Here is a 56444-nt window from a genome sequence, read left to right as displayed (position 1 = left end):
GGACCCGGGCCTCGCCGGTCGTGTTGCCCGGCTGGTAGCCGATCATCGCGATCCTGCGGTGGCCCGCGCCGAGCAGATGGCTGGTGACGGCGTGCGCGCCCGCCTCGTTGTCGTACTCCACGACGACCGCCGGCACGTCGGGCGCGGGCGCGGGCCGCCCGCACAGCACAAGCCGGGAACCCGCCGCCGCGAGCGACTGCGCGTACTGCGCCATCCGCTCCCGGTACTCCGCGTCCTCGACGACGCCGCCCACCAGGACGACGGCCTCCGTGGCCTGCTCGCGCATCATCTGTACGAGGGCCAGCTCGCGCTCCGGATCGGCGCCGGTCGACGCGACGAGGGTGAACCGGTCGTGCTGCGCCGCCTCCCGCTCGACGCCCTGCGCGACGGCCGCGTAGAACGAGCTGACGACGTCCAGCATCAGGACCGCGATGGTCTTGCGGCCCGCGCCCGCGAGCGCCCGCGCGTGCGCGTTGGCCACGTAGTCCAGGTCCTTGGCCGCGCGCAGCACCTTGGCGCGCGAGGCCGCCGAGGTCGGGTACGTGCCCGCGAGGACCCGGGACACGGTCGCCACCGACACCCCGGCGCGCGCCGCCACGTCACGGATCGTCGCCCGCTCGCCCACTGTGTCTCCTTCTGAGGTCCCCTGGTGCGGGCCGCCCGTCAGGGCGCCCCGCACCATCATCGCGTGCGTCGTGTCCGTCGGTGCGCCCCGTCCGTCAGTGCGCGGCCGCGTACTCCTTCGTGAACTCGTCGACGACCTTCTTTCCGCCCTGCGCCTGCCACTTCGCGTAGATGCCGTCCCAGTCGGAGACCTTCTTGCGGCCGGAGACCACGGCGGTGACCCCGTCGTCGATCAGCTGCTGGAGGGCCGCGCCCTGCTTGTTGTACGTGTCGGACTGGAGGCCGAAGCGGATGTTGGGCTGCATCGTGGGGACGACCTTCCGCTGCCAGGCGTGCAGCCGCTCGACGACGTCGGGGAAGCCCGGCGCGTACAGCACCTGCGGGGCGTCGCTCAGGTACGCGAACGGGACGTTCACCTTCGACTCGACCAGGCCCAGCTCGGTCGCGATCGGGTTGTTGTCCTTGTCGCGCTCGAAGTGCGTGCCCTCCAGGCCGAAGTGCGTGAGCTCGTACTCCTCGGTGCCGAACGGCGCGGCCAGGTAGTCGAGGACGCGCAGGATCAGCTTGATCCGGTCCTTGGACGCCTTCTTGATCACGGTGTAGCCGAAATTGCCCCTGCTCTGCTGGTACTTGGGGGTCACCCCGTCCGCCGTGTACGGCACGAGCGCGTCCAGGTCGAAGGCGTTCTTGATGCCCTGGGCGGCGCCCGGGTAGGCGAGGAACCCGTCGGTCATGGAGAGCACGGAGCCGTTCCAGAACTGCGTCTTGAGGTCGACCTGCGAGACCGAGGTGGCCTCCGGGTAGTACGAGCCCTGCTGCCGCAGCTTCGCCAGGTACTCCAGCATCGCCTTGAACTCGTCGGTGCCGCCGAAGTGCACCGCCTTGCCGTCCTGTACGGCGAACTCGTTCGGGGCGCCGAACCAGTTGGCGTGCGTCTTGTACCCGAAGTACGCGGTCGCGGACGCGCCCAGCGCCCACTTCTTTCCGGCGGTCGCCTCCTTGGCCATCGCCGCGAAGTCGTCGGCGGACATGCCCGCCTTGTAGCCGGCCTTCGTGAAGGCGCCGCTGTTGAAGTACAGGGTGTCCTGCGGCTTGGGCCGCTCCACCGGGACGCCGTAGATGCGGCCGGCGATCCGGCCCATGCCCTCCCACGCGTACGTCGGGATGCCCGCGAGGTTCGGGTAGTCCTTGACCGCGTCGCCGGAGAGGTACTCGGTGAGGTCGGCGCAGCGGGTCTTCACGAACTGGGCCTCGCGCGGCAGGACGTAGCCGCCCCCGATGTTGATGATGTCCGGGACGTCGTCGCCCGCGAACACCGTCGCCATCTTGGCCCGGTAGTCGGCGTCGGGGACGACGGTGAACTCGATCTCCACGCCGAGCGCCTTGTTGACCGCGGCCCAGTACTTGTTCTGCGAGGGGCCCTTGGGCGGGGTGCCGTACGTGATGGTGAGGACCTTGATCTTCTCCTTGCCGGAGCCGGGCTTCTCGGCGATCGCCTTCACCAGCTCGGCCGGGTACTTCGTGAAGCCCGCCTGCACGCCCTCGGCGGTCGCGGCGAGATCCGGCGCCGCGCCCTTGGCCGGGGTGTACGTGGGCCAGGCCGCGGCCTTCTTGCCCGCGTTGGACACGGAGCCGCCGGTGTCGCCGCCCGAGGAGCAGGCGGTGAGCAGCGACGGAGCGGCGACGGCGGCACCGCCGACGGCGATGGAACGCAGCAGGGTGCGGCGCGAGATTCCGGAAGCGGACATGGTGAAGGGCCCTTCGGCTAAAGGAAGTTGACCGGGAGTGGATGAGGGGGGGAGAGGAGCGGGGTGGGGGCTCAGCTCTTGATGGCGCCGGTGAGCACGCCCTTGGTGAAGTACTTCTGGAGGAAGGGGTAGACGACGAGGATCGGCACCACGGCGATCACGAGCACCGCCATCTGCGTCGTCTGCGGGGCGGAGACCATCCCGGCCTCGCTCAGCCCCGAGTCGGCGATCTGCGCACCCCCGATGACGTACGTGCGCAGCACCTGGGAGAGCGGCCAGTGGTCGGACTCCAGGTAGATCGACGCGGTGAACCACGAGTTCCAGTAGCTGACCGCGTAGAACAGGCCGACGACCGCGAGCGCGGCCTTCGACAGCGGCAGCGCGATCCGCCAGAACGTCGTCCAGTCCCCGGCCCCGTCGAGCCGCGCCGCCTCGTACAGCTCCTCGGGGATCCCCTGGAAGAAGCCGCGCAGCACGATCAGGTTGAAGACGTTGATGAGGACGGGTGCGACGAGCGCCGCGTACATGTTCTCCAGGCCGAGCCCCTTCACCAGCAGGAACGCCGGGATCATGCCGGGCGGGAAGAGGAACGTGAACAGGATCAGGAGCAGGACGGGCTTGCCGCCGAAGACGCCGGGGCGGCTGAGGGCGTAGGCGAGGAACGCGGTGCAGGCGAGGGAGAGCAGCGTGCCGACGGCGGTGATGCCGACGCTCACGCCGAGCGCCTTCGTCACGATGCCGCCGCTGAGGATGTTCTCGTACGCGCGCAGCGTCGGCTCCGTGGGCCACAGCACCCAGCCGCCGTTGGCGACGACCTCCTTGTTGGAGGCGAGGGAGGTGGAGACGATCACCAGGAACGGTACGAGGACGAGCGCGAGGAGCGCGAGGACGGCCAGGCCCTTGGCGGCCTGCGTGACGGGTTTCGGCTTCTCCATCCACGCGGGACGGACTGCGCTGCTCACTTGTAGACCCCCTGCTCGCCGAGCTTGTGCGCGATGCGGTTGGCGACGAAGACCAGGAGCGCGCCCACCAGGCCCTTGAAGAGTCCGGCCGCGGTGGCGTAGCCGATGTCGCCGCCGACGATGCCCTGCCAGAAGACGAAGGTGTCGAGGACCTCGCCGACCTCCGGGCCCACCGACTGCCGTTGCAGCAGCATCTGTTCGAAGCCGACGGAGAGGATGTCGCCGAGCCGCATGATCAGGAGCAGCACGACGATCGGCCGGATCGACGGCAGCGTCACGTGCCAGAAGCGGCGCCAGGGCCCCGCCCCGTCGATGGCGGCGGCCTCGTACTGCTGCTCGTCGACCTGCATCAGCGCGGCGAGGAAGATGATCGTGCCCCAGCCGGCGTCCTTCCAGATCACCTCGGCGACGACGAGCGGCCGGTAGGCGTCCGGGTTGCCGATGATGTCGACGGTGTGCAGGCCGCTGTCGCCCAGGAAGCTGTTCAACATGCCCGTGTCGGACAGGACTTGCTGGAACAGGGCGACGACGATCACCCACGACAGGAAGTGCGGCAGGTAGACCACGGACTGCACGAAGCGGCGCAGCAGGTCCGAGGTCAGGCTGTGTAGGAGCAGCGCGATCGCGAGCGGCACCGGGAAGTAGAACACCAGCTGGAGCACGGCGATGTAGAGCGTGTTCCACGTCGCGTGCCAGAAGTCCGCGTCGCCGAACATCCGGCTGAAGTTGCCGAACCCGACCCAGGGGCTGCCCCACAGCCCGGCGAACGGGTCGTACTCCTTGAACGCCACCGCGTTGCCGAGGAAGGCGCCGTAGTGGAAGACCAGGAAGTACGCGAGGCCCGGAAGCATGAGCAGCAACAGGGTTCTGCTGCTCCGAAACCGTTTCCACTTCGTATCTCGCCGAGCTATGTGGGCAGTTGCCCCGTTTTGCGGCCCACCGGAGGGCTCCACCGCCCCGGTATCGGGCCTTTCCTTCGCCACCGTGGGCACGGAAACCCCTCCGTCGTTGGAACAAGGTGAGCGGAATCTAAAACGGTTGCATCGGGCGGTCAACCCCCTTGGTCCTGTGTTCTCTTGACCACTGAGGCGCCGCAGCCCTAGCCTCCGGGGTACTTCGTGTAACCGGTTTCAGTGATGAAGCTTCAGTAAGGTTCAGTGATGAAGGGTGGGAGCGCGTGACGGCGGACCGGCCGACAGCGGTACTGGCCATGGGGGCCCAGGTGGTGGAGCGGGTCTTCCCGCCCGAGCTGCGCGAACGACTTGCCCGGAGTGTCGAGCTGGCGGGCCCGCCGCTGACGGGACCGCTCGACGGGCCGGACGCGGCGCGGGCCCTGGGCGCGGCGGAAGTGCTCGTCACCGGCTGGGACTGCCCGCCGCTCACCGCCCAAGTCCTCGCCCGGGCACCCGCGTTGAGGGCGGTGATCCATGCCGCCGGGTCGGTCAGGCCCATCGTCACGGACGCGGTGTGGGAGCGCGGGCTGCTCGTCTCCTCGGCCGCCGACGCGAACGCGGGCCCGGTCGTCGCCTTCACCCTCGCCGCGGTCACCTTCGCGGCGAAGGGCGCGCTCGCCACCGCCGCCGGGTACGCACGGGCCTGGCCCCGCTTCACGGAGCGGGACGGCGCGGACGGGCGGGTCGTCGGGGTGATCGGTGCCTCGCGGATCGGGCGCCGGGTGATCGAGGCGCTGCGCGCCGACCCGGCGGGATACCGGGTGCTGCTGTGCGACCCGTTCGTCGACGCGGGCGGCGCGGCACGCCTCGGGGTGGAACTCGTGGACCTCGCCGAGCTGTGCCGGCGCAGTTCGGTGGTCAGTGTGCACGCGCCCGAACTGCCCGCGACCCGGGGCATGTTGAGCGCGCGGATGCTGCGGCTCATCCCGGACGGCGGCACGGTGATCAACACGGCGCGGGGTTCGCTGGTCGACACGGACGCGCTGGCCGCGGAGTGCGGCACGGGACGCCTGTCGGCCTACCTGGACGTCACGACCCCGGAACCGCTGCCCGCGGGGCATCCGCTGCTCACCCTGCCGAACGTGCTGGTGACCCCGCACATCGCCGGGGCCCAGGGCAGCGAGGTGCGGCGGCTCGGCGTGTACGCGGTCGAGGAGGTCGAGCGGTACGTGTCCGGGCGGGAGCCGGCCGGGCGGGTCGACCGGGGGGATCTGTTGCGGGTCGCGTGAGTACGCGTAGGGGCACGAGCACGAGTACGCGCGTGACCAGGAGTGAGCGCAAGTAGCGAGACATTGCTGGAAGTTGTCATGAGGAGTGAGGAGCACCCATGAGTCGCATCCGCACCACCAGACCGCTGCGCGGGCTCGCCGCGTGCGCCGCGGGGATCGCGCTGGCCCTGACGGGTCTCGCGGGCCCGGCGTCCGCGCGGGCCTCCGGCACCGACACCTACGTCGACTGCTCGGCCACGGCCGCGGGGAACGGCAGCTCAGCCGCCCCCTTCAACAGCCTTGCCGCCGTGAACGCCGTGGACTTCGGCCCCGGCGACCGCGTCCTCTTCAAGCGCGGCGCCACCTGCCGGGGCCAGTTCGCGCCGCACGGCTCGGGCGCGGCGGGCACGCCGGTGCGCGTCGCCCCGTACGGCACGGGCAGCGCGCGCCCCGTCATCGCGGGCGGCGGCGCCGTCTACGCGGGCATCCACCTCCTGAACGTCGAGCAGTGGGAGATCCGCGGCCTCGAAGTCACGAACCAGGGCGCCACGGACGCCGAACGCAACGGCATCCTGGTCGAGCTGGCCGACCACGGCACCGGCACCCACTACGTCCTCGACGACGTCTACGTCCACGACGTCAACGGCGGCGACACCAAGAACAGCAACGGCATCCAGTTCCGCGTCTCCGGCACCACGACCCCGACCCGCTTCGACGACGTCCTCGTCCAGAACAGCGAGATCCGCAAGGTCGACCGCGAGGGCCTGACCACCATGTCGTCGTGGAACTGCCGCACCATCTACGGCTGTTCATCGGGCCCGGCGTGGACGGCGAACACGAACGTCGTCTTCCGCGGCAACGAGATCCACGACATCGGCGGCGACGGCATGGTCGTCCGCGTCACCCGCGACGCGCTGGTCGAGCACAACGAGGGCTACGACATCTGGATGCGCTCGGCGGGCAACAACGCCGGCTTCTGGACCATCAACAGCGACCGCACCGTCTTCCAGTACAACGAGGTCCACCACGTCCGCAGGCCGGGCCTCAACGACGGCATGGCCTTCGACGCCGACTTCGGCACCCGGGGCGCGATCTTCCAGTACAACTACACGCACGACAACGAGGGCGGCTTCCTGCTGCTGTGCGGGGCGTGCGGCTCGGGCGCGAACACGGCGGGCACCGTGGCCCGTCACAACGTCTCCGTCAACGACGGCTCGCGCATCCTGTACGCGGTCGGCGACGCGGGCGCGCACCTGTACAACAACGTCTTCGCGCTGCCGCAGGGCGGCACGACAGCGGTCGTCGAGGACGGCGGCGGCACGTCCACCACTCTGTGGAGCAACAACATCATCCTCAACCGGGGCAGCGGCGGCTGGGGCGGCTCCGGCTACACGGCCGCCGACCACACCTGGCGCGACAACGTGATCCACGGCAACCACCCGGCCTCCGAGCCCGCCGACCCCGGCAAGATCACGGCCGACCCGCGGCTGACGGACGCCACGTCCACCGACCCGCTCGACTACCGGCCGGGCACCGGCTCGCCCGCCCTCGCCCGGGGCCTCGCCACGCCCGACAACGGCGGCCACGACTACGCGGGCGCCGCGACCCCGGCCGCCTGCCGCCCCGACATCGGCGCGTTCCAGGTCTCGGCGTTCGACGACGCGGCCTGCGCGGGGACGAACCTCGTCGCCAACGGCGGCTTCGAGTCCGGGACCACGGCGCCCTGGACCGGTTCGACGAGCCTCACGGCCGACACCACGTCGCCGCACGCGGGTGGTTACGCGGCCCGCCTCACCGGGTCCCCCGCCTCCGCCGAGCAGATCGTCACCGTGCAGCCGAACACGACGTACGTCCTGTCCGGCTGGGGCCGCGTCGACTCCTACGACACCCAACTCGCCCTGGGCGCCAAGAACTTCGGCGGCACGGAGACGCGGGCCCCGGTCTTCTCCGGCACGCAGTGGCGGGGCGGGTCCATCTCGTTCACCACGGGGGCGAGTGCGACGCGGGCCACGGTGTACTGCTATGCGCGGGCCGGGGCGGGGCGTTCCTGGTGCGACGACCTCCGGTTGGTGCGGGAGGCGCCTTGATCTGCCGGGTTCGCTAGGTGGGGCGGCTGCGGGTCCGGTGGGGGTCACCCGCGCAGTTCCCCGCGCCCCTGAAATGCAGACGCTTCGCGTCGCATTTCCCCGATGGGACGCGCCCCTGAGATGGCGCACGAAGTGCGCATCTCAGGGGCGCGGGGAACTGCGCGACCAGCCACGACGCACGCCGCAGCCGCCACTCAACAGAAACCCGGCAGATCAGTGGCGCCGGAACGACGACACGTACCCCGGCGCCGGCGACCCGACCCCGGTGACGTCGTCGTAGCCCCGAACCGCCTTCAGCGAAGCGTCCTTACCCAGGCTGCGAACCGACGTGAGCAGCCCCTCCGACGCGTCGTAGGAGTTCGCGAAGTCCACCCGGGCCACGGCGAGATCCGTCCCGGTCGGCTTGTCCGTCACGTCGTGGTACAGCGGCGACCCGTAACGGGCGTAGATCGCCGGGTTCGCGAAGCCCAGCGGAGCGCCCCCGCGGGTCTGCTGCGCCAGCGCCTGCACGCCCGCGATCACCGGCGCCGCCAGCGACGTACCACCGATGCGGTACTCGTCGTAGGCCTGCGACCCGTCGGGCAGCGTCTGCGTCTGGCCCACCAGGAAACCGGTGTTGGGGTCACCGACGGCCGCGATGTCCGGCACGACACGGTTCACGCCGCCGTTGGCCGTGGCCAGCGCGTTGGGCACGACACCCTTCTGGTAGAAGGGCTGCGCGACGGTCTTGCTGGTGCCGCCGCCCGCACCGGAGGTGTACGCGCCCGGGAAGCCGGTCCAACTGGTGCCGTCCGCCGACAGGTTGGCCTTCAGGGTGCCCCAGCCGGTCTCCCACTTGTACGTGTCGCCCTTGCCGACAGCGAGGGACGTACCGCCGACGGCGGTCACCCAGGCGGAGTTGGCGGGCGTGTCGACCTGCTTGGTGCCGGTCGAGGCGACGTTGTCGCCGTTGTCGCCGGAGGAGAAGTAGAAGCCGATGCCCTCGACGGCGCCGAGCTGGAACACCTGGTCGTAGGCGGCCGCCAGTTCGGGCGTCTGGTTCGCCTCGATGTCGCCCCACGAGTTGGAGACGATGTCGGCGAGGTGCTTGTCGACGACCTTGTTGAGGGAGTCGAGCAGATCGTCGTCGTAGCAGGACGACGCGCCCACGTACGTGATGCCTGCCTGCGGCGCCACCGCGTGCACGGCCTCGACGTCGAGGGTCTCCTCGCCGTACCAGCCGGCCGCGCCGCACTCCTCGGTCTTCGTGTACTTCTTCGGCAGGACCTGCTTCAACTGGCCCTTGGCGTACGGCGCGTCACCGTGCTTGGCCGCGTACACCGCCGCGTCCTTGGCGATGGTCGGAGAGGCGTACGCGTCGGTGATCGCGACCCGCACCCCCTTGCCGGTGGCCCTGCCCGCACCGTAGGCGGCGCGCAGCTGCTTGCCGGTGTAGCCCTTGATGGCATACGGGACCTTCGTGCCGTAGGCGTCGGGCAGCGTCGTCGCGACGTTCGAGCCGTAGTACGAGGAGAACGGACCGGAGTTGCGGAACACGGCGTCCGGCGGCGGGAGTTGGTCCTGCTTCGTCGCCTTGTGCGGGGCGCTGTCCAGGCCGGTGACGGTCAGCACGGCGCCGTCGAGCGAGGCCGGGACGGAGGCCGCGGCGGACGGGGCGCGGTAGGTGTGGCTGCCCTTGGTGTAGTTGTGCAGCTGCGTACCGAACGCCTTCTCCGCCGCCGCCACGTCACCGGAGACGGATATGTAGTGGGCGGTGGTGCCGGTGACCGTCAGGCCCGAGGCCTTCAGCCACGCGGTGACCTCGGCCACCTGCTCCTTCGTGGCGCCGAAGCGCTCCTGCGCCTGCTTGGCCGTCAGGTACTTGCCGTACGAGGCGGAGGACGGGTCGGAGACGGCCTTGGCGTAGGCGGCGAGCCCCTTGGCGTCGCGCCCCGCGAGGTAGACGCGGGCCTGGACGGTGCTGCCGTTCGCGGTGGAACCCTGGTCGGCGGCGCCCGTGGCCCACAGCGGCTTGGTGCCGGCGAGGGTGTCGCGCGCCGCACCGGCGTCGGCCTGGGCGCCCGGAGCGGCGAGGACGAGAGCACCGGCAAGGAGCGGGAGTGTTGCTGCGATGCGGATGGATCTCATGAGTGGAACCCCCTGGGTGAGGTGCACGTGTAATGCACACGCAGAGGGCCCACTCTCGTCAGGAACCGTTCACGCCGGGGGAATGGGACGATCAAGAAGCCGTCAAGTCGGATCGACAACAGTCTCAAGTGCGGCCGGAATCAACCAATTTGAGAACCTGAGGGGCTTGAGAAGCCCACGCGCATTCGCTACGGCTTGGCGCCCCGCTCCTTCAGCATCCCCGTCATCAGATCGATCTCCGACTGCTGCGACGCCACCATCCCGCGGGCAAGGCGCCGTTCGGCCCCCACCTCGCACCGCCGCACACAGCCCTCGGCCATGTGCACGCCGCCCTTGTGGTGCGCGATCATCAGCCGCAGGAACATCACCTCGGCCTGCTTGCCGCTCGCCGAACGCAGCGCTTCCAACTGCGTGTCGGTCGCCATCCCCGGCATCAGCGCGCCGTCCTCACCGGCCGGGGCGTCCGCCATCCCCATCCATGCCATCGGCGGCTTCGCCGACACCTTCGGCAGCTCCCACAGATCGAGCCAGCCGAGCAGCATCCCGCGCTGGTTGGCCTGCGTCTGCGCGATGTCGTAGGCGAGGCGGCGGACCTCCTCGTCCTTCGTGCGGTCACGCACGATGTACGCCATCTCGACGGCCTGCTGGTGATGGACGGCCATGTCCCGGGCGAACCCGGCGTCCGCGGACTCCGCCGCCGGCACCGTCAGATCGTTCGGCCCGCCGTCCCCGTCGGCGACGGCGTAGGTGACCGCGCCGCCCGCGACGATCACCGCCGCGCAGGCCGAGACCAGCCACCCGGTCGTACGACGCCTCACTGCGACAGGCCCTGCGTGCAGGCCGCGCCCGGCTCGGGGGTCTGCCGGCCCTGCACGAACGTGGCGAAGAAGGAGGCGACCGCGGGGTCCGACGCGCTCTTCACGGTCCGCTGGTGGCCCCACGCGCTGAGCATGATCGGGTCCTTCTGGTCCGCGACCGGGCTCATCAGCGAGTACGGCGTCTTCTTCACCTTGGCGGCGAGCGCCTTCACGTCGGCGTCGGAGGCCTTGTCGTTGTACGTCACCCAGACCGCGCCGTGCTCGAGGGAGTGCACGGCGTTCTCGTCGGCGACGGGCTTTTCGTATACGTCGCCGTTGCAGTTCATCCAGACCTGGTTGTGGTCGCCGCCCACCGGCGGGTTCATCGGGTAGGTGACGTCCTTCGCGACGTGGTTGCGGGCGAGCTTGCCGCTCCAGGTGCCGACGCCGTCCTTGTCGTACGAGAAGTGCCCGGACCCGGAGGCGGCGGCCTTGGAGTCGCTCGTGCCGGACGCGGAGTCGTCGTCGCCCTTCGTCACGGCCCACGCGCCGACGCCGACCAGCGCCGCCACGACGACCGCGCTCACGGCCACGACCGTGATCCGGCCGCGCCGCTCACGGGCGCGCTCGGCCCGGCGCATCTCCTCTATGCGGTCCTTGCGGGACGCGGTGGACGTGTTCTTCGCGTTCTTCGCGGAACCCATGGAGTGTCCTTCTGGCGACGGACCGCAACGGCCGGTGACGGATGAGGCAGGCGAGCCCGCTGATCGTAGTGCGGAAAACGGGGCGGGGGGAGGTGGTGTCCCGGCCGCTGCGCACGGCAGGCACTATGGCCGGAAGGGGTGCAGCAGGCACTATGAACACAACACCGGCCGGTCAAGGATGATCAAGGTCGGCAACGCGCACGAAACCGGCGTGTGGTGGGATGTGACCAGGCCTGATCGGCGGCATGGGAGCAGGCGGCCTGACCAGCAAGGATGGGTGGAAGCGGAAGATGGACAAGCAGCAGGAATTCGTGCTCCGGACCCTGGAGGAGCGCGACATCCGGTTCGTACGTCTGTGGTTCACGGACGTGCTGGGCTTCCTCAAGTCGGTGGCCGTGGCCCCGGCCGAGCTGGAGCAGGCCTTCGACGAGGGCATCGGTTTCGACGGCTCGGCGATCGAGGGCTTCGCCCGGGTCTACGAGTCCGACATGATCGCGAAGCCGGACCCGGGCACGTTCCAGGTCCTGCCGTGGCGCGCGGAGGCCCCCGGTACCGCCCGCATGTTCTGCGACATCCTGATGCCCGACGGCTCCCCGTCCTTCGCCGACCCGCGCTACGTGCTGAAGCGCGCCCTGGCCAAGACCTCCGACCTCGGCTTCACCTTCTACACCCACCCCGAGATCGAGTTCTTCCTCCTCAAGGACAAGCCGCTCGACGGCTCGCGCCCCACCCCCGCCGACAACTCCGGCTACTTCGACCACACCCCGCAGAACGTGGGCATGGACTTCCGCCGCCAGGCGATCACCATGCTCGAATCCATGGGCATCTCGGTCGAGTTCTCCCACCACGAGGGCGCCCCGGGTCAGCAGGAGATCGACCTCCGCTACGCCGACGCGCTCTCCACGGCGGACAACATCATGACGTTCCGCCTGGTCATGAAGCAGGTCGCCCTCGAACAGGGCGTCCAGGCCACCTTCATGCCGAAGCCGTTCTCCGAGCACCCCGGCTCGGGCATGCACACCCACCTCTCCCTCTTCGAGGGCGACCGCAACGCCTTCTACGAGTCGGGCTCCGAGTACCAACTCTCCAAGGTGGGCCGCTCGTTCATCGCCGGCCTGCTGAAGCACGCCGCCGAGATCTCCGCGGTCACCAACCAGTGGGTCAACTCCTACAAGCGCATCTGGGGCGGCTCCGAGCGCACCGCCGGCGCCGGCGGCGAGGCCCCCTCGTACATCTGCTGGGGCCACAACAACCGCTCGGCCCTCATCCGTGTCCCGATGTACAAGCCCGGCAAGACCGGCTCGGCCCGCGTCGAGGTCCGCTCCATCGACTCCGGCGCCAACCCGTACCTCACCTACGCGGTCCTCCTCGCCGCCGGCCTCAAGGGCATCGAAGAGGGTTACGAGCTCCCCCCGGGCGCCGACGACGACGTCTGGGCCCTCTCCGACGCCGAACGCCGCGCCATGGGCATCGAGCCCCTCCCGCAGAACCTCGGCGAGGCCATCGCCCTGATGGAGCGCTCGGAACTGGTCGCGGAGACCCTCGGCGAGCACGTCTACGACTTCTTCCTCCGCAACAAGAAGCAGGAGTGGGAGGAGTACCGCAGCGAGGTCACGGCCTTCGAGCTCCGCAAGAACCTCCCGGTTCTGTAGCCCCGCAAGGGGCGCTGCGCGCTCAGCCACGAAAAAGCCGCAGTCGCGTCTGCTCGGTCATGAGCAGACGCGACTGCGGCTTTTCTGGCCTGAGGGCCCGAGCCCCTACAACGCGTCCCGCAACGGAGTAGTCGCCCGTTTCCGGTATTCCTGGATGGCCCACCCGTTGCCGTCCGGGTCCGTGAAGTGCATGAACGTGCCGCCGTCGTCCGGTCCGAAGGACACCGGTTCCGAGATGTCCAGGCCGCGGGCGGTCAGCTCGTCGCGGGCCGCCTTGATGTCCGCCACGACGAGCTGCATGCCGTGGTACGTGCCGGGGGACGGGGTCCCCGTCGGGATCGGGTTGCCGGTGAAGAGGACGATCGAGCAGCCCGAGCCGGGTGGCGTGAGCTGCACGATGCGGGCGCCCGGCATCACCTCGCGGTCCACGTCGCAGCGGAAGCCGACCTTGTCGACGTAGAAGGCCTTGGCGCGGTCGACGTCGGAGACGGGCAGGGGGATGACTTCCAGGGTCATGTCCATCGGTCAAAGGTAGGCGGGGGACACCGCCGCCGTAAGGAGGCGGCGCGGGGTTCCTGTTCCGTCGGCCGGGACCGTGTACAGATCGGCGCCGTAGTCGCCGGGCAGCGCGTACGTGAGGTGGCGGGCATCGCTCCACACCGCCTGATCGTCGACGCTGCGCGTCTCCGTCAGCGGCGTCTCCCGCATGGTGGCCAGGTCCAGTACGTACAGGCGCCAGGGCGCGTCGGCGGGGAGTCCCGGTACCCGCTTCTTGTACGCGATGCGGGTGCCGTCGGGGGAGAGGGAAGGGCACTCGACGTTGGCGTGGAGCGTGGTGACCGTCTGCGTGCGCAGGTCGCCGCGGACCAGGTACGTCCTGCCGCCGGTCGCCAGCGTCGCGTAGAAGTGGCGGTCGTCCGAGCGGAACGTCACACCCCAGAAGTTGACGTCCGCGGCCCGGTAGCGCCGGCCGTCCTTGACGATGCGGTACGACTCCAGGGTCGGCGTCAGTGTTCCGGTGCGGGTGTCGACGATCGCCGTACGCGTCGAGAAGTTCGTGCCCGCGTAACTGTCCCCGCCGACGAACGCCGTCCACGCCGCGTACCGCCCGCTCGGCGACACCCGTGCGCGGGACGGGATGCCGGGCACCGGATAGCGGGCCTTCGCGTGGAGCGAGGCGTCGAGGACCGTGGCCCGGTACGTGTCCGACAGTGCCCCGTGGACCGCCTGGAGGCAGATGCCCGTTCCTGAACTCGCGTAGAAGCGGAGGCATTTGAGGCCGGTGGATGTCGTGGTGCGGGTGGCCGAGGGTGCAGTCGGTGAGGTCGTCGCCAGTTCGTCTCGGTGCGGGCCCCAGGCCATGTTGCGGAATATCAAGTGCCGGACGCCGGAGGTGAGTTGGACTCGGCCTGTGGTGACCCGGGGGCCGCCGGGGGCGGCCTGGTCGCGGTGGTCGGCGCGGGCCGACGCGTGCAGCACGGCGGCGGTCGCCACCGCCGCGAGGGCGAGCACCGCGGCCAGGAGGATCGTGAACTTGCCGCGCGTCGTCATGCGTTCACTTCCGTGGTACGGGGATGGGGGCGCAGCCCGTACGCGACCAGGGCGCACACGGCGAGCAGGACGGCGGCGACGGCGAGGGCCGTGCGGTCGCCCCACGCGGTCCACGCCGCGCCGAACCCGAGCGAGCAGCCGAACCGGGCCGCCGCCTGCCCGGTCTGCACGACCGCGAGGCCCGACGAGCGTCGCGCCTCGGACAGGCCCGCCGAGGCGGCCGCCATCAGGACGCCGTCGGTCGCCGCGTAGAACGTGCCGTGCAGGAGCAGCACGGCATAGGGGAGCCACGCGGTGTGCGCGTGGGTGAGCAGAAGCCCGTACACGGCGAGCAGGGCGACATGCCCGCCGAGGAAGACGGGCCAGGCGCCGACCCGGTCGGAAAGGCGGCCCAGCGGGGCGGCGAGCAGCAGGAACGCGGCCGCCGTGCCGAGCGGAAGGAGTGCGAACCACCGTTCGGGGACGCCCAGTTGGCGCTGGAGGATCAGGTAGACGAAGGCGTCGCTGACGGTCGCGAGGCCGAGCAGCGTGGCGCACAGCGTGATGCGGAGCAGCGCCGGGGACGGGCGGCCGTGTCGCCGCGCAGGCGGGGGCGTCGTCGTCGGCCGTGCGCCGCGCGGGACGAACAGGACGAGGACGAGCACGCCGAGCGCCGCCACGCAGAAACTGACCGTGAACACCGCGTCGTACCCGTCCACGGTCCGGCGCAGGATCAGGAACGCCGCCAGCGGTCCGAGCAGCGCCCCCGCCGTGTCCATCGCCCGGTGCACCCCGAACGCCCGGCCGCGCGCCTCGGGCGTGCTCGACAGGGAGATCAGCGCGTCGCGCGGAGCGGTGCGCAGGCCCTTGCCGGTGCGGTCCGCCGCGAGCACCGCGCCGATCGACGGCACTGAACTCGCAAGGAGCAGAAGGGGTTTGCACAGCGCCGACAGCCCGTAACCGAGCACCGCCACCGTCTTGTGCCGCCCGCCCCCGCCGTCCGCGAACCGGCCGCCGGCCAGCCGCACCAGCGCCGAGAAGCCGTTGTGGACGCCGTCCAGGAGGCCGAAGCCGAGCGGGCTCAGGCCGAGCCCCGCGACCAGGTACAGCGGCAGCACCGCCGTGACCATCTCCGACGACACATCGGTGATCAGACTGACCGTGCCGAGCGCGAACACGGTGGAACCCACGGCGCGCCGCCGCCCGGCACCGGGCCGGGTGGCGGGCTCCGCGGACGTCGGCGCCGGCGCTGCGGCGCGGCTGTCCGCTACGTACATGTCACGAGGTCCAGACGCCGGTGATGTCCTTGGCCGACGCCGCGTTGCCCGCGTGCGTCGTCAGACCGTGCATGTCCTCGATCGTGCGCAGCAGGTCGTAGTGGTTGTACGTGGTCGAGGACGTCGAGCCGGGCGTGACCTGCTGCCCGTACAGGACGGTCGGGATCTTGTTGCCGCTGAGCCGGTTGTCCTCGTCGAACGTGACGACCAGCAGGCTGTTGTGCGTCTTGGCCCAACTCGCGTACGCGCTCAGCTTGTTCTTCAGCCAGGTGTCGCCGGTCGACACCGAGCAGTCGTGCATGTCGCTGCACAGGTCGGGCACGACGAAGGAGACCTGGGGGAGCGTGGAGTAGTCCGTCGGGAACTGGGCGAAGGTCTTCGCAGACGACGTCGGTACGTTGCTGAACCCGAACCACGGATTGTGCTTGCGGGCGTAGTCGCCGGACGAGCAGGTGGTCGAACCCTGGCTCGGCAGGCCCTCGTTGTAGCTGCCCCACGTCGTGCCGGCGGCGATCAGCTCCGAGGCCAGGTTCGGGGCGGAGGAGAAGCCGGGCGTGTAGCAGCTGTCGTCGGTGATGCCCTGGGTGGAGCCGGAGAACAGGGCGAAGTAGTTCGGCTGGCTGGGGTGCGTCTCGGCGTACGAGGCCGTGAGGTTGGCGCCGCCGGTGCGCAGGCTGTTGATGTAGGGGGCGCTGGACGAGCCGATGACCTGGCTGTACGCGTGGTTCTCGAAGACCACGACGACCGTGTGGTCGGGGGTGGGGACACTCGCCGCGGCGTGCGCGGGGGAGGTGCCGGTGAGCGCGAGCCAGCTGCCGGTGGCGGCCGCCGCGAGGGCCAGCGTCGAGGCGACGGCCTTGCCGCGGACGCGAGCGAGGAGTGAGCTGCCGGGCACGTGTGACCTCCGATGTGGGGGAGCTTGGCGTGTGCAGGCAGAGCATGCACACGCCAAGAACGCTCCGTGTCACGTCGTCCGGGACCACCGGGTGAAGCGTGGGTGAACGCTTCCCGCTACGGGCTAACGGCTACCGCTTCCCGCTACCGGCCACCGCTTCCGGCTACCGGCCACCGTTTCCCCCTACCGCTCCGCCAGCGGCGACGGCGCCTCCTGCACCGTCCAGCCGTTGCCGTCCGGGTCCTGGAAGAACATGAAGGAGTTCCAGGCCTCCCCGGGACCCTCCTCCCAGCCGCCCGCGCCCGCGTGCTGCACCGCGCTCACCTCGACGCCCCGCCCCACCAGCTCCTCACGGGCCGCCGCGATGTCGGTCACGCACACCTGGAGCCCGGTCAGCGACCCCGGCTCCATCGGCGGCCGGCCGGGAGCGCCGGGCAGGCCCTCGGTCAGCGCGATGGAGCAGCGCGAACCCGGCGGTGTCAGCTGCACGATGCGGATGCCCGGCGCGACGCGGCTGTCCAGGTCGACCTTGAAGCCCACCCGGTCGGCGTAGAACTCCTTGGCACGGTCCACGTCGGAGACGGGGACCACGATCACTTCGAGGGTCCATTCCACGGCTCGCCCCTTCCAGAGCTCCGGTTCGTAGGAACGACTCTGCACCCCGGCGCGACTCATCGGCACCGGCCGGACGGCAGTACGCTCATGACCAGTGTGTGATCGAACAGGAGGCCGGGAATGTCGGTGCCGCAAGGGCGACGGAGCAGTACCTTCACCCGCCTGCTGCGGCACGGGTTCACCGACCCGTCCGGCGCCGAGCGGCTGCTCGACGCCCCCGCCCTGTCCGCCGTGCGCTCCGACCCGCTGCTCCTGGACGCGCTCGGCGCCACCGCCGACCCCGATCTCGCGCTGCTCGGCCTGGTCCGGCTCGTCGAGGCGCAGGACCGGGTCGCCACCGACGGTGCGGGCCGCCGCGAACTCCTCGACACACTCATCACCGCGAAGCCGCTGCGCGACCGGCTGCTCGGCGTGCTCGGCGCCTCCGAGGCCCTCGCCGACCACCTCGCCCGCCACCCCACCGACTGGCAGGCCCTCGTCACGTACGAGCCGAGCGACCTGCACCCCGGCGTCGAGGAGTTCGAGCGCGGCCTCGCCGACGCCACCGACCCGGTGTCGCTGCGCGTCGCCTACCGGCGCTGTCTGCTGTCCATCGCCGCGCGCGACGTGTGCGGCACGACCGACATAGTGCAGACCGCCGCCGAACTCGCCGACCTGGCGACCGCGACGCTGCGCGCGGCCCTCGCCATCGCCCGCTCCGCCGCGCCCGCCGACGCCGCGCAGTGCAGGCTCGCCGTGATCGCGATGGGCAAGTGCGGCGGCCACGAGCTGAACTACGTCTCCGACGTCGACGTCATCTTCGTCGGCGAGTCCATCGAGGGCGGTGAGGGCGCCGACGAGGGCAAGGCGATCCAGGCCGCGACCCGGCTGGCCTCGCACATGATGCGGATCTGCTCCGAGACGACCGTCGAGGGCACCATCTGGCCGGTCGACGCGAACCTGCGCCCCGAGGGGCGCAACGGCCCGCTCGTGCGCAGCCTCTCCTCCCACCTCGCCTACTACCAGCGCTGGGCCAAGACCTGGGAGTTCCAGGCGCTGCTCAAGGCCCGCCCGGTGGCCGGCGACCCGGAACTCGGCGAGGAGTACCTGGCCGCCGTCTCACCGCTCGTGTGGCAGGCCGCCGAGCGCGAGAACTTCGTGCCCGACGTGCAGAAGATGCGCAAGCGGGTCGTCGAGAACATCCCGGCCGGCGAGGTCGAGCGCGAACTGAAGCTCGGGCCCGGCGGCCTGCGCGACGTCGAATTCGCCGTCCAGCTCCTGCAATTGGTGCACGGCCGCTCCGACGCGTCGCTGCGCAGCGGCACCACCCTCGACGCGCTCGCGGCCCTCGCCGACGGCGGCTACGTGGGCCGGGTCGACGCCGTCCAGCTCGACGACGCGTACCGCTTCCTGCGTACGCTCGAACACCGCATCCAGCTCTACAAGCTGCGGCGCACCCACCTCGTCCCCGAGGACGAGGCCGACCTGCGGCGCATCGGCCGCTCGATGGGCATGCGCACCGAACCGCTCACGGACCTCAACCGCGCCTGGAAGCGGCACACTTCGGTCGTCCGCCGGCTGCACGAGAAGCTGTTCTACCGCCCGCTGCTCGACGCCGTCGCCCAACTCGCGCCCGGCGAGATCCGGTTGAGCACCGAGGCCGCCCGCGAGCGGCTCGTCGCCCTCGGCTACGCCGACCCCAGCGCCGCCCTGCGTCACCTGGAGGCCCTCGCGTCCGGCGTCAGCCGCAAGGCCGCCATCCAGCGCACCCTGCTCCCGGTGCTGCTCGGCTGGTTCGCTGACTCGGCGGACCCGGACGCGGGACTGCTCAACTTCCGCAAGGTCTCCGACGCGCTCGGCAAGACGCCCTGGTACCTGCGGCTGCTGCGCGACGAGGGCGCCGCCGCCGAGAACCTCGCCCGCGTCCTGTCCGCGGGACGCCTCGCCCCCGACCTCCTCATGCGCGCCCCGGAAGCCGTCGCCCTGCTCGGCGCCCCCCAGGGTCTCGAGCCGCGCGACCACGCCCAGCTGGAGCAGGAGGTGCTCGCCGCGGTCGGCCGCGCCACCGGCGCCGAGCAGGCCGTGGTCGCGGCGCGCGGGGTCCGCCGCAGGGAGCTGTTCCGTACGACGGCCGCCGACATCGTCGCCTCGTACGGCACCGAGGACCAGCCCGTCGTCGCTGATCAGGGCGCGCTCGTCGACCGGGTCGGCGGCGCCGTGTCCGATCTGACGGCGGCGACCCTGGCGGGCACGCTGCGCGCCGTCGTCCGCGAGGGCTGGGGCGACACCCTGCCCACCCGCTTCGCGATCATCGCCATGGGCCGCTTCGGCGGCCACGAACTCAGCTACGGCTCCGACGCCGACGTCCTGTTCGTGCACGAGCCGCGCGACGGCGTCGGCGACCAGGAGGCCGCGCAGGCCGCGAACAAGGTCGTCGCCGAGATGCGCCGCCTGCTCGCCCTGCCCAGCGCCGACCCGCCGCTCCTCATCGACGCCGACCTGCGCCCCGAGGGCAAGTCGGGCCCGATGGTGCGCACCCTGAAGTCCTACGAGGCCTACTACCGCCGCTGGTCCCTCGTCTGGGAGTCACAGGCGCTGCTGCGGGCCCAGCACGTCGCGGGCGACGAGGAGCTCGGGCGCGCCTTCATCGACCTGATCGACCCGCTGCGCTACCCGGCCGAGGGCCTCGGGGACGACGCCGTGCGCGAGATCCGCCGCCTCAAGGCCCGCATGGAGTCCGAGCGGCTGCCGCGCGGCGCCGACCCCACCCTGCACACCAAGCTCGGCCGGGGCGGCCTGTCCGACGTCGAGTGGACCGTGCAGCTCCTCCAGCTCCAGCACGGCTGGGCCGAACCGGGCCTGCGCACCACCCGCACCCGCGAGGCCCTCGCCGCGGCCTGCGCGGCCGGGCTGCTCCCCACGGAGGACGCGGCGATACTGGACGAGGCATGGGTGCTCGCCGCCCGGGTCCGCAACGCGGTGATGCTGGTACGCGCCCGCGCGGGCGACACGTTCCCCTCCGACGGGCGCGAACTCGGCGCGGTGGGGCGCTACTTGGGGTACGACCCCGGGCACGTCGGCGACATGCTGGACGACTACCGGCGGATCACGCGGCGGGCGCGAGCCGTCGTGGAGGAGCGGTTCTACGGGGCGTAGGACCGGCCGGAGCCGCCGAAGGTGCCCGGGGACGGCCCGACCGACCTGGGCAGCCGGTACGGCAGCACGCCGTACCACAGGCGCGCCACCGCGAAGCCGAACGCCAGGCAGACCATCCCGCCCACCGCGTCCAGCCAGAAGTGGTTCGCCGTCGCCACGATGACCACCAGCGTCGCCACCGGGTAGAGCAGCCCGAGCACGCGCACCCACGGCACCGAGGCGAGCGCGAAGATCGTCAGCCCGCACCACAGCGACCAGCCGATGTGCATCGACGGCATCGCCGCGTACTGGTTCGACATGTTCTTCAGATTGCCGGACGCCATCGAGCCCCAGGTCTGGTGCGCGGCGACCGTATCGACGAAGTGCCCGCCGGTCATCAGGCGGGGCGGCGCGAGCGGATAGAAGTAGTAGCCGACGAGGGCGACCGCCGTCGTCGCGAACAGGACGAGACGCGTCGCCGCGTACCGCCCCGGGTGGTAGCGGAACAGCCACACCAGCACACCGAGCGTGACCACGAAATGGAGCGTGGCGTAGTAGTAGTTCATGCCGACGATGAGCCAAGTCACCGAGTTCACGGCATGGTTGACGCTCTGCTCGACGGCGATCCCGAGGTGGTGCTCGAGCTGCCAGATCCAGTCGGCGTTGCTCAGGGCCTGGGTCTTCTGCTCCGGGACCGCGTTGCGGATCAGGGAGTACGTCCAGTAACTCACCGCGATCAGAAGGATCTCGAACCAGAACCGGGGCCGCCGCGGCGTGCGGAAGCGACGCCCGACCCGGTCCTCCGCGATGGGTGAGGTGGTGGGCCCCTGTCGGCCTTCCAGTGTCGTCACGGTCTTTTCACCCATAGACGCAGAGTCTGCCAGATTTCGGCTCTTCGTCCGATCATCCCTCGGGCGGGTTCGAGCCGCATCCTCTACGCCCTACGGACGAGGCCGCACCCCAGGGGACGAGGCCGTGGAGCCGCGGACCACGAGCTCCGGCATGAACACGAATTCACTCTGAGGAGCGGGTGTCCCGCCCATTTCTTCGAGGAGCGTGTGGACGGCCGCCTGACCCATCGCGTGCACCGGCTTACGGATCGTGGTCAGCGGCGGATCGGTGAACGCGATCAGCGGCGAGTCGTCGAACCCGACGACCGAGACGTCCTTGGGAACGTCCAGGCCACGCTCCCGCACCGCCCGGACGGCACCCAGTGCCATCATGTCGCTGGCGCAGACGACCGCCGTGCAGCCCCGGTCGAGCAGCGTGGCCGCCGCGGCCTGACCACCCTCCAGCGTGTACAGGGAGTGCTGGACGAGGTCCTGCTCCACCTCGTCGGAGGGCAGGTCGAGCAGCTCCTTCATCGCGCGTACGAAGCCCTCGATCTTGCGCTGGACGGGCACGAAGCGGCGCGGGCCGAGCGCCAGACCGATCCGGGTGTGGCCGAGCGAGACGAGATGCGTCACCGCGAGACGGGCCGCGGCCCGGTCGTCGGGGGAGATGAACGGCGCGGCGATCGACGGCGAGAACCCGTCGACGAGGACGAAGGGGACGCCCTGGCCGCGCAGCTGCTCGTAGCGCCGGGTGTCGGCCGTGGTGTCGGCGTGCAGCCCGGAGACGTAGATGATGCCGCTGACCCCGCGGTCGACGAGCATCTCGGTGAGCTCGTCCTCGGTGGAGCCGCCGGGTGTCTGCGTGGCCAGGACCGGCGTGTACCCCTGCCGGGTCAGGGCCTGCACCACGACCTGGGCGAGCGCCGGGAAGATCGGGTTCTCCAGCTCGGGCGTGATCAGGCCGACCAGGCCGGCGCTGCGCTGTCGCAGCCGCACCGGGCGCTCGTAGCCGAGCACGTCGAGTGCGGCCAGTACGGACTGGCGGGTGGCCGCGGCGACACCGGGCTTGCCGTTGAGCACGCGGCTGACCGTCGCTTCGCTGACCCCCGCTTGTGCTGCTATGTCGGCCAGGCGCGCGGTCACGGGACGCGACTGTACCGGTCACGTGCCGTATTGCCCACTGTCGACGGCCCGGGGGAGAAGTTCCGCGGGCGCGCGAGGCGTTGAGCGCGCCACCCTGATCGGTGAAGGCGGTCGAATCGCTGCCGCGTCACCCGCCCGCGGCGGTAACTTGGTGAAGCCGCGGACCGAGGGGGTCCGCACCGCATTCCCCGAGGGCCGCCCCGTGAACGCCATCGCTCTTGGAACCGCGATCGACCGCGGCAGCACCGTCCTGGTCGTCGACGACACCCCCGCCAACCGGTACGCGATGGGCGCCGTCCTCAGCCGTGCCGGGCACCGGGTCGTGCCCGTGGCCTCCGCCGGCGAGGCCCTGGTCGAGCTGGACGTGCGGATGCGGGCCGGTTCCCTGCCCGACGTGGCGCTCGTCGACGTCGGCCTGCCCGACCTCAACGGGTACGAACTGTGCCGCAGGGTCAAGGCGTTGCCGTCCCTCGCCGCCATCCCCGTCGTCCACTTCTCCGCCCAGCCGTCCGGGCCCGACGCCCGCTGCCGCGCGCTCGACGCGGGCGGCGAGGCCTATCTGACGGTGCCCGCCGAACCGGAGGAGATCCGCGCCGTGGTCCGGGCCGCGCTGCGCGGCGCCCGCGAACTCACCGACGTACAGGCCCAGTTCGGGCGGCTCGCACTGCTCTCCGAGACCGTCGTCGGCGTGCAGGGCGCCCGCTGCCTCGGCGAGCTCGCCGGAACCGCGGCCGACGCGACGGCGCGGCTCACCGGGCAGAGCGCCGCCGTGTTCGTGCTCGGCGGCGACGAGGTGCACGCGGGCCTTTCCCGGCGCGCCGCGCACACCCCCGTCCCCGACGCCGCGGAGCGCGCGGCCGCCGCGGCGCTGGTGCGGCGCGTCATGTGCGCCCGCGGCGGGGTGCGGACCGCCCTGGTGCCCGGATCGCTGTGGCCCGCCGCGTACTTCGGGCCCGGCGACGTACGGCTCGTGCTCGCCCGCACCGGCCAGGGCCATCTGCCCGTGTGCCTGGCCACGCCGGTCTACGAGGACCCGGCCGGGCGGGTCGGCCCGCTCGTCGTGCAGCTCGCCCGCGCCGTCGCGCTCGCCGCCGAACCCCTCGTCATGTACGAGCGCGAGCGCCATGTCGCCCTCACGCTCCAACGCAGCTTCCTGCCCGCCGAGTTGCCCCACGTCCCGGGCGCCGAGGTCGCCTTCCGGTACGTCCCCGCCTCCCGACAGGCCGAGATCGGCGGCGACTTCTACATGGCGCTGCCCACCCCCGCCGGGTTCCTCATGGGCATCGGGGACGTCGTCGGACACTCCCTCGACGCGGCGACCGTGATGGTCGAGATGCGGCACGCGCTGCGCGCCTACAGCCTCGAGGACCCCTGCCCCGCGCGGCTCGTGACCCGCCTCGACCGGATGCTCCAGCGCTACCACCCCGAGGTCACGGCCACCCTCTGCCTGGCCCTCGTCGACCCGGCGACCGGCCGCACCCACATCGCCAACGCGGGCCACATCCCGCCGCTCCTCGTCTCCGCCGGGGGCGAGGCCCGTTACGCCGACGCGGCGGGCCCGCTGCTCGGCCTGGGCCTGCCGCACCCGGAGCCGACCGCGCTCGACGTCGCCCCCGGCGACCGGATCCTCATGGTCACCGACGGCCTCATCGAGACCCGCGGCGTCGACCTCTCCGAGTCGATGGAGCAACTGCGCGGCGCCGCGGCCGCGGCCCCCGCACCGCCCGACGCGCTCTGCGACACGCTCCTGTCCTGCTTCGGCCGCGACCGCGGCGACGACATCGCCCTCATCGCCCTGCGCACGGCCCCTTCGGCGGCAGTTCCTTCTCCATGAGCGTCACCGCGTAACTGCTGCCGCCCGCCCCGGACTTGAAGGGCTGCTCGCCGACCACCGCGTACCCGCGGCCCTCGTAGTACGTGCGCAGCCGCGGGTTCGTCGACACACAGTCCAGACGGCACAGCACACGCCCCGCGTCACCGATCCGCCGCTCGGCGTGCGCGAGCAACTCGGCCCCGGTCCCGGCCGGGGCGTCCCGCCGCACCATCAGCCGGTGTACGTACCCGGCCACAGGGGGCTGCTCGCCCCACGCCGGCTCGTCCGTCCACCACAGTTCGTACGCGCCGACGACGCCGCCCGCGCACTGCGCGAGCCACACCTCGCCCTCCTTCATGCGCAGCCGGAAGTGCTCCTCGTCCTTCTCGCCGGGCTTCCACTGGTCGATGCCGCGCTCGGCCATCCAGCGCGCCGCACCGTCGTACAGGGCGACGAGAGTGCCGAGGTCACCGGTGTCCGCACTGCGGAACGAGAGTTGTGCCGTCATGGCGATCACCGTAAAGGTGACCAGTGACAACGCCGCGAGCGACCCATCCGCACCCGGAGCCCCGTATGCCTCAGATCACCGTCGACCACTCCGCGTCCCTCGACGACCGCCTCGACCGGGCCGGTCTCGCCGGGGCCGCGCACCAGGCCTGTGTGGAGCACGTCGCCGCGCGGATCCCGGCCTGCAAGACCCGCTTCCGCAGGGCCGAGGAGACCGTCGTCGGCGACGGCGCGACGGACGCCGCCGTCGTCCACGTGGAGATCGCGCTGCTCGCCGGCCGCACCGAGGAGGCCAGGACGGCGCTCGCCGAGGCCGTCCTCGCCCTGCTGCCGACGTACATCAAGGAGCCGGAGGGCGTCCACCTGTCGGTGGAGGTACGCGACCTGGAGCCGGCCTACCGCTCGGCCGTACCGGCCTGAAGCCTTAAAGAGGCGCCAGTTTGACGAGCCGCGCCACCAGGTCCGTGAAGGGCCCGTCGGCCGGCTCGCCCGCGAGGAGGTGGCGCAGGAGTGCCGCCATCTCCTCGTCGTAGGCGGCGCTGACGGCGGCGAGCGCCGCGAAGTCGTGCACCAGCTGGAGCTGGAGTTCCTCGCGCGGGATGCGCCGCCCGTCCAGCCAGAGCAGCGCCGTCGACTCGGCCAGCGAGATCCAGGAGCGGACCACCAGCTCCAGGCGCGGGGACGGCGCGACGACCCCGAGGTGCGCGAGGATCTGGATGTACGCGGCCTGCCGCACGGAGTCGATGAGCGCGTTCGTCGCCGACGAGCCGACGGCAGGACCGCCGCGCATCAGCGCCGAGAAACCCGGCCCGTGCTCGTCCACGAAGTCGAAGAAGCGGCCCATCACGCGCAGCAGCCGCGCCCCGAGCGGACCGTCCTGCGGCTCCACGAACCGCTCCGCCAGATCCTCCGCCGCCCGCTTCAACGCGGCCTCGTACAGGCTGAGTTTGCCCGGGAAGTAGTGGTAGACGAGCGGCCGCGAGATGCCCGCGGCCGCCGCTATCTCGTCGATGGAGACCTCGTCGGGGGAGCGGTGGCTGAACAGGTCGAGGGCGACCCCGATCAACTGCTGCCGCCGCTCCTCGACTCCCATTCTGCGCCGCACCCCGGTAGTCATGCCGAACACTCTACCGAGCGGTTCCGGCCGCACAGCAGGCCGTACGGACCACGGGTACGGCTACAGGTCGAGCACCAGCCGCTCACCGCGCGCCCGCGAGACGCAGATCAGCATCGAGTCGCCCCGCTCGGAGTCGGTGAGCAACTCGTCGCGGTGGTCGATCTCCCCTTCCAGGACACGCTGTTGGCAGGTTCCGCAGAACCCTTGCTCACAGGAGTACGAGACGTTCGGCAGCTCGGCGCGGACCGCCGCGAGGACCGTGGAGTCGGCCGGCACCTCCACGACCGTGCCGCTGCGCCGCAGCTCGACCTCGAAGGGACCGTTCCCGTCGGCCGTGTTGCGTGGCGTGAATCGTTCGAGGTGCAGGGCGCGCCCCCCGGGCAGCTGCTCCTCGACGGCCGCCATCAGGCCCTCGGGCCCGCAGCAGTACACGGCCGTGCCGGGCGCGGTCGCCGCGAGCGCGCCCGCCAGGTCGGGCCGCCCGTCGGTGTCCTCGGCGACGACCGTGACCCGGTCGCCGTGGGCGTCGAGCTTCGCGAGGTCCTCCAGGAACGGCATCGAGGCCCGGCTGCGGCCCCCGTACAGCAGGCGCCAGTCACCGCCGCGCGCGGCGACCTCGCGCAGCATCGGCAGGATCGGCGTGATGCCGATGCCGCCCGCGACGAACAGATGGGCAGGGGCCTTGGTGTCGAGCGGGAAGCGGTTGCGCGGCCCGCGCACCTCGACCTCCGCGCCCTCCTGCACCTGCTCGTGCACCTCGCGCGAGCCGCCCCGCCCGCCCTCGTCGGCCGGGATGAGCCGCGCGGCGACGGTGTACGACGACGTGTCCTCCGGGTCACCGCACAGCGAGTACTGCCGTACGAGACCGGAGGGCAGCACGAGATCGAGGTGGGCGCCCGGCCGCCAGGCGGGCAACTCGTGTCCTTCCAGGCGGAGTTGGACGACACCGTCGGCTATCTGCTCGTGCCGTGTGACGAGCAGCGTGAGCGCGCGGGCCCGCGGCCGCCCCGACGTCGGCTCCTCCAGGGCGGGCAGCGGCCACAGCGGCGACCTCCCCACCCGACGGCGCAGCGCCCGGCGCACCACGAGCGCGGCACCGGCGACGAGGACGGCCTTGCGGAGGGTACGGGCGTTCATCGGGCGGCTCCTGCGGCCCGGGCCTCGGCGGCCGTCGCCGCGGGGGACGTGGCGAGATAGGCGACGGCCTGGTCGGTGTCGCCCTCCTGCTCGGGGTGGTAACTCCGGCTCAGATAACGGGGTATGGACCGCACCATGGCCCCGGTCGACGGCAGCACGCCCTGCCGGCCGCCCCGGTGGAAGTCCAGCCAGCTGACCTTGCGCGCCTCCTCGTCGGTCAGCGTCGGGTCGTTCGCCATGAAGAACCGCGTGCCGCGCTGCCACAGGAAGACCAGCGCCGTGAACGCGGTGGCCCAGGTGCGGGCCCGCCGTCGGTAGCTGCCGTCGACGTGCAGGAACAGCTCGAAGGCCACCGACCGGTGCTCGACCTCCTCGGCGCCGTGCCAGCGCAGCAGATCGAGCATCGTCGGATCGGCGCCGCGCCGGTCGAGCTCGTCGGCGTTCAGGATCCAGTTGCCGAGGAACGCCGTGTAGTGCTCGATCGCCGCGATCAACGCGACCCGCTCGAGCAGCCACCACTTGCGCGCCTTGCCCGGCGGCAGCGTCCGGTCCCCGAGCAACTTCTCGAAGAACCAGTCGACTTGGGCCGTGTACGGCGTCGGGTCGAGACCCTGCTCGCGCAGGTGCGGCAGCACTTCGTCGTGCGCCTGCGAGTGCATGGCCTCCTGGCCGATGAACCCGATCACGTCCTCGCGCAGCCGGTCGTCCGTGATGAGCGGCAGGACCTGCTTGTAGACGTGCACGAACCAGCGTTCCCCTGCCGGGAGCAGCAGGTGCAGCACGTTGATGGTGTGCGTGGTGAACGGGTCGTCCGGGAGCCAGTGCAGCGGTGTCTTGTCCCAGGCGAAGGAAACCTGGCGTGCCTTCAGCGGGACGCGGCTATTAGACATGGCGTCAATGTACTGACGGGTAGGCCCAGAGGTAACCCCCGGGACCCGACTTTCGCTTTTTGAGCCCCCTGCTCCAAGCCCCTGCTCCAAGCCCTTGCTTTTGAGTCCCTCCGGTGTCTTTCAAGTCCCTCCGGCGATTGAGGAGCGGGGTCAGGGCGGAGCCCCGCAACGCTCACCGCAGTACCCTCACCGTGGCACCCCCCGAGGTCCGCCCGCTCAACGACACCTTCACCCCGCGCCCCACCGGCACCGCCACCACATTCCCCGCCACGGAAGACCCCGCCGCCGTGACGGAGTCGACCCGCGAACTCCCCGCCCCGACCAGGTACCACGTCCCGCCCCGCGACTTCCACCGCACCCCGGCGAGCACCAGCGGGTCCCGCGACCCGCAGGCCGGCGCATCCTGCGCCTTCGCCGCCACGACCGCCGTACGCGCCCCGGGCGCCCGGAACAGCGCCAGGGTCCGCGGCCCGCCGCCGCGCCACGTCTCCGCACGGGTGCACACCCACTCCGCCGTCCCGTTCCCCTCGGGCAGCGCCTGACGCGCGTACGCCCAGGAGTTGACGGAGCGCACCCCGTGCGAGCGCGCCGAGGCCAGCGAGCATGCGGTCGTCGCCCAGTCGGCGGGCCGGGACTCGCGGGGCGCGTCAGGGCGGCCCGCGGTGAGCTGTGCGGGCACGAGTTCGCCGAGGTCGGTGGAGAGCCGGGTGGCGACGGAGTCGGTCAGTGCCAGCGCGTTCCACGACGTACAGGTCGAGGAGACGGCCGGGCTCGGGAACGGCGCGGTCACGCCGTCCTTCGTACGGGACAGCTTCAGCGGCGCCGCGGCCGGATCGAGGAGGTCGCGGACGGCCGCGCCGGTGACCCAGGGGGCCGTCAGATAGCGGACGTTGCCGTCGGAGCGGGCGACGACCACCGCGCCCGACTGCGGGCCCGCCGCCCCGTCGACCCGCGCGAAGTCGAGGGCGGCGCCGCTCGTGCCGTTCTCCGGTTCGGCGTAGCGGACGATGCGCAGACCGTCGTAGAGCAGGACGACGCGCGCCCGGCCGACCTCGCCCGCGTACAGAAGCTGCGCGGGACCCGGCGGGGCGCCGGCCGGGGTGCCGGGCGTGGCGGAGACCTGGACGGACTCGCCGGGCCGTGCCCACACGGCGAGGGCGCGGCGCAGCAGGCCCTTGTCGCCGGTGAGGGAGCCGCGCGCCGGCCACACGGAGAAGTCGGTGCGGGCCGACGACTGCCAGGCGGTGGGCGCCACCTTCGTCAACTTGCCGGGATCCAGGGCGGCTTGGCCCGCCGGGTTCTGTGCGTACGGCGGGGCCGCGGCGCCGTCGGGGCCCCAGCCCTCGCCGGGCAGGCCGAGCAGCGCGCCGCACACCGCGACGGCCGCGGCCGCCGCGATCGCCGCCTTCACGTGCTGGCGGCGGCGCATCAGGTCGGTGGGGCGGGCGTGCAGGGAGCACGGGTCGAACTCAGGGGACTCCAGGAGCGCGTAGAGCGCTTCGACGCCGCCGGCCTCGGCCAGCGCGGCGGCCGCCTCCTCGTCGGTGCAGCCGGCCTCGGTGAGGATCGCGCGGACCGCCGCGTCGTCGAGGCGTTCCAGGCCGCGCAGCACGTACGCGGCGCGGGCGGGGCCGCCGAGCGCGGAAAGCCTCTGGTCCAGGGCGAGTTCATCGGCGCCGCCCGACTTCGGGAAGAGGCGGAGCCCCCACACCTGCGGCAGCAGCGACGGGAGCTGGGCCCGCTTCGGCCAGGCCGCGCGGCGCAGCGGGAGCCCCGCCTCCAGGGCGCTGCGCAGGACGCGCAGCCGCACGTACGCGTAGCCGGGGTCGCCGGTGCGGCCCTGCGCGCCGCGCTGGGCGGGGATCGCCGCCGGGGCGGGCGCGGTCCGGCCGCGTGGCAGGGCCCGCTGCGTCACGGAGTGCGCGGTCAGCACGCGGCGGTTGCGGCCGAGCCCCGGCGGCAGCACGAGGTACGCGAGGCGGACCAGGCGTGGGTAGTGCTCGACCAGGGCCGCTTCGGCCTGCTCCACGTCGATCACGTCGGCGCGGGCGGTTCCGCCGGGGGACGGGGACTTGGGTTGCTGCACCTTTGACTGCACGTTCAGCAGAACGAGCGAATCATGGGATGGTCACCCCGCGCGGCCCGAGCCCTGCCGGGAATCCGCCAACTCCCGTGCGTAGTTGGCCATGGAGCGCTGGTACCGCGGCAGATGCGGCGCCAGCGCCCCGAGCACGAGGCCCAGGCCCTCCCTGTCCCGCCCCAGGCTCGACAGGCACAGGGCCAGGCACCCGCGCACCGCGTCGTCCAACTCGTCGCCGGGCGCGCTCAGTTCGGGTTCGAGAAGGGCCACGCCCTCCGCCGCGCGGCCCGTGTTCCGCAGCGAGCTGGCCAGCTGGATCTTGGTGCGGCGGGCGCGGTAGCCGGTGAGGCCGAGCCGCAGCGCCTCCTCGTACTGCGGGACGGCGAGGTCCGAGTGGCCGGTCGAGTCGAAGGCGCAGCCGCGCTCGAAGGGGCCGACGGGGCTGTCGGCGGGCAGCTCGGCGGCCAGTTCGGCGATGCGCGCGCGAAACCGCTCGGCGTACTCCTCGCTCTCGTCGGACGACGCCTCGAAGTCCGCCCACGCGGCGGCTATCCGCCGCTCCCACTCACTGTTCTCGGTGCTCATCGGGCCACACTCGGAGATCAGCCGGGATACGTCAACCGTTCTTTGACGGCCGCCACCGCTTCGTCCGGGACACCGAGCCCTTCCCGTACGTACTTCTCGACGCTCCCGTAGCGCACCGCCACCTCGTCCTGCGCCGCATGCAGGTAGCCGGGCGTCACGCCGATCACGGAGAGCGCCACGTCCGGGTCGCCGCCCTGCGCCGTGAAGCCCTCGACGAGCGGGGCGAACGCGGCCCGTACGGCCACGTTCACCGACAGGTACTCGGCCTCGACGGTGGCGTCGTCCGCGCCGAGCAGCGAGAGGATCACGGTCGCGCCCCAGCCCGTACGGTCCTTGCCCGCCGTGCAGTGGAAGAGCAGCGGGCCCGCGTCGGGCGCGGCCAGTTCGAGGAGCAGCGTGCGGTACGCGGCCTGCGCCGACGCCGTCGACACCAGGGCGCGGTACGTGTCCGCGAACAGGGCCTCGGCCCGGCCCCGGCCGAGCACCCGCTCGGCGGCCACCGGATCGGCGAGGACCTCCTTGAGCTGGGCCGCGGCCGGGGCGACCCCCGCCTGGGCCAGCTTGTCGGCGAGCGCGTCGGCGACCAGGTGGCGCACCCCGTCAGGGACCCGGTCGGGGTGCGCGGCCCGCTCGGCGTCCGTACGGAAGTCGATGATCGTGCGCAGGCCGAGCGCGGCGACGGCCGGGTCGGCCGTCGGGTCGAGCAGGTCGAGCTGCCCGGAGCGCAGGACGAGCCCCGGGCGCACCACGGCACCGTCGGCCAGCGGGGTGCCGCCGAGGTCGCGGAGGTTGGTGACGGTGGTGGCGGCGATGGGCTCGGCCATGGGCGGGACTCCCGTACGTTCAGGTTTGCGCGGTTTGTCCCGCCCAGTCTCCCTCACCGATCCGCCCGCCCGCCCGCCCGCACGCACGGACGGACGCTACGTCAGCTGCCACCCGCTGAACTCGACCGTGCCCCGCGTCCCGTTGCCGCCGTTCGTCGCCGTCATGAACAGGCCCACGTCCTGCGTCGCCGCCGCCCCCGGCACGGCCGCCGTCGCGATCGTCCGCCACGTCGCCCCGCCGTCCGTCGAGCACTCGCCCGTGTACGAGCCGCCGCTCCTGGTCAGCCGCAGCAGCACCGGCGCCTTGATCCCGGTGATCCGCTTGTACGTGTCGAGGGTGCCGTCGCCGTTCGTGTCGTAGGACAGGACCACGCCCTGCGACGGCGTCACCGACAGGTTGACGAAGCCCGACGACCCGGGTGCGGCAAGGGAGTTGCGGACGATGATGCCGGCCCGCGCCCACGCGCCCGTGACCGCCTGGGAGTCGACGCGCAGCACCGCCACCGACCCGTCGCGGAAGGCGCCCTCGCGGTAGACGGTCCCGAACTCCGTCGTGCCCTTCCACAGGTCCGCACCGCCGCCGTCGATCGCGAAGCGGTCCTCCAACTGCCCGAAGACCGCGGCGTTGTTGCTGTACGTCTTCCAGCCCCCGGCCAGCGGCCCGGCCTCGAAGAGGGTGCCCTTGTGCTCGTACGTGACCCGGTCCTCGCCCGCGGGCCCGTACCGCACGTCGATCGTGTACGGCAGCGGGCGCAGCGGCCGGTCGAGCGGCGTGTCCGGCGCGCTCGCCCGCCACACCACCGTGCCCTCGCCGGCGGGCGGCACGCTCGCGAGGTACGTCGGCCCTTCCGGCTCCGCGTCGATGCCCTTCAGGTCGAAGTCGACCCGGCCGGTCGCGCGCAGCCCGTTGACGTTGTGGAAGGTGGCCGCGACCCGTGCGTGCCCGCCGGGCGGGAACGCGGGCGGCTCGGCCGCGACCGTGACGGCGCCCTGGTACGGGGCGCGCGCGAGGACGTCCCGCACGCGGGCGGCCGTCCGGTACGCGTCGCCGTACGGCCGCAGCGGATAGTCCTTCGTCTCGCGCGTCCACGGCTCCTCGAACGCGAACCAGTCGACCTTCTCCGGCTCGCGGCCCGCCGCGAGCGCGTCGCCCAGCTCGTCGAGCCACTTCTGCCAGCGCGGCAGATAGAAGTCGGCCATCAGGCCGTTCCACTCGCGGTTGCCGTACTCGTGGAGGTTGCCCGGATCGGAGGTCGCCCGGTCGCCCCACACGGTGATGAGTACCTTCGCGCACCGCTCGAACTCGGCGCGCTCGGCTTCGCTCGTCGCGAGATCGCGCGCGTCCTGGATCCAAGGCCCGAGAAGGAAAGCCGAGTTGGTGCCCGTCACCTCGTCCGAGAGCCGCATCAGCTTCAGCCACAGCGTCGCCAGCGCCTTGAACGTGGCCTGGTCCTTGTCCGCGTACGCCGCCTTCAGCTGCGGCAGGAACTGCCGGCTGCGGTGCGCGAGCGCCTGCCGTGCCACGTCCACCAGGTCGTACTTGTAGGCCGCGCTGCGCCTCAAGTCACCTGCCACGCCCAGGAGTCCGGACAGCGCCGCGTCGAAGCGGGCCGGGTCGTAGGTGAGCGCGCGCGGCGCGTAGTAGGCGGCGCGGTCGGCCGAGAGGTCCGGGCGGGCCGCGAACAGCGAGTCGTGCGGGTCGGAGCGCTCGACCGCCTTCTGCTGGTACGCCGTCTCGTGCAGCGCCCGCCACGCGGCGCGGGCGTCCTGGTCGCGCCGCCCGTACCGGAAGTCCGCGTACCCGGCGAACCAGGCCGCCCGGTTCAAGTCGCTGTCCATCCAGGCCAGTTCGGACCACAGCTCGAAGGCGGCCGGGTCGCGGTCCGTGCCCTCCGGCAGATACGCGGTGCCGGCGAGCGCGCTGCCCGGCTTGTCGCGCCAGGCGAAGAACTTCTCCTGCCAGATGTGCGCACGGGCCCCGATCGTCGTCCGGCCGCCGAAGTTGGGGATCGTGCCGAACGCGTACGGGGTGCCGCCCCAGTCCTTCTCGCGGTCCGTGACCGACGTGAACCGGTCCGAGACGCCGTCCACGATCAGCATCTTCTTCTTGTCGATGGCGTCGAGCAGCTCGGGCAGCGGGTTCGCCTCCCAGCCGAGGATCACCCAGGTCGCGCCGGGACGGTTCTTCTGGAGCGCCGCCTCCACGCCGCGCGCCGCGTCCGGCACCGGCACGTCACCCGCCGTGCCGCCCTCGTGCAGCAGGTCCATCTTGAACGCGTCGATCTCGCCGAAGAGGTCCCTCTGATGCCCGTAGAACGACTCGGCGACCTGCGCGAAGGACGTCGTGCGCGGGTCGAGCCAGTCCGGCCGCTCGAAGCCGTGCCACACGCCCTGCGGCACGACGTGCGCGTCGCCGCCGTTGCGCTCCACGAAGCCCTTCGGCACGTGCCCGTAGTAGCCGGGCATCACCGGCTTCATGCCGAGCTCGCGCAGCCGGTCCGTGATCTTCCGGCCCAACTCGGCGCGCTCCGCGATCAGTTCGGGCGTGAGCGGACCCCCGTACCCGAAGAGGTTCTGGAGCAGCCACCACGGCTGGTGCGAGGGCGCCGGGAGCCAGGCCCGCGACTCCTCGTCGCTGTAGCCGAAGTCCTTCAGGACGCGGTGGTAGACCGCCTCCATGCCCGCGATGACCAGGACCTCGTTGCAGCCGTGCAGCGCGAGGATGTCCAGCTCGCGCTCCCAGTACGACCAGCCGGCGAAGGGCGCCGTGTAGCCGTCGTTGGTGTCGTTGAGGGCGAACCGGTGGGGGAGCGGCGTCGACTTCTCCAACGGCTTGCCCGGGGCCGGGAGCCGGCCCGGCAGGTCGAGCTGGTCGCCGTTCCAGGCGATGTGCGCCTTGCACACGTACTTCAGATACCAGTGGACCCCGGCCAGGATCACGGCCGGGGTCGTCCCGTACACCTCGATGCGGCCCCGTGTCCCGGACACCCGGAATCGGTCCGCGCCGCCCTGCGGGGCGAGAAGTCTGAGTCTGAACTGGTCCGCGTGGTGCGGCAGCCGTCTCTTGAGCACGGCGAGCGCCGCGGACGTATCAAGGGCCGGTGCGGCATGTGCGGCCGGGGCGAGGCCCAGGCCTCCCAGCGTCGTACCGAGCCCGATGGCACCTGCCGTGCCGAGAACCGTGCGTCGCGTTGGCGCGGACATACGTGGAACCCCCTGCGTCGGATGGTGCGGCGCACGCTAACCGGGTGCACGTCCGTGCTCAACGGTGCGTACGGGTCTGGCGGGAACGTGTCGGCGCGGCCCGTACCCGAGTGACAGGAGAGTGCGATGAGGAAACTGCTGGTGGCGGGGGTCGTGGTCCTCGCGGCCGCGACCGGGTGCGGCTCCGGGGGCTCCGGCGACGGCGCCCCGAAGATCCCCCGAACGGCGACCGGCACCCTGGAACAGCTCGCCCACCGGGCCGGCTGCGACCCCGACGTCCAGACCGACGCCGAGGAGCTGCGCCAGGCCAACTGCGGATCGGGTCGAGCCCGTTACGTCCTCGCCACCTTCGCCACCGACCGGGGCCAGGCCGAGTGGCTCGACGCCGCCGACGACTACGGCGGCACGTACCTGATCGGCCGCAAGTGGATCGCCGTCGGCACCGACCAGGTCGTGACACGGCTGCGCGGCCGGCTCGGCGGGACCGTGGAACGGTCCTCCTCGCACCACTCGGGGAGTAGCGGTGGTGGGGGTCACGAGGAGGGCTCCGGACATACGGGTCACCACTGAGCCGGCCGCGCAGCGGCCGGGGCGGGGGCCGCTCAGGCGCAGCGGTCCCCCCGGTTGATGCAGCTCGCCACGCGCCGCATCAGCCGGTCGTCGAAGACGTTGATGAAGTCGCCGTGGTCCGTGACCGGCTTGTGCAGCTGCTCGGGGAACGAGTCCACCGCGAAGCCGGGGCCCGGCGGCACGTCGTACACGATCCGCTGGACCAGCTGCGGGATCGCCTTGAACCCCTGCGGGCAGGCGCCCGTCCGCGGGTCCTCGAAGGCCACGTGCGTACGGTGGTTGGCGCTGTCGGTGTTCGTGCCGTCCCAGCAGCTCTGGAAGCGGAAGGAGCGCACGACCTTCGAACCGTCCGGGCAGATCGGGTACTTGTCCTTGAGCTGCCGGTCCTCGAAGCCGGTGCAGCTCCAGGAGGCGTTGGCGTTCGCCGTGCCGTTCGTCTGCGCCTTCGCGTCGCCGGTGATGATCCGCAGGAAGCGCGGCATCGGGACGACCTTGCTCGTCGGGTTGCCGTCGAACTTCAGGGTGACCGACGACGGGGTCTGGATCTCGCCGGTGTTCTGGTCCCTGCCGCCGCCGTCGGCGTCGACGTCGTTCTCGTCGTTGCCGTTCTGAAGGCGCAGGACCGGCCAGTAGTACGTCGACCTGTCGCCCTGGTTGCGGCAGGTGGTGTCGCCGGCGGCGAGGACGTCGTCGCTCGCGAACGCGTCGTTGGCCTGGTTGCCGACGTAGTCGTGCATGTGGTGGGCGCCGTTGCTCACACCCGGCGCGACGATCACGTTGTCGGGGTTGAACTTGCCGTTCGCGTTGCGCCCGCACTTGGTGGTGAAGGTGCCGCGCGAGGCGCCGGTGCGGTTGCGGGCCTTGACGACGTTGGGCTGCACGGACCGGATGTCGACGAAGTCGCTCGCCTCGGGCCCGTTGCCCTGGCTCTGTCCGCCGCCGGCGGGCGGCTGTGCGCTCTGCGACGAACTGGCCGACGGCTGCGCGGAGTCGGACGGGGGCGGAGCCGGCGACGAGCCGCCCGCGTTGCCGTCGCCGGGCTGTCCGGTGCACGGCGCCATGCCGTCGAGCCCGTCGGGCGCCTGCCCGCCGGCCCGGTTGATGTCCAGGCGGATCCGGTCGAGCACCGCGGCGCGCTTGTCCTTCAGCGGGCCCAGGATGGAGTTCCGCACGAACGCCGGATCCTGCGCGGCCGCGTCCCGCGTCGTGGCGAGGCGCTGGTAGGCCTCCGTGATCTGCGTGTCCAGCGTGGCCAGTTCACCGTCGACCGCGCCGCGCGCTCTGTCCGGCACGTCGGGCAGCGAGGTGCCGACGTCCGGGCAGTCGATGGTGGCGACGTGCTGTTGCTGCTGTGCGGCGTCGCTGCCCGCGTCCTGCCCCGTGCCGGCGGAGTTCTCTTCATGGGCCGACGCGTACACGTTGACCGCGACCAGCCCACCTCCGCCCAGAAGCAGTGCGGCCGACGCGATGGTCATGCGCGTCGCCAGCGATGAGCGCCGTTTCCGTGAGGTGCGTCCCATGGGATTACGTACGCAACGGAGGCCGCCCGTGTTCAACCGCTCCCCGGAATTCCCCTCCGGCCGCCCGGCCCCTGCTTCCGCGCCCGGCCCACAGCACATGTCCGACGGCCGCCGCGACCACCCCGGCCCCGGTGTACCCGGCGGCCATGTCGGCCTGCGGCGGCGGCACCCGATGCGCGTCCCCCTCGGCCGAGACCCACACCCGGTCGCCGGTGATGTCGCTGGTGCCCTCGCCCTCCTCGTCCCACACCCCGTCCTCGGGCTCACCCTCGACCGGCCCGCGCACCAGCCGGCCGTCCTGGTCCCGCCACGCGAAGTGGTCCTCCTCGCGCCCGTCGACGACGGTCGCCCAGTACCCGGCGACATACGCGTGCGTCGCCACGGCCGCGAACCGCAGGGGCACCACGAACGCGACGCCCGCCGCCAGCCACAGGACCACCCGCACCGCACGTCTCACCGTGTGCCCCGGTCGAGATACGCGAGGACGGCGAGCACCCGCCGGTTGTCGTCGTCGGAGACCGGCAGGCCGAGCTTGGCGAAGATGTTGGACGTGTGCTTGGCGATCGCCCGCTCGGTGACGACGAGTTCGGCCGCGATGGCCGCGTTCGACCGACCCTGCGCCATCAGACCGAGCACCTCCAGCTCGCGCGGCGTGAGCCCGCCGAGCGGCGCGTCCGCGGCCCGCCGCGACAGGAGCTCCTTGATCACGGTCGGGTCCATCGCCGTGCCGCCGGCCGCGACCCGCCGCACCGCGTCGATGAACTGGTCCGCGTCGAACACCCGGTCCTTCAGCAGGTATCCGACCCCGCCGGTGCCGTCGGCGAGCAGCTCACGCGCGTACAACTGCTCCACGTGCTGGGACAGGACGAGCACCGGAAGCCCCGGCCGCGCCCGCCGCGCCGCGAGCGCGCACTGCAACCCCTCGTCGGTGTGCGAGGGCGGCAGGCGTACGTCGACGACGGCGACATCGGGGTTCAACTCGGCGAGCGCCTTGGTGAGTTCGGGCCCGCTCTCGACAGCGGCGGCGATCTCGAAGTCGTACGCCTGAAGCATCCGCACCAGACCGTCCCGCAGCAGGAACAGGTCTTCGGCTAGGACAACACGCAAGGGATCTCCATGGTCACCATGGTCGGACCGCCCGCGGGTGAGCTGACGGCGAGGACACCGTCGAATGTACCGAGCCTGCGCTCGATCCCGGCAAGCCCGCCGCCGGGCGCGACCACCGCACCACCGTCGCCGTCGTCCGTCACGGCGATCCGCAGAAACCCGTCCGCGTACCGGATGTCGACCCAGAGCCGGTCCGCGCCCGCGTGCTTGACCGCGTTCGCAAGCGCCTCGCTGACCGCGAAGTACGCCGCCGACTCGACCGGCGCCTCCGCCCGCCCGTCCAGCTCCACGGTCACCTCGACCGGCAGGCTCAGGCGCAGCGCCAACGCCCGTACGGCATCGCCGAGTCCGCGCTCGGCGAGCACCGGCGGGTGAATGCCGCGCACCAGGTCCCGCAGCTCGGTCAGCGCCTCCGCCGAGGACCGGCGGGCCTGCGCGAGCAGCGCCTTCGCCCTGGCCGGATCCTTCTCGATCAGCATCTCGACGGTGCCGAGGTCCATGCCCATCGCGACGAGCCGGGCCTGCGCCCCGTCGTGCAGATCCCGCTCGATGCGCCGCAGTTCGGCCGCCGAGGTGTCCACGGCGTCGCGCCGCGTCTCGGTCAACACCTTGACGCGCTCGGCGAGTTCACCGTCGGCCGGGGCGAGCACACCGCGGGTCAGCAGGAAGTGCGCGCGCAGCAGCAGGGGCGCCGTGAAGACGCCGGTGACGAGCAGCGCGGTCGCGAGCAGCCCGGCGAACAGGGCCGATTCCGGACCGGTGACCGGCACGAACCCGTACCAGTACCCGACGGGCGCGAGGACCCGCCACAGCCCGGCCGCGATGGCGTACCCCTCCAGCGGATAGAACACGAGGGCCGCGGGCAGCAGCGCCGTCACGAACCCCGCCGTCATGTCGGCGAGCAGCCAGCGCAGGTCCCGCCAGGTCGCCGGGTCGGCGAGCATCAGCCGGCACCGCTCGACGTGCCCGACGATCTGCGCGGCGGGCAGCGGCCGGTATGTCGCCGGGACGCGCACGTCGGACCACTCGGCGGCGATCACCCGCCGCCAGTTCGCCCAGTGCCGGACCAGGTCGAGGACCCACGGTGTGGTCAGCACGCCGACGCCGAGCACGATGAAGACGATCGACAGGAACGACAGCAGGAACAGCGTGAGGGAACCCGCCAGGCTCACCACCGCGAGCACCAGGCCCCGTACCCCCGCCACCGCGGCGTTCCGCGCCCTCGCCACCATCGCCACTCCGTCCGTCCCGTTCCCCGACACCCCATAGTGTCGCCGGGGACGGCGCGCCGGGGCAGTGGGACCGGCACCCGTGCCGGGGTGTACCTGGCGACACCCCGGCACGGGTCGGGTCAACGCCCGGCCGGCGGCGCGTACTTGTAGCCCACCCGCCGCACCGTCTGGATCACCGCGCGGTGCTCGGCGCCCAGCTTGCGGCGCAGCCGGGCCACGTGCACATCGACGGTACGGCCGTCGCCCACATGCCCGTACCCCCACACGGTGGTGACGAGCGCGTCCCGCGTGTGCACCCGGTGCGGATGCGCGACCAGATGCGCGAGCAGCTCGAACTCCAGGTAGGTCAGGTCGAGTTGACGCCCGTCGACGCTCGCGGTGCGCCGCGCGCTGTCGATCCCGATGAGCGCGTCGGGGGAGGCCTGTGGTGCCGCCGGGGCGGGCTCGGGAGCGGTGGGCAGCAGCGGCTGCTGATCGGCCGGTACGAGGACCAGGTAACCGATCATCGGCGGGCGGCCCGGCAGCGTCGGCAGGGCGTGCGGCGGCGCGGGCAGCAGCGTGGCGCCCGGCGGCAGGAACTCGGCGACGTCGACGAGCGGCGCGAGCGGCGCGACCTCGTCACGGTCGACGGCGCGCAGCCGGGTGCGGGCGGCGGGGGAGGGGGCAACGGAGAGCGGGCGGGCGTGAGCCATGGTGGTCGTCTCTTTCGCGCGAGAGGCCGTCTGAGGAAGGGACGTACGTCATGCGCGCGGACCGAAGGCCGCCGGATCGATCTGACTGATCTGCCGGAGCGGTTTTAGAGGGCCTGCGCGTTCGTCGCGCGGCAACACACCCGGTCGAAGTCGTGGTGCTGGCGGGAGGGCCAGAACGGCTCGAGGTCGTGACGACGACCCCGCGCGGTGATGTTCTGGAAGCTGGCCATGTCCCTCATTGAAGCAGATGGATCGGGCAAAGCAGAGGGCGCCCGCTCAACATGCGGACGCCCTCGGACACTTCATGGCCGAATCACGGCCGTTACGCGCCCCTCGCTCAGACCTGTCCGGCCTTCTCCAGGGCGGAGCAGCAGGTGTCGACGAGCAACCGCGTCACGACGTACGGGTCGACGTTGGCGTTCGGACGGCGGTCCTCGATGTAGCCCTTGCCGTCCTTCTCGACCTGCCACGGGATGCGGACCGAGGCGCCACGGTTCGAGACGCCGTACGAGTACTCGTTCCACGGGGCGGTCTCGTGCAGGCCCGTCAGGCGGTCGTCGATGCCGGCGCCGTAGTTCTTGACGTGGTCCATCGGCTTGGACCCCTCGCCGAGCGACTCACAGGCGGTGATGATGGCGTCGTAGCCCTCACGCATGGCCTTGGTCGAGAAGTTGGTGTGCGCGCCGGCGCCGTTCCAGTCGCCCTTGACCGGCTTCGGGTCGAGGGTCGCGGAGATGTTGAAGTCCTCGGCGGTGCGGTAGAGCAGCCAGCGGGCGACCCACAGCTGGTCGGAGACCTCCAGCGGGGCGAGCGGGCCGACCTGGAACTCCCACTGGCCGGGCATGACCTCGGCGTTGATGCCGGAGATGCCGAGACCGGCCTTCAGGCAGTTGTCGAGGTGGGCCTCGACGACGTCACGGCCGAAGATCTCGTCCGAGCCGACACCGCAGTAGTAGCCGCCCTGCGCGGCGGGGAAGCCGCCGACCGGGAAGCCGAGCGGGCGGTCGCCCTCGAAGAAGGTGTACTCCTGCTCGATGCCGAAGATCGGCTCCTGGGCGCCGAACTTCTCCTCGACCTCGGCGAGCGCGGCACGCGTGTTGGACTCGTGCGGCGTCATGTCGATGTTGAGGACCTCGCACATGACGAGGACGTCGTCGCCGCCGCGGATCGGGTCCGGGTACACGGCGACGGGCTTCAGCACGCGGTCCGAGGCGTGCCCCTCGGCCTGGTTGGTCGAGGACCCGTCGAAGCCCCAGATCGGCAGCGCGTCCAGGCCCTCCGGGGAGCCGGCGATTATCTTCGTCTTCGAACGAAGCTTGGCGGTCGGCTCGGTGCCGTCGATCCAGATGTACTCAGCCTTGAAGGTCACGGGCCGGCTCCTCAGTCACGGGTCTCTATCTGCCGGGCAGCCTGTCAACAGGCGATTTCCCGGCCGTTGCCCGTTTGTGAACCCCGTGTTACCGGGGGCGCCGGGGACGGGAGACGCCCCGTGAACTCGTATGCGATGGGTTTACGCGAGGGCCGCGCCGCTCCGGCTCTACCCGCGCCGCTTGAGCGCGTCCCGTACGGCCTCTTCGCTGCGGCCCACCACGGCCGTGCCGTCCTCGGCCGTGATGATGGGGCGCTGGATCAGCTTCGGGTGGGCGGCGAGGGCCTCGATCCACCGGTCGCGGCTGTCCGCGTCGCGCGCCCAGTCCTTCAGGCCCAGCTCCTTCGCGGCGGCCTCCTGGGTGCGGGTGATGTCCCACGGTTCGAGCCCGAGCCGGTCGAGCACGGCCCGGATCTCGTCGGGGGAGGGGACGTCCTCCAGGTAGCGGCGCACCGTGTAGTCGGCGCCCTCCGCGTCGAGCAGGGTGAGCGCGCTGCGGCACTTCGAGCAGGCGGGGTTGATCCAGATCTCCATGGGGCCAACGGTACGCGAGGCGCTTCGCGGGGCGGGCTCAACTGGGGCTTGGCCAGCGGCTTTTGTCAGTGGGCGGCAGTAGAATAGAAGCAGTGTTCGAGAGCTTCGGGGGCTCTCGGCCTCGCGACAGGAGGATGCCTGTGCCCGCTGCCGCCGCGCCGATGCTGATCGATCTGCCGTACGCACCACTGGAGAAGAGGGCGCTCCCCGCGGGGCGTCCCCGTGACTGGTACATCACGCACAACCGCCGGCTCAAGGCGATGCGCCTCGCGATAGCCCTGCTCGACTCCGGCGTCTACCTTCCGAACCAGGCCCACAACCGAAGGATCCGCTCCACGGCCGAGCTCATCGGCATCCACCCGCCGTCGGACACGACGTGTCACATGGTGCGGGCGCTGATGCGCTACAGCCGCTGACGGTTCCTTCGTCCCCCGGCGCCCGGAGGTTCCGGGTTCCGGGGGCTCGTTGCCGGGTGCGGGTCGTGTGAAGGCGAGCGGCTTCGCCGCTCGGCCTTTATCGGGGAAATGCGACGCGAAGCGTCTGCATTTCAGGGGCGCGGGGAACTGCGCGACCAGCCCCCACTCACCCGCAGAGGCCCCCCAACAGAACCCCGAACCCGCACCCCCTACCGCCCCGCCAGCTCCCGCTCAAGCGGCGTCCGAAACCGCGGAGTCACCCGCACTCCGTCCAACCACGCCGCAAGCCGCCCCGCCGCCTCGGCAACGGCCCGCTCCACCTCCACCCCACCGGCGGGATCCAGCAGCCGCCACACCACCTCCCCGTCGGCCCGCTGCCCCCACCCGCCCACGATCCGCCCGCCCCACCACACCGTCGGCCCGATGTTCCCGCTCCCGTCGAACAGCGCGGGCCGCATCTCCTGCGGGCAGTACCAGTCTCGCTCCTGCCACCCCATCGCGGTCGGATCGAGCCCGGGCAGCAGCGTCGCGAACGGCTCCAAGTCGCCCTCGGGCGCATCGAGTTGACCCGGGAGGACGTACCCCACCCCGCCCCCGTCCAGCGACACCTCGACGGCCCCGGCCGAGACCAGCGCCCGCCGGACGTCCGTGACCTTCCACCCCGTCCACCACTTCAGGTCCGCCTCCGTCGCGGGCCCGCACACCGCGAGCCAGCGCCGCAGAAGCTCCAACTGCGCGTCGGGAACCGGCAATTCGGGATACGGCGGCATCACCGCCCACCGGAACTGAGTGGACGTCCACGACCCGAGCGGCCGCCCCCGCACCACCCGCCCCTCCACCCCGAGCACGCGCATCAGCCGCGACGACACCGTCTGCACAGCCTCGTAACTCTTCCCCTTCCCGTACGTGAACTGCTCGCGCAACCGGGGCTCGTCCAGGGCGAGTTCGGAGACCGTGGCCTGCCCGCGCCGCTCCAGCGCGCGCAGCGCCGACGCCTCGACACCCTTCAGCCACTCCTCCGTGAGCCGCCCGTCGCTGCCGGCGGCGATGTCCTTGAGCAGCGCGGCCCGCGCCTTCGCGGCGACGGCCAGCCCGGTCGACGCGTGCACCGTCGCCGCAAGCTCCGTGGGGAACACGAACACGGTGTGCCGCATGCCGTGCATCCGTACGAGCGTCCTGTCCTCGTAGAGCGCGCGCTCCACGTCCGCGACCGTCGACGCGGGATCGGCGAGCCGCGCGCCCACCGCCAGATACACCGTGGCCGGATCCGTGCCGTGCAGCGCCACCAGCGACCGCGCCACCTCCTCCGCGCCGCCCGCCCGTGCCGCCGGAGCCAGCCGGTGCCCGAGCGCGAGCCGGGCGCGCCGTTCCTCGTCGTCGATGTGCCGCATGCCGCTCATGCGACTCATCCTGCCCGAAGCCACCGGCGCCGGCCGGGTCACCTGTTTGCCGTACTTGGCATGCGGCCCCCCACGGGCGCACCGTTGACTGGGGCGACCGGCAGTGACGGGGCGAGCGGAGGTGTTCGGACATGGCGAGCAGGCACGGTGTGCGAGGCGTACGGGTGGCGGGCGCGGCCCTGTTCGCGGCGGCCCTGGCTCTCGGCGTGACGGGCTGCGACAGCGACACCAGCCCCTCCGACGCCGCGTCGAAGGCGGTCGGCGCCGCCTCATCGGCCGCGTCCAAGGCGTCCGACGTGGTGGCGTCCGCGACCGCGCAGGCGCAGGAGAAGTTCGACGACATCAAGGGCGGCGTCGACGCCAAGGACGACGTGAAGCTCGGTGACGTGTCCAAGGACGACGGCCGCGCCACCGTCCCGGTCAGCATCACCAACGGCGCCGACGCCAAGAAGTCGTACGCGGTCCAGGTCGACTTCCGCGACAGCGGCGGCAACCTCCTCGACACCGTCGTCCTCACCGTGAAGGACGTCGACGCGGACACGTCGAAGGACGCGAAGGCCACCAGCAACCGGTCCCTCGACGGCGACGTCACCGCCGACGTGGCCCGCGCCATGCGCTACTGAGCGCGCAGGCGGCCCGCCATGAGCACCCCGGCCGACCGCGCAGCCCAGGGAAAACGCGCCCGCAAACACGCCCCCCGCTCCTCCCACGCACCCTGGATCCCGGGCGCGGACCGCCCCGACCCGGTGGTGGTCCTGGAGCGGCAGGCCACCGACCGGCTCCAGGACCTGCTGCCGATCCGGTACGGGCGGATGGCGGCGAGCCCGTTCGCGTTCCTGCGCGGCGCCGCCGCCGTGATGGCCGGCGACCTCGCCGCGACCACGCACACCGGTCTGACCGTCCAACTCTGCGGCGACGCCCACCTGTTGAACTTCGGCCTGTTCGCCTCCCCGGAGCGCGCGCTCGTCTTCGACCTCAACGACTTCGACGAGACGCACCCCGGCCCCTTCGAGTGGGACGTCAAACGCCTCGCCGCGTCCATCGCCGTCGCCGCCCGCGACAACGGCCACTCCGACAAGCAGGCCCACGGTGCGGTGCGCGCCTGCGTCGCCGCGTACCGGACGAACATGCGGCGCCTGGCGGGACTCGGCGAACTGGCCGTCTGGTACGAGCGCATCGACGCGCACGCCCTGCTGCCGCTGGTCAGATCCCGGCGCCACCGCCGCCGCGTCGAGCACACCCTCGCGCACGCCACCCGCCGCACCAGCCTCCAGGCCCTCGGCAAACTCACCGAGACGACCCCCGAAGGACGACGCCGCATCATCCACGACCCGCCGCTCCTGGAACCGGCGGGCGTCACCGACGCCGCCGCCATCCGCAAGATGTTCGGCGACTACCGCTCCACGCTCGCCGAGGAACGCCGCCGCCTCCTCGACCGCTACCGATTCGTCGACGCGGCCCGCAAGGTCGTCGGCGTCGGCAGCGTCGGCACCCGCTGCTTCATCGTGCTGCTCGCCGGCCGCGACGCCGACGACCCGCTCTTCCTCCAGATCAAGGAGGCCACGCGCTCGGTCATCGAGGAGCACATCCCGTACCACGGCCCGTACATCCACCCCGGCCACCGCGTCGTCTCCGGCCAGCGCCTCCTCCAGGCGACCGGCGACATCTTCCTCGGCTGGATGTCGGGCCCCCAGGGCCGCGCCTTCTACTGGCGCCAGCTGCGCGACATGAAGGGCTCCGCGGACGTCGCGGGCATGCCCCCGGACGAACTCCTCGCCTACGCCCGCCTGTGCGGCACGGCCCTCTCCCGCGCCCACGCCCGCTCCGGCGACCGCATCGCCATCGCCGCGTACCTCGGCGGCGCCGACACCTTCGACCGCGCGATCGCCTCCTTCGCCCTCCACTACGCGGACCAGACAACCCACGACCACGCCACACTCCGCAAGGCAATATCAGCCGGCGTCCTGACGGCTACCCCGGGCGCCTGACGACCTCGACGGACGTGTGCGGGCCGTGTCACCTTCCGTCTTCGTACGCCGTGATTCGCACGAGGCCGAACGAGGTCCGAGGGGTCGGCTCCACATACGCGTACTCGGCGACGTAAACCCCGGCGGGCAAGGCGATGAGCAGGTGATTGTCCGGCTGGTGGCCACGAAGTTCGGTGCCGGACCAGGCCGCGTCGAAGAGGACGACAGGGCCGGCGGGAAGGTGCCAACGCACGGGGGATCGCCAGTCGGCCAAGGCGACGGCGGGGTCGAGCGCGGCGAGGATGTCGCTTTCGGAGTCGGCTCCGCTCCACCGGACGAAGAGCATGCGGTCGGGCAGGAAGGTGGTGGGGTCGGGGCTGTCGGCCAGGACCAGAGCCTCGGTGTCTCCCACGCGCAGCGTGCCTATGTAATCGTCGACCTGGCAGGCCCGGTTCGTAGTCGTCCAAGCCGCTGAACTCGTCAGTGCCCGGCGTCTCCGTATCCGTACACCAAGAAGCCAGGGCTGATTCGGGTACGACGATCAGGGGGCCACCCCCCGACTCGACCCACAGCAGCGGCTTGTGCGGAGTGGCCTCAGACATGCCGGAAGGCTAACCGGCGACGCCCTCCGGGTGGAGATCGGTGCGCAGCGGGCTCCTCGGTGTCAGAAGGCGGTCGGGTCGCCGGTGGGGCACTGCCGTACAACGAGTGAGGCCGCCACCCCGGTGGGGGTGGCGGCCTCACTTTTGCTGGCGCTACGTCAGAGAGCGGGTCACCTGGACCTGATCTCTAGATGTCGAAGTACAGCTCGAACTCGTGCGGGTGCGGACGAAGCTGGATCGGGGCGATCTCGTTCGTGCGCTTGTAGTCGATCCACGTCTCGATCAGGTCCGGCGTGAAGACGCCGCCCGCGAGGAGGTACTCGTGGTCGGCCTCGAGGGCGTCGAGGACCGCCGGGAGGGAGGTCGGGACCTGCTGGACGTTCGCGTGCTCCTCGGGAGCCAGCTCGTACAGGTCCTTGTCGATCGGCTCGGCCGGCTCGATCTTGTTCTTGACGCCGTCCAGGCCCGCCATGAGCAGGGCGGAGAACGCGAGGTACGGGTTCGACGACGGGTCGGGCGCGCGGAACTCGACGCGCTTGGCCTTCGGGTTCGAGCCGGTGATCGGGATACGCATGGCCGCGGAGCGGTTGCGCTGCGAGTACACCATGTTGACCGGAGCCTCGAAGCCCGGGACCAGGCGGTGGTACGAGTTCACCGTCGGGTTCGTGAAGGCGAGGAGGGACGGGGCGTGCTTGAGGATGCCGCCGATGTAGTAGCGGGCGATGTCCGAGAGGCCCGCGTAGCCCTGCTCGTCGTAGAAGAGCGGCTCGCCGCCGGCCCACAGGGACTGGTGGACGTGCATGCCCGAGCCGTTGTCACCGAAGATCGGCTTCGGCATGAAGGTCGCGGTCTTGCCGTTGCGCCAGGCGACGTTCTTCACGATGTACTTGAAGAGCATCAGGTCGTCGGCCGCGGCGAGCAGCGTGTTGAACTTGTAGTTGATCTCGGCCTGGCCGGCGGTGCCGACCTCGTGGTGCTGGCGCTCGACCTGGAGGCCGTTCTTGTCCAGCTCCAGGGAGATCTCGGCGCGCAGGTCGGCGAAGTGGTCGACCGGCGGGGCCGGGAAGTAGCCGCCCTTGTAGCGGACCTTGTAACCGCGGTTGTTCTCGACCGCGCCCGTGTTCCAGGCGCCCGCCTCGGAGTCGATCTCGTAGAGCGAGCGGTTGGCGGAGGTCTCGAAGCGGACCGAGTCGAAGACGTAGAACTCGGCCTCGGGGCCGAAGTACGCGGTGTCGGCGATGCCGGTGGAGGCCAGGTACGCCTCGGCCTTCTTCGCCACGTTGCGCGGGTCGCGGGAGTACTGCTCGCCCGTGATCGGGTCGTGGATGAAGAAGTTGACGTTCAGCGTCTTGTCGCGGCGGAAGGGGTCCACGCGGGCGGTGGACAGGTCCGCGCGCAGCGCCATGTCGGACTCGTGGATGGCCTGGAAGCCACGGATCGAGGAGCCGTCGAAGGCGAGCTCCTCGGCCGGGTCGAACGCCGCAGCCGGGACCGTGAAGTGCTGCATCACACCCGGCAGGTCGCAGAAGCGGACGTCGACGAACTTGACGTCCTCGTCCGCGATGAACTTCTTGGCGTCATCGGCGTTCTGGAACATCCAACTCCTCCTACTCCCACCCGGGGAGGGGCGGGGTTGCAGCTCTCGGTACAGCTCGACAGTGCGGCCAGTGCGGTGGCACACGCTGGGACCCGACCATAGGCAGACGTGATTTCTCAAGCATGACCCATTTGTTTCGCCCAAGTTAACCGGACCAGGGGCCAAGGCGGCCTCAGGAACGCGGCGCAGTACCGTTGATGCGTGGACAACAGGGAAGCAATGGGATCGTGGCTGTCTGGGCCTCGCGAGGCCCTGGAAAACGCGGGCGCGGACTTCGGCTACCGCGGTGAACAGCTCGGTCTGCCGGAGTCGGGGCCGGGGTCGATCGCCCGCCCCGGGCGACGGATCGGAGCGCTCGCCGTCGACTGGGCGCTGTGCCTGCTGATCGCATACGGCCTGGTCACGCACGGCTACGACCAGGCGACCAGCAACTGGGCCCTGCTCATCTTCTTCGTCCTCGGCGTTCTCACGGTCGGCACCATCGGCTGCACCCCCGGCAAGCGCCTCTTCGGCCTGCGCGTCGTCTCGGAGGCGGGCGGCCGCCTCGGCGCCGGCCGGGTCGTCGTCCGTACGGCGCTGCTGTGCGTGGCGATCCCGGCGCTGATCTGGGACCGGGACGGGCGCGGTCTGCACGACCGTCTGGCCCGGTCGGTCGAGGTCCGTATCTGACGCGCCGGGACGCGCCGGGGGACGCGAAGGACGGCGACGTCAGAGAGACGGCGGAGAGACACGGCAGCGACAAAGGCGCCCGGGACCGAAGTCCCGGGCGCCTTTCATGTTCGAGCGGCGACGCGAGGTCACCTGGTGCGGCCGCCGCCGCCCTTCGGCATCCGCATGCCCTTCGGCATCGGGCCCTTGGGGAGCGGCATGTTGGACATCAGGTCACCCATCGCCCGCAGCCGGTCGTTGGTCGCGGTCACCTGCGGGCCGGTCAGCACGCGGTTCAGCTTCAGCATGGTGGTGCGGAGCTTCTTCAGCGGGACCTGGCCCTCGCCGTTGCCGACCACGATGTCGTGGACCGGGACGTCCGCCACGACGCGGGCCATCTTCTTCTTCTCGGCCGCGAGCAGCGACTTCACCCGGTTCGGGTTGCCCTCGGCCACGAGCACGATGCCGGCCTTGCCGACCGCGCGGTGCACGACGTCCTGACTGCGGTTCATCGCGACCGCGGGGGTCGTCGTCCAGCCGCGTCCGATGTTGTCGAGCACGGCCGCCGCGGCGCCGGGCTGTCCCTCCATCTGCCCGAAGGCCGCTCGCTCGGCACGGCGTCCGAAGACGATCGCCATCGCGAGGAAGGCGAGCAGGAAGCCGAGGATTCCGAGATAGATGGGGTGACCGATCAAGAAACCGATCGCGAGGAAGACACCGAAGGTGACGATTCCCACAGCCGCGAGTACAAGACCGATCTTCGAATCGGCCTTGCGGGTCATCTTGTAGGTCAGAGCGATCTGCTTGAGTCGCCCTGGATTCGCAGCGTCCGCTGCCGTGTCCTTCCTCGCCATGCCTGAAGTCTACGTGGCCGGGGACGCCGCAAGTACAGCAGCATCAGCTCCGGGCGGAGACGGACTCCAGGACCCGCTGTGCCTCGACCCGGTCCTTGGCCCGGCGGCGGTCCTCCAGGACGGAGGTCCAGGCGTTGCGGCGGGCCGTGCGCTGGCCGCTGCTCATGAGCAGCGACTCGACGGCGCGCAGGGCGTCGGTGAACGTCGGAATGGCGGTGGCGCGTACGGGCGCGGCCTGCATCGTGGAGGTCCCCCCTCGAAGGCGGATCACGGGCTCACGCCGGGTGTGCGCGAGCCGTGATTTCACGGTCACTGATTGGTGTTACCAGGGCGTGACCGGACGGTCAAACACCCATGAAGCCTTGATGCGCGGGGCTCAAACACGGACGCGGCCCTGACGTTCGCCCTCATCTGCGAGGACGGTCAGGACCGCGTCCCATCGGCCACTACTGATCAGTAGCCACTTGTGCGTGAATTCACACGCGGTGCACCCGGGTCGGGCTCACCGAAGTGTCAGACCGCCTGAGAGGCGACGTACGCGCCCCGCTTCTCGATCGCCATCTGGTACAGGCGGCCGGCGCGGTACGAGGAGCGGACCAGCGGGCCCGACATGACACCGGAGAAACCGATCTGCTCGGCCTCGTCCTTGAGCTCCACGAACTCGTTCGGCTTGACCCAGCGCTCCACGGGGTGGTGCCGCACCGACGGGCGCAGGTACTGCGTGATGGTGATCAGCTCGCAGCCGGCCTCGTGCAGCTGGCGCAGCGCCTCGGAGACCTCTTCGCGGGTCTCGCCCATGCCGAGGATCAGGTTCGACTTCGTCACCAGGCCGTACTCGCGGGCCTCGGTGATGACCTTCAGCGAGCGGTCGTAGCGGAAGCCGGGGCGGATCCGCTTGAAGATGCGCGGCACCGTCTCGACGTTGTGCGCGAAGACCTCGGGGCGGGACGAGAAGACCTCGGCCAGCTGCTCGGGCACCGCGTTGAAGTCGGGGGCGAGGAGCTCGACCTTCGTGCGGCCCTCGGCGCGCTCGGCGGTCTGCGCGTGGATCTGGCGGACCGTCTCCGCGTACAGCCAGGCGCCGCCGTCCTCCAGGTCGTCGCGGGCGACGCCGGTGATCGTGGCGTAGTTCAGGTCCATCGTGACGACGGACTCGCCGACGCGGCGCGGCTCGTCGCGGTCGAGGGCCTCGGGCTTGCCGGTGTCGATCTGGCAGAAGTCGCAGCGCCGCGTGCACTGGTCACCGCCGATGAGGAACGTGGCCTCGCGGTCCTCCCAGCACTCGTAGATGTTGGGACAGCCCGCCTCCTGGCAGACGGTGTGCAGGCCCTCGGACTTCACGAGGTTCTGCATCTTCGTGTACTCGGGGCCCATTTTCGCCCGGGTCTTGATCCACTCGGGCTTGCGCTCGATGGGGGTCTGGCTGTTGCGGACCTCCAGGCGCAGCATCTTGCGTCCGTCGGGTGCGACTGCGGACACGACCGGCTCCCTAAAGCTTTGATTCCTCGGCGTACCTCAGGGTACGCCCGTGATGTTCATGGCCCTCACGGATGGCCAACCTCTGGCCATCGGGGTGCATTCCCCGGAGGGGGATCAGGCCGAGGCCCGCTCGATCTCGCGCGGCTTGAGGTCCGCGTTCCCGAGCACGTCCTGCAGGTGCTTCTCCGCCACCGGCAGCACCTCGTCCATCGTGACCTCGCGACCGAGTTCGTACGAGAGAGAGGTCACGCCCGCGTCGCGGATGCCGCACGGGATGATCTTGTCGAAGTTCGAGGTGTCCGGGTTCACGTTCAGCGCGAAGCCGTGCATCGTGACGCCCTTGGCGACGCGGATGCCCATGGCGCAGATCTTGCGGTCCTCGTGGCGCTGGCCCGCGTTCGACGGCGCGTACTCGGGGCCGACCAGGCGGTGGTCGAACTCCTCGTCCTCGCTGCTCAGACGCGGGTTGAAGTCCAGGGAGAGGCCGCCCAGATTCGTACGCTGCTCAATGGGATCGCCGAGGACCCAGACGCCCGCGCGGCCCTCGACCCGGGCCGCCTCGATGCCGAACTCGGCGCAGACCGCGATCATCGCGTCCTCCAGACGGCGCAGATGCGCGACCACGTCCACCGGGCGCGGCAGCTTCTGGATCGGGTAGCCGACGAGCTGGCCCGGGCCGTGCCAGGTGATCTTGCCGCCGCGGTCCACGTCGATCACCGGGGTGCCGTCCAGCGGACGCTCCTCGGGGGCGGTGCGCCGGCCCGCTGTGTAGACCGGCGGGTGTTCGAGGAGCAGACAGGTGTCGGGGATCTCGTCGGCGAAGCGGGCCGCGTGCACCCGGCGCTGCTCGTCCCAGGCGACCTGGTACTCGACCATGTCCGCACCGAACCCCATGCGGACGAACCGGAACTCACTCACGGCAAGCGCCTCCCTAGAACCTTCACCGTGCACGTATCGCGCCCCGAGTCACTGTACGGCTCCCGGATCGCGGGACCTCCGTGTCAGCGTCTCGGTCCCATCGTCACACGATCGGATGAAGGCCCCGCGAAGACCCCTGCGCGCTCCGGTATCGCCGCTACATTCGCGCCGTTCCATGAGGGCTGCACCCCGGCCCGGAAGGCAGGAGACCGCACAGCTGATGACGGAACGACCTCCGCAGCGCACACCGAACCGCCAGCTCGCCGCGCTCATCGCGGAGGCGGGTTTCTCCAACGCGGGGCTCGCGCGCCGCGTCGACCAGCTAGGGCTCGAACACGGTCTTGACCTGCGTTACGACAAGACATCCGTGACCCGCTGGCTGCGCGGGCAGCAGCCGCGCGGCACGACACCCGCGCTGATCGCCGAGGTGTTCACCCGGCGCCTCGGGCGCCGGCTCTCCGCCCAGGATCTGGGGCTCGACGCCTGCGCGCCCGTCTACGCGGGCCTGGAGTTCGCGGCGTCGCCCGAGGAGGCCATCGACATCGTCAGCGGCCTGTGGCGCAAGGACTCCGGCAGCCATGCCGAGCTCCGCAAGATCGCGTTCACCCCGGCCGGACTCGTCGTGCCCAGCCGGGACTGGCTGATCGGCCGCGCCGACGACCGGGTCTCCCGCGGCGACCTCGCGCCCCGCGTCCCCGTCCAGGGCCGCCCCGTCGTGCCGCGCCAGCGCACCCAGACCGAGCGCGGCCCCGGGCAGAAGGTGACGACCGGCGACATCGCGGCGCTGCGCTCGGTCAGCGAACTGTTCCGCGCGCTCGACCACGCCTACGGAGGCGGGCACGCGCGCCAGGCCCTGGTGCGGTACCTGGAGCACGAGGCCGAGCCGATGCTGCGGGGCGCGTACGGGGAGCAGACGGGGCGCAGGCTCTTCGGGGCCGTCGCCGACCTGACCCGGCTGGCGGGCTGGACCTCGTACGACATCGCGGCGCACGGACTCGCCCAGCGCTACTTCGTGCAGGCGCTGCGGCTCTCGCAGGCCGCGGGGGACCGGATGTACGGCTCGTACGTCCTGGTCACCATGAGCCGGCAGGCCGTCTACCTCGGGCACGGCCGGGAGGCGGTGCAGCTGGCGCGGGTCGCGCAGCAGGGGGTCGGGGGGGCGGCGCCGCCCGTGGTGCAGGCGCTGCTGCACGCCGTGGAGGCGCGCGGGCACGGGGTGCTCGGCGAGATCCGCGCCTGTACGTCGTCTCTCGTACGGGCCGAGCGGGCGCTGGAGACGGCGCGGGCCGGGGACGACGTGCCGCCCTGGGCGCGGTTCTTCGACGAGGCGCAGCTCGCCGACGAGTTCGGGCACTGCCACCGCGACCTTCAGCAGTACCGGGCCGCGGCGCAGCACGCCGAGCGGTCCTTGCAGCTGCGGGCGCCCGGCTTCGCGCGCAGCAGGCTGTTCTGCCGGGTGGTCCTCGCCTCGGCCCGGCTCGGGCTCGGGGAGCTGGACTCGGCGTGCGCGCTCGGGGCGGAGGCGGCGGCCGCGGCGGCGGACATGCGGTCGGTGCGGGCGCACGAGTACGTCAGGGAGTTCGAGCGGCGCCTTGAGCCGTACCGCGACGCGGGGCCGGTGCGGGGGTACCGGGAGAAGGTCGCCGCGCTGGGGTGAGGGCTCAGGGCGGCGCGGCCACCGCGGACGCGCTCAGGGCCTCTCCCAGGCGATCAGGCCGGCCAACTCGCCGCGCAGGGACGCCTTTTCGGCCCCGATGGAGCGCAGGGGCAGGGGGATGGACCAGTCGGTGGGGCGGGGGATCACGGGCACGGGGTGACGTCCACGGAAGCTCCGGTGCGGTGACAAGTCGCAGGAGATGTCAGGGAGTTGGTGCGCCCGCCCCCGGATCGTTCCACGGGGACGGGCGCGGCTCGGGGGAAGGGGCGGGCGCTTCAGGCGGCCTCGCCGGCGGGCACCTCGGACGCGACCGCCGACGAGCCGGCAGCCACCGGGATGCCCAGATCCGTCAGGACCGCGCGCGCCGCGCGCCGCCCCGAGTGCAGCGCGCCCTGCACCGTGCTCGTGTCCCGGTGGTCCCCGCACACGTAGAGACCGTCGAGGAGTCGCACCGGGCGGCGCGGATCGTGCGGGGCGGGCATCGTGGGCACGGCGCGCGGGTCGTGGTGGACGGCGAGGGTCTCCCAGGCGGACATCGACGTGCCGTACAGCGCGGCGAGTTGGGCCCGCAGCTCGCGCTCGCCGGGCGGCGCCCCGAGCACGGTCGACGAGACGAGGGCGCGCCCGGCGGGGGCCCGCGTCGGGTCGACCTGACTGATCACCGAGGTGTGCGCCACGGGCCCGGCACGGTCGGCGTCCAGCAGCAGCGCCGCGTCGGCGAGCGGCGGTTCGGGCACGGCGTGGTGCACGACGGTCACCGGGTGGAAGGCGGGCACGCGCAGCCCCGGGAGCAGCTCGGCGGCGGCGACCGCGTCCGTCGCCAGCACGACGCTGCGGCACCTCAGCCGGCCGTGCTCGGCGGTGGTCACCGAGTCCGCGGCGATGGCCGTCACCCGGACCCCGGTGCGCACGGTGCCCGGCGGCAGGCCCGCCGCGAGCAGTTCCGGCAGGGCGTCCGCGCCGCCCTCGGGCACGGCGAGGCGGCCCGCCGCGTACGCGTGCAGGGCGAGGTCGGCGCATCGGCTGGACGTCGTCAGGTCCGGGTCGCAGAGCAGCGCGGAGAGCAGCGGCCGTACGAAACCGTAGAGCGTCCTGGGTGGCAGGCCCCGGGCCAACAGGGCCTGTCCGACGGGGAGTTCGGGTCGGGTGAGGAGCCGGGCGGGCGGGGTCGCGGCGAGCCGGGCGAGGGCGGCGCCCAGGCGCGCGTGGTCCAGGGGTCCGCCGAGCGGAGGCCGGACGCCGCGCGTCGGACGGGGGGCGCTCGCGAGGGCGCGTGCCGCACTTAATGCGCCCCTCGCGCGCCGGGGGTGCGTCGGCTCCCCGGCGCGATGGCGGCGGCCCTCGCTGTGCACCAGCACGCCGGGGGTGAACGGGCGCAGCACCAGGCCGTCCAGGCCCGGCGTGTGCCGCAGTTCGGGGTACGAGGTGGACAGCAGCTGGCCGATCCGGTCGAGCCGGAACCCGTCGACCTTCTCGGTGGACATGCGGCCGCCGGGCGTTGCGGCGGCTTCCAGGACCAGGGGCCTCACGCCCGCCCTGGTCAGGTGGCGGGCGGCCGCGAGTCCCGCGACCCCGGCTCCCACGATGACGACGTCCGCGTGCACGTGTGCCTCCGGAGGTTGGGCGGCTGACGGCTGGGAGCGTCATGCCCCCAACGCGCCCCCGGAATACCTGAGTTCGGGGGTCGAGCGTAGGGCCGCGCGCGGTGCGGGGGAGTCGCGCGCAGGGGCGGCACGGAGGCACGCCGTGCCGCGGCGGTGCGCCCCGGTGCTCGGGGCGCACCGGTGTCCGGGGGCCGGGTCAGAAACCGGCGGTGAGCGAGCGCAGGCAGCGGACGGTCAGGTCCGCGGGGGAGCCGGGGCCGGACGTGCCCGCCTCCGTCGGCGCCCACACCTCCAGCGCCACCCGGATCGCGTCGGTCGCCGCGGCGGCGGCGAGGCGGGCCTCCAGCTCGTCCGCGCCGGGACCAGTGAGCCGGGTCACCACCGGCAGCAGCTTCTCCTCGGACTCCTGGTTGACCCGGTACCAGACGGCCCGCAGTGCCGGATCGTGCCGTGCCGCGCGCAGCAGCCCCCGGGTCCGGCGCAGCCCCTCCCGCGCCTCCTCGCCCGGCTCCGACAGGGACGCCACGGCGGCGGCCTCCAGGGCCTCCCGCAGCGGCGTGCCCGGCGGCGTGGCGTCGAGCAGCTCGCGCCAGCGGTCCGCGCCGGACGCGAGCAGCGGGCCGACCGCGTCCTGCTTGTTGCGGAAGTACCGGTAGAAGGTGCGCAGCGCGACGCCGGCGCGGGCCGCGATCTCCTCGGCGGTCGTGCCGTCGGGCCCCTTGTCGGCGAACAGCTCGGCGGCCGCGCGCGCGATGTCGAGCTGCGTCGCGGCCTTGCGGCGCTCGGTCAGCGTCAGCGGGGGCGGCGGGGTGGGCGTCCTGGGCTCGGTCACGTACGGAAGGGTAGCCGCGAAGGAAGAAAGTGGCACGAAAAGTCGTTATGGCAAAACGTGCCACCCAGGCGTACGGTGGCACCGCGCCAACGCGCCACCACCGCTTCACAAGGAGTCGACATGAACCGTTACGAAGGCCGCCGCGCCCTCATCACCGGCGGAGGGTCCGGCATCGGCCAGGCCACCGTGCTGCGGATCCTGGCCGAGGGCGGCCGGGTCGTCGCCGCCGACATCAGCGAGGACGGCCTCAAGGACACCGTCACCAAGGCGGGCGCCGACGCGGAGCGCCTGAGCACCGTCGTCGTGAACGTCGCCGACGAGACGTCCGTACGCGAGGCCGTCGCCTCCGCGGTGGCGACGCTCGGCGGCCTCGACGTCCTCGTCAACGCGGCCGGCATCCTGCGCTCCGGCCACACCGACCAGGTGACCCTCGCGGACTTCGAGCAGGTCATCCGGATCAACCTGACCGGTACGTTCCTGATGATCCGCGAGTCGGTACCGGCGCTGCTCGACGGCCACGAGTCGGCGGTCGTCAACTTCTCCTCGACCGCGCAGAACTTCGCCCACCCGTACATGGCCGCGTACGCGGCGTCCAAGGGCGGCATCCAGTCCATGACGCACGCCCTCGCCATGGAGTACAGCAAGCGCGGCATCCGGTTCACCGCCGTACAGCCCGGTTCGATCTCCTCCGGCATGACGGACGGCTCCGGCCGGGCCAAGCAGTCGGTCGGCCCCGGCCTGCCCGCCGACGCGGACATGTCCCTGTTCCAGAAGACGGCGCCGATGCTTCAGGTGGGAACGGGTGAGTTCAACTTCGCGGGGCCGGACGCGGTGGCTGCCGTGGTGGCGATGCTCGCCTCGCACGACGGGTACTTCATCACCGGGACGGAGGTTCGGGTCGACGGGGGCAGCCACATGTGACGGGGGTGCGTTGCCGGGTGCGGCTTTCGTCGTGGCTGGTCGCGCAGTTCCCCGCGCCCCTGAAGCATGCGCTGCGCGCAGCTTCCCCAGGGGCGCGGG

52 protein-coding genes (1 of these 52 running past the window's edge) are annotated in these 56444 nt (G+C 71.8%); 13 read left to right on the top strand and 39 right to left on the bottom strand.

The features are described from left to right. The 4 genes from AB0L37_RS32545 to AB0L37_RS32530 form a co-directional block, all read right to left on the bottom strand. Window positions 1-625, bottom strand: partial view of a LacI family DNA-binding transcriptional regulator gene (locus AB0L37_RS32545; protein ID WP_365513609.1) — the 5' portion only. The gene continues 422 nt to the left of window position 1, outside the view; the window shows 625 of its 1047 coding nt (coding positions 1-625); it begins with the start codon at window positions 623-625; the stop codon falls past the left edge of the window. Between the two features lie 94 nt (window positions 626-719). Beyond that, window positions 720-2372, bottom strand: coding sequence for a sugar ABC transporter substrate-binding protein (locus AB0L37_RS32540; protein ID WP_365513606.1), 1653 nt, complete (start codon window positions 2370-2372; stop codon window positions 720-722). 71 nt (window positions 2373-2443) lie between these two features. Next, window positions 2444-3334, bottom strand: coding sequence for a carbohydrate ABC transporter permease (locus tag AB0L37_RS32535; RefSeq protein ID WP_365513603.1), 891 nt, complete (start codon window positions 3332-3334; stop codon window positions 2444-2446). Beyond that, window positions 3331-4185 (bottom strand): ABC transporter permease subunit, encoded by an 855-nt coding sequence (locus AB0L37_RS32530; RefSeq protein ID WP_365513600.1) that lies wholly within the window; start codon window positions 4183-4185, stop codon window positions 3331-3333. Before AB0L37_RS32530 ends, AB0L37_RS32535 begins: the two co-directional genes overlap by 4 nt. Before the next feature lie 359 nt (window positions 4186-4544). Between AB0L37_RS32530 and AB0L37_RS32525 the strand changes: the two genes are divergently transcribed. Together AB0L37_RS32525 and AB0L37_RS32520 are read left to right on the top strand one after the other, a co-directional pair. After that, complete coding sequence (locus AB0L37_RS32525) at window positions 4545-5516, top strand: hydroxyacid dehydrogenase (protein WP_365513707.1); 972 nt, start codon at window positions 4545-4547, stop codon at window positions 5514-5516. A gap of 98 nt (window positions 5517-5614) precedes the next feature. Continuing rightward, a complete protein-coding gene (locus AB0L37_RS32520; protein WP_365513597.1) occupies window positions 5615-7582 on the top strand; it encodes a carbohydrate binding domain-containing protein in 1968 nt (655 codons plus the stop codon). A gap of 213 nt (window positions 7583-7795) precedes the next feature. Here the strand turns inward: AB0L37_RS32520 and AB0L37_RS32515 are convergent, their stop codons facing one another. The 3 genes from AB0L37_RS32515 to AB0L37_RS32505 all read right to left on the bottom strand — a co-directional run bounded on the left by AB0L37_RS32515 (window position 7796) and on the right by AB0L37_RS32505 (window position 11210). Then, window positions 7796-9709 (bottom strand): S53 family peptidase, encoded by a 1914-nt coding sequence (locus AB0L37_RS32515; RefSeq protein ID WP_365513595.1) that lies wholly within the window; start codon window positions 9707-9709, stop codon window positions 7796-7798. 188 nt (window positions 9710-9897) lie between these two features. Further along, window positions 9898-10527 (bottom strand): DUF305 domain-containing protein, encoded by a 630-nt coding sequence (locus AB0L37_RS32510; protein ID WP_365513593.1) that lies wholly within the window; start codon window positions 10525-10527, stop codon window positions 9898-9900. Further along, window positions 10524-11210 (bottom strand): DUF3105 domain-containing protein, encoded by a 687-nt coding sequence (locus tag AB0L37_RS32505; protein WP_365513590.1) that lies wholly within the window; start codon window positions 11208-11210, stop codon window positions 10524-10526. The genes AB0L37_RS32510 and AB0L37_RS32505 overlap by 4 nt, the downstream gene beginning before the upstream one ends. 290 nt (window positions 11211-11500) lie before the next feature. Between AB0L37_RS32505 and AB0L37_RS32500 the strand changes: the two genes are divergently transcribed. Further along, window positions 11501-12862, top strand: coding sequence for a glutamine synthetase family protein (locus AB0L37_RS32500; protein WP_365513588.1), 1362 nt, complete (start codon window positions 11501-11503; stop codon window positions 12860-12862). A 105-nt stretch (window positions 12863-12967) separates the two neighbouring features. Here AB0L37_RS32500 and AB0L37_RS32495 read toward each other — a convergent pair whose 3' ends face one another. From AB0L37_RS32495 to AB0L37_RS32475, 5 genes are all read right to left on the bottom strand, one after another. Then, complete coding sequence (locus AB0L37_RS32495) at window positions 12968-13384, bottom strand: VOC family protein (protein ID WP_365513585.1); 417 nt, start codon at window positions 13382-13384, stop codon at window positions 12968-12970. Between the two features lie 3 nt (window positions 13385-13387). Then, entirely contained in the window at window positions 13388-14413 is a 1026-nt protein-coding gene (locus AB0L37_RS32490) for a TolB-like translocation protein (RefSeq protein WP_365513582.1), read from the bottom strand. Next, on the bottom strand, window positions 14410-15669 hold the full coding sequence (locus tag AB0L37_RS32485) for an MFS transporter (RefSeq protein ID WP_365513579.1): 1260 nt from the start codon (window positions 15667-15669) through the stop codon (window positions 14410-14412). The genes AB0L37_RS32490 and AB0L37_RS32485 overlap by 4 nt, the downstream gene beginning before the upstream one ends. 1 nt (window position 15670) lies before the next feature. After that, window positions 15671-16564 (bottom strand): alkaline phosphatase family protein, encoded by an 894-nt coding sequence (locus AB0L37_RS32480; protein WP_365513576.1) that lies wholly within the window; start codon window positions 16562-16564, stop codon window positions 15671-15673. 183 nt (window positions 16565-16747) lie between these two features. Next, a complete protein-coding gene (locus AB0L37_RS32475; RefSeq protein WP_365513573.1) occupies window positions 16748-17179 on the bottom strand; it encodes a VOC family protein in 432 nt (143 codons plus the stop codon). 120 nt (window positions 17180-17299) lie between these two features. Between AB0L37_RS32475 and AB0L37_RS32470 the strand changes: the two genes are divergently transcribed. Then, window positions 17300-20314 carry a bifunctional [glutamine synthetase] adenylyltransferase/[glutamine synthetase]-adenylyl-L-tyrosine phosphorylase gene (locus AB0L37_RS32470; RefSeq protein WP_365513570.1) on the top strand — a complete coding sequence of 1005 codons (3015 nt, stop codon included), beginning with the start codon at window positions 17300-17302 and terminating at the stop codon, window positions 20312-20314. On the opposite strand, the gene AB0L37_RS32465 is transcribed toward AB0L37_RS32470, so the two are convergent. Both AB0L37_RS32465 and AB0L37_RS32460 read right to left on the bottom strand, forming a co-directional pair. Then, entirely contained in the window at window positions 20302-21159 is an 858-nt protein-coding gene (locus tag AB0L37_RS32465) for a phosphatase PAP2 family protein (protein WP_365513567.1), read from the bottom strand. The two genes, AB0L37_RS32470 and AB0L37_RS32465, sit on opposite strands and share 13 nt — an antisense overlap. Window positions 21160-21234: 75 nt before the next feature. Then, on the bottom strand, window positions 21235-22269 hold the full coding sequence (locus AB0L37_RS32460) for a LacI family DNA-binding transcriptional regulator (RefSeq protein ID WP_365513564.1): 1035 nt from the start codon (window positions 22267-22269) through the stop codon (window positions 21235-21237). 202 nt (window positions 22270-22471) lie between these two features. Here AB0L37_RS32460 and AB0L37_RS32455 point away from each other — a divergent pair, with 202 nt between their 5' ends. Continuing rightward, window positions 22472-24103, top strand: coding sequence for a fused response regulator/phosphatase (locus AB0L37_RS32455; RefSeq protein WP_365513561.1), 1632 nt, complete (start codon window positions 22472-22474; stop codon window positions 24101-24103). Here AB0L37_RS32455 and AB0L37_RS32450 read toward each other — a convergent pair. Further along, entirely contained in the window at window positions 24057-24590 is a 534-nt protein-coding gene (locus AB0L37_RS32450) for an N-acetyltransferase (protein ID WP_365513558.1), read from the bottom strand. The genes AB0L37_RS32455 and AB0L37_RS32450 overlap by 47 nt on opposite strands. 65 nt (window positions 24591-24655) lie before the next feature. Between AB0L37_RS32450 and AB0L37_RS32445 the strand changes: the two genes are divergently transcribed. Next, complete coding sequence (locus AB0L37_RS32445; RefSeq protein ID WP_365513556.1) at window positions 24656-25009, top strand: isomerase; 354 nt, start codon at window positions 24656-24658, stop codon at window positions 25007-25009. A gap of 4 nt (window positions 25010-25013) precedes the next feature. On the opposite strand, the gene AB0L37_RS32440 is transcribed toward AB0L37_RS32445, so the two are convergent. The 7 genes from AB0L37_RS32440 to AB0L37_RS32410 all read right to left on the bottom strand — a co-directional run bounded on the left by AB0L37_RS32440 (window position 25014) and on the right by AB0L37_RS32410 (window position 34426). After that, window positions 25014-25706, bottom strand: a complete 693-nt coding sequence (locus tag AB0L37_RS32440) for a TetR/AcrR family transcriptional regulator (protein WP_365513554.1) — start codon at window positions 25704-25706, stop codon at window positions 25014-25016. Between the two features lie 60 nt (window positions 25707-25766). Beyond that, window positions 25767-26843 (bottom strand): PDR/VanB family oxidoreductase, encoded by a 1077-nt coding sequence (locus AB0L37_RS32435; RefSeq protein ID WP_365513552.1) that lies wholly within the window; start codon window positions 26841-26843, stop codon window positions 25767-25769. After that, the gene (locus AB0L37_RS32430) at window positions 26840-27733 is read right to left on the bottom strand and encodes a metal-dependent hydrolase (RefSeq protein ID WP_365513549.1); all 894 of its coding nucleotides are present in this window, start codon (window positions 27731-27733) and stop codon (window positions 26840-26842) included. Before AB0L37_RS32430 ends, AB0L37_RS32435 begins: the two co-directional genes overlap by 4 nt. A 172-nt stretch (window positions 27734-27905) precedes the next feature. Beyond that, window positions 27906-29819, bottom strand: a complete 1914-nt coding sequence (locus tag AB0L37_RS32425) for a hypothetical protein (protein ID WP_365513546.1) — start codon at window positions 29817-29819, stop codon at window positions 27906-27908. Between the two features lie 42 nt (window positions 29820-29861). Then, window positions 29862-30398, bottom strand: a complete 537-nt coding sequence (locus AB0L37_RS32420; RefSeq protein ID WP_365513544.1) for a tetratricopeptide repeat protein — start codon at window positions 30396-30398, stop codon at window positions 29862-29864. Between the two features lie 17 nt (window positions 30399-30415). After that, window positions 30416-31222 (bottom strand): tyrosine-protein phosphatase, encoded by an 807-nt coding sequence (locus AB0L37_RS32415; protein ID WP_365513541.1) that lies wholly within the window; start codon window positions 31220-31222, stop codon window positions 30416-30418. A 96-nt stretch (window positions 31223-31318) separates the two neighbouring features. Continuing rightward, window positions 31319-34426 carry an alpha-N-acetylglucosaminidase gene (locus AB0L37_RS32410; protein ID WP_365513538.1) on the bottom strand — a complete coding sequence of 1036 codons (3108 nt, stop codon included), beginning with the start codon at window positions 34424-34426 and terminating at the stop codon, window positions 31319-31321. Window positions 34427-34552: 126 nt separating this feature from the next. Here AB0L37_RS32410 and AB0L37_RS32405 point away from each other — a divergent pair, with 126 nt between their 5' ends. Beyond that, a complete protein-coding gene (locus AB0L37_RS32405; RefSeq protein WP_365513535.1) occupies window positions 34553-34996 on the top strand; it encodes a hypothetical protein in 444 nt (147 codons plus the stop codon). Between the two features lie 32 nt (window positions 34997-35028). On the opposite strand, the gene AB0L37_RS32400 is transcribed toward AB0L37_RS32405, so the two are convergent. The 8 genes from AB0L37_RS32400 to AB0L37_RS32365 all read right to left on the bottom strand — a co-directional run bounded on the left by AB0L37_RS32400 (window position 35029) and on the right by AB0L37_RS32365 (window position 41450). Continuing rightward, window positions 35029-36516, bottom strand: a complete 1488-nt coding sequence (locus AB0L37_RS32400; protein WP_365513532.1) for a DUF1996 domain-containing protein — start codon at window positions 36514-36516, stop codon at window positions 35029-35031. A gap of 4 nt (window positions 36517-36520) precedes the next feature. Further along, window positions 36521-36973 carry a hypothetical protein gene (locus AB0L37_RS32395; RefSeq protein WP_365513529.1) on the bottom strand — a complete coding sequence of 151 codons (453 nt, stop codon included), beginning with the start codon at window positions 36971-36973 and terminating at the stop codon, window positions 36521-36523. Next, window positions 36970-37623 (bottom strand): response regulator transcription factor, encoded by a 654-nt coding sequence (locus AB0L37_RS32390; RefSeq protein ID WP_365513526.1) that lies wholly within the window; start codon window positions 37621-37623, stop codon window positions 36970-36972. Before AB0L37_RS32390 ends, AB0L37_RS32395 begins: the two co-directional genes overlap by 4 nt. Beyond that, window positions 37608-38855 (bottom strand): sensor domain-containing protein, encoded by a 1248-nt coding sequence (locus AB0L37_RS32385; RefSeq protein ID WP_365513523.1) that lies wholly within the window; start codon window positions 38853-38855, stop codon window positions 37608-37610. The genes AB0L37_RS32390 and AB0L37_RS32385 overlap by 16 nt, the downstream gene beginning before the upstream one ends. Before the next feature lie 119 nt (window positions 38856-38974). Further along, on the bottom strand, window positions 38975-39547 hold the full coding sequence (locus AB0L37_RS32380; RefSeq protein ID WP_365513521.1) for a winged helix-turn-helix domain-containing protein: 573 nt from the start codon (window positions 39545-39547) through the stop codon (window positions 38975-38977). Between the two features lie 104 nt (window positions 39548-39651). Then, a complete protein-coding gene (locus AB0L37_RS32375) occupies window positions 39652-39777 on the bottom strand; it encodes a hypothetical protein (protein WP_338695872.1) in 126 nt (41 codons plus the stop codon). Between the two features lie 107 nt (window positions 39778-39884). After that, window positions 39885-40916, bottom strand: coding sequence for a glutamine synthetase (gene glnII, locus AB0L37_RS32370; protein ID WP_365513517.1), 1032 nt, complete (start codon window positions 40914-40916; stop codon window positions 39885-39887). Window positions 40917-41084: 168 nt separating this feature from the next. Beyond that, the gene (locus tag AB0L37_RS32365; RefSeq protein ID WP_365513515.1) at window positions 41085-41450 is read right to left on the bottom strand and encodes an arsenate reductase family protein; all 366 of its coding nucleotides are present in this window, start codon (window positions 41448-41450) and stop codon (window positions 41085-41087) included. 134 nt (window positions 41451-41584) lie between these two features. Here AB0L37_RS32365 and AB0L37_RS32360 point away from each other — a divergent pair, with 134 nt between their 5' ends. Beyond that, window positions 41585-41866, top strand: a complete 282-nt coding sequence (locus AB0L37_RS32360; RefSeq protein ID WP_365513512.1) for a hypothetical protein — start codon at window positions 41585-41587, stop codon at window positions 41864-41866. Between the two features lie 209 nt (window positions 41867-42075). Here AB0L37_RS32360 and AB0L37_RS32355 read toward each other — a convergent pair whose 3' ends face one another. Next, window positions 42076-43257 carry a winged helix DNA-binding domain-containing protein gene (locus AB0L37_RS32355; protein ID WP_365513704.1) on the bottom strand — a complete coding sequence of 394 codons (1182 nt, stop codon included), beginning with the start codon at window positions 43255-43257 and terminating at the stop codon, window positions 42076-42078. Between the two features lie 140 nt (window positions 43258-43397). On the opposite strand from AB0L37_RS32355, the gene AB0L37_RS32350 reads away from it, so the two are divergent. Together AB0L37_RS32350 and AB0L37_RS32345 are read left to right on the top strand one after the other, a co-directional pair. After that, on the top strand, window positions 43398-43889 hold the full coding sequence (locus AB0L37_RS32350; RefSeq protein WP_365513510.1) for a hypothetical protein: 492 nt from the start codon (window positions 43398-43400) through the stop codon (window positions 43887-43889). A gap of 18 nt (window positions 43890-43907) precedes the next feature. After that, on the top strand, window positions 43908-45254 hold the full coding sequence (locus AB0L37_RS32345) for a DUF2252 domain-containing protein (RefSeq protein ID WP_365513507.1): 1347 nt from the start codon (window positions 43908-43910) through the stop codon (window positions 45252-45254). Between the two features lie 28 nt (window positions 45255-45282). Here AB0L37_RS32345 and AB0L37_RS32340 read toward each other — a convergent pair whose 3' ends face one another. Further along, entirely contained in the window at window positions 45283-45717 is a 435-nt protein-coding gene (locus AB0L37_RS32340) for an Imm21 family immunity protein (protein WP_365513702.1), read from the bottom strand. Between the two features lie 305 nt (window positions 45718-46022). Continuing rightward, the gene (gene glnA / locus AB0L37_RS32335) at window positions 46023-47432 is read right to left on the bottom strand and encodes a type I glutamate--ammonia ligase (protein ID WP_365513505.1); all 1410 of its coding nucleotides are present in this window, start codon (window positions 47430-47432) and stop codon (window positions 46023-46025) included. A 201-nt stretch (window positions 47433-47633) separates the two neighbouring features. Here glnA and AB0L37_RS32330 point away from each other — a divergent pair, with 201 nt between their 5' ends. Beyond that, window positions 47634-48101, top strand: a complete 468-nt coding sequence (locus AB0L37_RS32330; protein WP_365513502.1) for an RDD family protein — start codon at window positions 47634-47636, stop codon at window positions 48099-48101. 128 nt (window positions 48102-48229) lie between these two features. Here AB0L37_RS32330 and AB0L37_RS32325 read toward each other — a convergent pair whose 3' ends face one another. The 4 genes from AB0L37_RS32325 to lipB form a co-directional block, all read right to left on the bottom strand. After that, window positions 48230-48934 (bottom strand): DUF4191 domain-containing protein, encoded by a 705-nt coding sequence (locus AB0L37_RS32325; protein WP_365513499.1) that lies wholly within the window; start codon window positions 48932-48934, stop codon window positions 48230-48232. 43 nt (window positions 48935-48977) lie between these two features. Further along, a complete protein-coding gene (locus AB0L37_RS32320; RefSeq protein ID WP_365513496.1) occupies window positions 48978-49175 on the bottom strand; it encodes a hypothetical protein in 198 nt (65 codons plus the stop codon). Between the two features lie 272 nt (window positions 49176-49447). Further along, window positions 49448-50413, bottom strand: a complete 966-nt coding sequence (gene lipA, locus AB0L37_RS32315; RefSeq protein ID WP_338695848.1) for a lipoyl synthase — start codon at window positions 50411-50413, stop codon at window positions 49448-49450. A 114-nt stretch (window positions 50414-50527) separates the two neighbouring features. Then, window positions 50528-51331 (bottom strand): lipoyl(octanoyl) transferase LipB, encoded by an 804-nt coding sequence (gene lipB, locus AB0L37_RS32310; RefSeq protein WP_365513492.1) that lies wholly within the window; start codon window positions 51329-51331, stop codon window positions 50528-50530. 220 nt (window positions 51332-51551) lie between these two features. On the opposite strand from lipB, the gene AB0L37_RS32305 reads away from it, so the two are divergent. Next, complete coding sequence (locus AB0L37_RS32305; protein WP_365513489.1) at window positions 51552-52988, top strand: regulator; 1437 nt, start codon at window positions 51552-51554, stop codon at window positions 52986-52988. A 275-nt stretch (window positions 52989-53263) separates the two neighbouring features. Here the strand turns inward: AB0L37_RS32305 and AB0L37_RS32300 are convergent, their stop codons facing one another. Both AB0L37_RS32300 and AB0L37_RS32295 read right to left on the bottom strand, forming a co-directional pair. Then, window positions 53264-54592 carry an NAD(P)/FAD-dependent oxidoreductase gene (locus AB0L37_RS32300; RefSeq protein ID WP_365513486.1) on the bottom strand — a complete coding sequence of 443 codons (1329 nt, stop codon included), beginning with the start codon at window positions 54590-54592 and terminating at the stop codon, window positions 53264-53266. Window positions 54593-54788: 196 nt separating this feature from the next. Next, complete coding sequence (locus tag AB0L37_RS32295) at window positions 54789-55424, bottom strand: TetR family transcriptional regulator (protein ID WP_365513483.1); 636 nt, start codon at window positions 55422-55424, stop codon at window positions 54789-54791. Window positions 55425-55544: 120 nt separating this feature from the next. Between AB0L37_RS32295 and AB0L37_RS32290 the strand changes: the two genes are divergently transcribed. Then, window positions 55545-56345 carry an SDR family oxidoreductase gene (locus tag AB0L37_RS32290; protein ID WP_365513480.1) on the top strand — a complete coding sequence of 267 codons (801 nt, stop codon included), beginning with the start codon at window positions 55545-55547 and terminating at the stop codon, window positions 56343-56345. Window positions 56346-56444 lie beyond the last annotated feature (99 nt).

Source organism: Streptomyces sp. NPDC052225, assembly GCF_040679615.1.
In the GTDB taxonomy this organism is placed as follows: domain Bacteria; phylum Actinomycetota; class Actinomycetes; order Streptomycetales; family Streptomycetaceae; genus Streptomyces.
This window is presented reverse-complemented; position numbering and strand designations above follow the sequence as displayed.

Excerpts from the sequence above, each read along its gene's own strand:
- AB0L37_RS32540 (WP_365513606.1), bottom strand. The coding sequence starts at position 2,372 with ATGTCCGCTTCCGGAATCTCGCGCCGCACCCTGCTGCGTTCCATCGCC.
- AB0L37_RS32530 (WP_365513600.1), bottom strand. The coding sequence starts at position 4,185 with ATGCTTCCGGGCCTCGCGTACTTCCTGGTCTTCCACTACGGCGCCTTC.
- AB0L37_RS32525 (WP_365513707.1), top strand. The coding sequence starts at position 4,545 with ATGGGGGCCCAGGTGGTGGAGCGGGTCTTCCCGCCCGAGCTGCGCGAA.
- AB0L37_RS32520 (WP_365513597.1), top strand. The coding sequence starts at position 5,615 with ATGAGTCGCATCCGCACCACCAGACCGCTGCGCGGGCTCGCCGCGTGC.
- AB0L37_RS32515 (WP_365513595.1), bottom strand. The coding sequence starts at position 9,709 with ATGAGATCCATCCGCATCGCAGCAACACTCCCGCTCCTTGCCGGTGCT.
- AB0L37_RS32505 (WP_365513590.1), bottom strand. The coding sequence starts at position 11,210 with ATGGGTTCCGCGAAGAACGCGAAGAACACGTCCACCGCGTCCCGCAAG.
- AB0L37_RS32500 (WP_365513588.1), top strand. The coding sequence starts at position 11,501 with ATGGACAAGCAGCAGGAATTCGTGCTCCGGACCCTGGAGGAGCGCGAC.
- AB0L37_RS32495 (WP_365513585.1), bottom strand. The coding sequence starts at position 13,384 with ATGGACATGACCCTGGAAGTCATCCCCCTGCCCGTCTCCGACGTCGAC.
- AB0L37_RS32490 (WP_365513582.1), bottom strand. The coding sequence starts at position 14,413 with ATGACGACGCGCGGCAAGTTCACGATCCTCCTGGCCGCGGTGCTCGCC.
- AB0L37_RS32485 (WP_365513579.1), bottom strand. The coding sequence starts at position 15,669 with ATGTACGTAGCGGACAGCCGCGCCGCAGCGCCGGCGCCGACGTCCGCG.
- AB0L37_RS32470 (WP_365513570.1), top strand. The coding sequence starts at position 17,300 with ATGTCGGTGCCGCAAGGGCGACGGAGCAGTACCTTCACCCGCCTGCTG.
- AB0L37_RS32465 (WP_365513567.1), bottom strand. The coding sequence starts at position 21,159 with ATGGGTGAAAAGACCGTGACGACACTGGAAGGCCGACAGGGGCCCACC.
- AB0L37_RS32450 (WP_365513558.1), bottom strand. The coding sequence starts at position 24,590 with ATGACGGCACAACTCTCGTTCCGCAGTGCGGACACCGGTGACCTCGGC.
- AB0L37_RS32445 (WP_365513556.1), top strand. The coding sequence starts at position 24,656 with ATGCCTCAGATCACCGTCGACCACTCCGCGTCCCTCGACGACCGCCTC.
- AB0L37_RS32440 (WP_365513554.1), bottom strand. The coding sequence starts at position 25,706 with ATGACTACCGGGGTGCGGCGCAGAATGGGAGTCGAGGAGCGGCGGCAG.
- AB0L37_RS32435 (WP_365513552.1), bottom strand. The coding sequence starts at position 26,843 with ATGAACGCCCGTACCCTCCGCAAGGCCGTCCTCGTCGCCGGTGCCGCG.
- AB0L37_RS32430 (WP_365513549.1), bottom strand. The coding sequence starts at position 27,733 with ATGTCTAATAGCCGCGTCCCGCTGAAGGCACGCCAGGTTTCCTTCGCC.
- AB0L37_RS32420 (WP_365513544.1), bottom strand. The coding sequence starts at position 30,398 with ATGAGCACCGAGAACAGTGAGTGGGAGCGGCGGATAGCCGCCGCGTGG.
- AB0L37_RS32415 (WP_365513541.1), bottom strand. The coding sequence starts at position 31,222 with ATGGCCGAGCCCATCGCCGCCACCACCGTCACCAACCTCCGCGACCTC.
- AB0L37_RS32410 (WP_365513538.1), bottom strand. The coding sequence starts at position 34,426 with ATGTCCGCGCCAACGCGACGCACGGTTCTCGGCACGGCAGGTGCCATC.
- AB0L37_RS32405 (WP_365513535.1), top strand. The coding sequence starts at position 34,553 with ATGAGGAAACTGCTGGTGGCGGGGGTCGTGGTCCTCGCGGCCGCGACC.
- AB0L37_RS32400 (WP_365513532.1), bottom strand. The coding sequence starts at position 36,516 with ATGGGACGCACCTCACGGAAACGGCGCTCATCGCTGGCGACGCGCATG.
- AB0L37_RS32385 (WP_365513523.1), bottom strand. The coding sequence starts at position 38,855 with ATGGTGGCGAGGGCGCGGAACGCCGCGGTGGCGGGGGTACGGGGCCTG.
- AB0L37_RS32380 (WP_365513521.1), bottom strand. The coding sequence starts at position 39,547 with ATGGCTCACGCCCGCCCGCTCTCCGTTGCCCCCTCCCCCGCCGCCCGC.
- AB0L37_RS32375 (WP_338695872.1), bottom strand. The coding sequence starts at position 39,777 with ATGGCCAGCTTCCAGAACATCACCGCGCGGGGTCGTCGTCACGACCTC.
- AB0L37_RS32365 (WP_365513515.1), bottom strand. The coding sequence starts at position 41,450 with ATGGAGATCTGGATCAACCCCGCCTGCTCGAAGTGCCGCAGCGCGCTC.
- AB0L37_RS32360 (WP_365513512.1), top strand. The coding sequence starts at position 41,585 with ATGCCTGTGCCCGCTGCCGCCGCGCCGATGCTGATCGATCTGCCGTAC.
- AB0L37_RS32355 (WP_365513704.1), bottom strand. The coding sequence starts at position 43,257 with ATGCGGCACATCGACGACGAGGAACGGCGCGCCCGGCTCGCGCTCGGG.
- AB0L37_RS32350 (WP_365513510.1), top strand. The coding sequence starts at position 43,398 with ATGGCGAGCAGGCACGGTGTGCGAGGCGTACGGGTGGCGGGCGCGGCC.
- AB0L37_RS32345 (WP_365513507.1), top strand. The coding sequence starts at position 43,908 with ATGAGCACCCCGGCCGACCGCGCAGCCCAGGGAAAACGCGCCCGCAAA.
- glnA (WP_365513505.1), bottom strand. The coding sequence starts at position 47,432 with ATGTTCCAGAACGCCGATGACGCCAAGAAGTTCATCGCGGACGAGGAC.
- AB0L37_RS32325 (WP_365513499.1), bottom strand. The coding sequence starts at position 48,934 with ATGGCGAGGAAGGACACGGCAGCGGACGCTGCGAATCCAGGGCGACTC.
- AB0L37_RS32320 (WP_365513496.1), bottom strand. The coding sequence starts at position 49,175 with ATGCAGGCCGCGCCCGTACGCGCCACCGCCATTCCGACGTTCACCGAC.
- AB0L37_RS32305 (WP_365513489.1), top strand. The coding sequence starts at position 51,552 with ATGACGGAACGACCTCCGCAGCGCACACCGAACCGCCAGCTCGCCGCG.
- AB0L37_RS32290 (WP_365513480.1), top strand. The coding sequence starts at position 55,545 with ATGAACCGTTACGAAGGCCGCCGCGCCCTCATCACCGGCGGAGGGTCC.